We start from the raw sequence: 56,862 nt of genomic DNA, 5'->3' as shown, positions 1-56,862 counted from the left end.
GATGGAGGCCGACCCCGACATTCTGTCGGCCCTGGCCACCGGCAAGGTGATGCCGCTGGGCAGTGCCGAATTGGGGGCCTGGATGGTCGCCAATGCCCTGCCCGACACCGAGGGACTGCCCAAACAGGCACATCAAAAGCTGGCCGAGTTCCTTGGTGCTCAGGCCAGCGCCTATTACCGGACCCTGCAAACCGCCGACTATCTGCGGTTGGTCAAACAAGCCGTTGGAGATCTGTTCCCCGACGTCTCCAAACGCCGCGACAAACGCGCGCTGTATGACATGGTCAGCCCCGGTGCAGCCTACTTCATTCGCGACAAGGTGCTGTCCGACCCCGCCTTGATCGGCCAACGAATCACCATTCAGGTCCCCATGTCCGACGACATGGACCAGTTCGAGAAAGGCGTCATTTCCGCCGAGATCCCGGAATCGGATCGCCGGGTCAAGGACAACCAGATCGCCTGGTATGAACGCCTGAAGAAGCGCAACATGATCGAGACGACCTTCAATAGCATCCTGTTCACCGCAGGGGATTCCCGGGAACCCGAGTTGGCAGGTATTTGGGGGGCCGCCGTGGGGTCGTTCTTCACCCTGTCGATCACCTTGCTGCTGTCCTTCCCCATTGGGGTGGCGGCGGCGGTCTATCTGGAAGAATTTGCGCCGGTCAACAAGTTTACCGACCTGATCGAGGTCAACATCAACAATCTGGCTGCCGTGCCCTCCATCGTCTTCGGGCTGTTGGGTCTGGCCGTCTTTCTCAATGTGTTCGGGTTGCCCCGCTCGGCCCCGCTGGTCGGCGGTCTGGTGCTGACCCTGATGACCCTGCCAACCATCATCATCGCCTCGCGGGCCGCCTTGAAATCGGTGCCGCCCTCCATCCGCGAAGCGGCGCTCGGCGTTGGGGCCTCCAAGATGCAATCCATCTTCCACCATGTGCTGCCCCTGGCCATGCCCGGGATGCTGACCGGCACCATTATCGGCATGGCCCAGGCACTGGGCGAAACAGCGCCGCTGCTGATGATCGGCATGGTCGCCTTCATCGTCGACATTCCGGCCTCCCCGTTCGACTCGGCGACTGTTCTGCCGGTTCAGATCTATCTTTGGGCCGATAGCCCGGAACGGGCTTTCGTGGAACGCACTTCAGCCGCCATCATGGTGCTGTTGGCATTCCTTATTTTCATGAACGCCGCAGCGGTTCTGCTGCGTAAAAAGTTCGAACGTCGCTGGTAGGAGCAGATCCGTGAGCAACGAACAATTGACGACCCCCAGCAAGACCCTGGGCACACCGTTTCTGAGCGAAGGCACGCCCAAGGTGGCGGCGCGCAACGTCAATGTCTATTACGGCGAAAAGCACGCCATCCGGGATGTCAGCATGGACATTGCCGAGAAGCAGGTGACGGCCTTTATCGGACCCTCCGGGTGCGGCAAGTCGACCTTCCTGCGCACCCTCAACCGGATGAACGACACCATCGACATCTGTCGGGTGACCGGGGATATCCGCATCGACGACTCCGACATCTATGACAAGAAAATGGATGTGGTGCAGCTTCGGGCGCGGGTCGGCATGGTGTTCCAGAAACCGAACCCCTTCCCCAAGTCGATCTATGAAAACGTCGCCTACGGACCGCGCATTCATGGCTTGATTGATCACAAGGACGAAATGGACGCCCTGGTCCAGTTCAGCCTTGAAAAAGCGGGCCTGTGGAACGAGGTCAAGGATCGCCTGGATCAGCCGGGCACCGGCCTGTCGGGCGGCCAGCAACAGCGTCTGTGCATTGCCCGCGCCATAGCCGTGCAGCCGGAAATCATCCTTATGGACGAGCCCTGCTCGGCGCTCGATCCGATCGCCACGACGAAAATCGAGAACCTCATCGACGAACTGCGCGAGAGTTTCACCATCGTCATCGTCACCCATTCCATGTCCCAGGCGGCGCGCGTTTCGCAAAAGACCGCGTTCTTCCATCTCGGCGATTTGGTGGAGTTGGACGGCACCGAGACCATCTTCACCAATCCGCAGGAGCAACGCACTCAGGATTACGTCACTGGCCGCTTCGGCTGAAGACGACGAGGCAACAAGGATCAGACCCATGTCGCAAACGACCAACCACGAACATACCATGCGCACTTTCGATCAGGAGCTCAAGGCCCTGGAGAACACCCTGGCCAAGATGGGCGGTCTGGTGGAAGCCCAGCTTTCCGATGCCATTCTCGCCCTGGTCCGCGGCGATACCGAATTGTCCATGGAAGTCATCGCCCATGACAAACGTATCGACGAGTTGGAATCCGATATCGACCACAAAACCCTGCGCATACTGGCCCTGCGCCAGCCCCAGGCCATCGACCTGCGGGGCGTGGTCAGCGCCCTGAAGGTGGCTAGCACCCTGGAGCGCATGGGCGATTACGCCAAGAACATGGCCAAGCGCAATCTGGCTCTGGCCAAGGCCCCGAATTTCAACGGTGCCGTGGCCACCATCTCGCGCATGGGCAGTCTGGTCCAGGAAATGGTCAAGAACGTGCTCGATGCCTACCTCAGTCGGGATGTCGCCATGGCGACCGATGTGTGGAACCGGGACGAGGAAGTCGACCATCTGCACACCAGCTTGTTCCGCGAACTGCTGACCTATATGATGGAAGACCATCGCAACATCACCGCCTGCACGCACCTGTTGTTCATTGCCAAGAACATGGAACGTGTCGGTGACCATGCGACCTTCATCGCCGAACAGGTGCATTTCCTGGTCGAAGGCAGTGTCCCCGATGAGGAGCGCCCGAAAGAGGACGAGTCCAGCACCATTGTCGTGACACCGTAAGCCGCAGCGGAACCCCGGAGTTCGAAACTGATGAAGCCGTTGATTCTTATTGTTGAAGACGAGGCACCGCAAGCCGAAGTGTTGCGCTACAATCTGGAAAAAGCCGACTTTCGCACCAGCATCGCCGGCAGTGGCGAGATCGCCCTGGCCAAGGTGGGGGAGGAGCCGCCGGATCTGGTCATTCTCGACTGGATGCTGCCCGAATTGTCCGGGCTTGAGGTCTGCCGCCGTTTGCGCGCCAACAAGGAAACCCGCGCCCTGCCGGTGATTATGCTCACCGCCCGCGGCGAAGAGGGCGACCGCATTCGTGGCCTCGACAATGGGGCCGACGACTACGTGGTCAAGCCCTACCTGCCCAGCGAGATGGTGGCCCGGGTGCGCGCCGTACTGCGCCGTTCCCGCCCCTCGCTCGGCGAAGACAAGCTCGATTACGGCGATATCTCCATTGATCTGCTGGAACACAAGGTCACCCGCAACGGCAAGCTGGTGCATCTGGGGCCGACCGAATTCCGCCTGCTCACCACCCTGATCGAGCGGCCGGGGCGGGTCTATTCCCGCGAACAGTTACTGGACATGGTCTGGGGCCGCAATATCCACGTGGAAGAACGCACCGTCGATGTGCATATCCGGCGTCTGCGCAAGGCATTGAACGATGACGATCAGCCCGATCTGATCCGTACCGTGCGCGGGGCCGGTTATTCCATGGACGAGGAAAAGACCTGACTCGGCTTGCGGTCGGGGGTAGGCTCTCCCATCTTATTTGAGTACCCCCCCTCGTGAGGAGAAGTTGTATGAAGCGTTCACGTCACGTCGCCCTGGTCATGATGGGGGCCAGTGTTCTGGCGCTCACCGCCTGTAGTGAGAGCGAAGTGGATGTGGGCGTCTTCGACAGCGTCGACCAATGCATGATCACCCCGGGCATGACCCAGGAACTCTGCACCGACGCCCTGGCCCAGTCTAAAGCCGAGCATGTGAAAGTGGCCCCCAAGTACACCGCCCAGGCCGACTGCGAAGCCGATTTCGGTGCCGGTCAGTGCGAGACGGCGCCCTATCAGACTCAATCCGGCGGTTCGGTTTTCATGCCCATGATGATGGGTTTCATGATGGGGCAGATGTTGGGCGGCAGGAGCCAGCCGCTGTATCGTTCCTCCGATGACGCCAAATCCTACCGCACCGCCGACAATAAGCCGGTAGCCACCAAAACAGGACTGACCAAGGTGCCGCAATCCCTGACCCAGTCCCCCAGCGTCAAGACCTCGACCATAAGCCGGGGCGGCTTCGGCAGTCGCGCCACCGGTCTTACGCAGACCGCGCGGATGCCTACCGGAAGTCGCAGCTTCGGCGGTTTCGGCGGCTGATGCAACGCCTCCCCCTGACCGAACGGGAAGACTGGAGAGCCACCGCCGCCGAGCACGGCTTCGATTTCCACACCTTCGACGGCGATCCCTATTGGGACGAGAGTGCCTGTTATCGTTTTTCCCTCGCCCAGATCGAAGACCATCTGGAAAACCCGGCGACGGAATTGGAGCAGCTTTGCTTCGAGGTGGTGGAACGGGCCATTGCCGATGATGAGGTGCTCCTGAAACGTAATTGCTCACCCCCTTGGGTGATGTCCGTCACGTTGCCACCGGCAGGGCGGTACCGTCAAGGGTGAGTCTGATGGCGGGGAGGATTCCGATTCCTCGTCGTCGGGCGGTTTCGAGGACGGATCTGACGTTGGCGTAGAGGGTGGCGCCCCACTCGGATCGGAAGCAATTGGTGACCTTGCGGAAGATGACGCATGGCCGGAGCGCCTGTTCGGAGCCGTTGTTGGTGGCCGGGATGGCGCGGTTGGTGACGAAGACGAAGAGGTTCTGGCGGAAGCGCTTGATGGAACGGAGCAGCTTCTCTCCGGCCGTGGTGGCGGGGACGATCTTCAGCAATTCGTCGAGCCGGGACTGGAGGCGGGAGTGATAGGCCGCCAGGGTCGCATCGGCCAAATCCGGTCGGCGCCGGCCGATGCGGGTGGCCCGCTTCAGCAGGGCCCCGAGGCCGGGAGCCAGGGCATCGTCGCCCGCGTCGATGGCATATTGGATGTCGCGCAGCAGGTGGGCGAGGCAGGCCTGATGGTCCTTGGCGGCCCACCCCATCTGCGCCGCCAGCCGGTCGGATACCCAGAAATCGGGGCGAACCTCGCCGAGGAATTCCTCGACCACCGCCTTGCCGCGCGAGGGTCGGATGACGAAGCAGGCGCTGTCGCCGTGGTGGAAGACCCAGTTCCAGAAGGTCCGCTTGCCGACGCGGACGGATGTCTCGTCGGATTCGATCGCGGTGCCGGACAGCAGCCGCTCCTTGATACGGCTGGTCTGGGCCGCGAAGGCGGGCGCGCTGTCCTGGAGCATGTTGGCCAGCGCCCCTTCGCTGATCTCCAGGCCGAACAGGTCGCGCAGCAGGCGCTCCAGCCGTTCGAACGGAATCGCCTGACCGAAGCGCAGATAGAGGACGAAGGCCCGCAGGTTGGGGCCGAACGGCGAGCCCGGTTCCAGCCCGGCGGGCGCGGGCGCCTTGAACCGCTTGGCGCAACAGGGGCAGGTGCCACCGAACAGCGTCACCCGTGTCACGTCGGGCGCGATCTCGGGGATTTCGATGCGGTCGTAAGCCTGGACCTCGGCCTGTGTGACGCCCGTCACGTCCGCTCGGCAGTGCGGGCAGTGGTCGGCCAGCACGTCGCGCCGTCGTGTCGGGTTGGGGTGCAGCGGCCGATGTGCTCCCGCATGGGCCTTGCCCTTCGGCTTCGCCTTGCCCTCGCCATTCGGCTTGTGCCCTTGCGACGGCGGCTTGCTCGAATTGTCCGGCGTCTTCGGCGGCAGGTTCAGTTTCTCCCGCAGATCCGCGTTCTCGGCCTTCAGCGTGGCATTCTCGGCCTCCAAAGCCGAGACCCGCGATTCCAGCGCGTCCAATCGCGCCATCAGCGAACCGATCAGCGTGTCCTTCTCGGACGGGGAAAGCGTGGTGATGTCGGGCAGCGGAGTCATGGAAAGGTTGACTCATATTCGCCCATCCAGCGCAACAGAAATCTGCATTTCGGAGCCGGATATCGTCACGCCGCCCCAGCGCTCCCCCGGTCAAGCCGTCGGGGTCGGTGAGCAATTACCCTGAAACTGGCCATCCCGGAGTTGTTCTGGCAACCCATCGCCGAGAGTTGGCGCACCCAACAGCGCAATCTTTATGGCCGCATGGATTTCGTCTATGACGGCACCGGGCCTGCCAAACTCCTGGAATATAATGCCGACACCCCGACCGCACTGTATGAAAGCGCGGTCTTTCAATGGGTGTGGCTGGAACAGGCCCTGGAACGCGGGATCATCCCGCCCGGCTGCGACCAGTTCAATTCCCTGCACGAACGGCTCGTCGAGGCGCTGGCCCTCATGGGCATTGCCGGGCCGTTGCACCTGACCTGCGCCCGCGACAGCATCGAGGACCGCTCCACCGTATCCTATTTGGAAGATTGCGCCGCCCAGGCCGGATTGGAAAACCGCTTCTTGTTCATCGACGAAATCGGCCTTTCCCCCGACGGGCGGTTCACCGATTCCGAGGACACGGCCATCTCTACCTTGTTCAAGCTCTACCCCTGGGAATGGCTACTGCGGGAGGACTTCGGCCCGCACATTCCGGGCAGTGGCTGCACCTTCATCGAACCCCTGTGGAAGGCCCTGCTGTCCAACAAGGGTCTGATGCCGCTGTTGTGGGAGATGTTCGAGGGACATCCCAATTTGCTGCCGTCCTACTTCGAGGGCGACCCCCGGGCTGCTGCGCTGGGCCAGACCTACATCCGCAAACCCCTATTGTCCCGCGAAGGCTGGGATATCTCGTTGATCGAGAACGGTGCCCCACCCCAAACGCCGAAGATCGGTCCCTACGGCGACGAGGGCTTCATCCTGCAAGCCTACCAACCGTTACCCGACTTCGACGGCCACCGCCCGGTCTGCGGCGTCTGGCTGATCGCCTCACAGGCCGCCGGATTGGGTCTCCGCGAAGACCGAAGCTGGATTACCGGTAACGATGCCCGCTTTGTGCCCCATGTGATTGCCTAGCTGGCTGCGGCGGGGACAGGGACGCCCCATTCGGACGCTTCCCGCAAACGCAGCCCGGCTCCAGACATAGACGCGCCCGCGCCGAAGGGTTAATCTGGCGGGCCTCGTCGTCTCCACCCAAGGAACCCCTGCCCATGCGCGCCGACCTCGTCCAGAAGTATGATCTTCGCGTCCCCCGCTACACCAGCTATCCCACCGCGCCGCATTTTTCCGACGCCGTGACGCCGGACATGTATGCGGGCTGGCTGAAGGACCTGGACCCGGCGGTGCCGCTGTCGCTGTATCACCATATTCCGTTCTGCGATGAGATGTGCTGGTTCTGCGGTTGCTATACCAAGATCGTCAAACGCTATGAGCCGGTGGCCGATTATCTGGACACCCTGCTGGCGGAAATTGATCTGGTGGCCGACACCCTGCCCGGTCGTTTCCAGGCCCGTCACATGCACTGGGGCGGCGGCAGTCCGACCATGCTGCAAGGCCCCGACTGGCGGCGCATCATCGAAAAACTGCGCCAGCGGTTCGATGTGGCCGAGGATGCCGAAATTGCCGTGGAACTGGACCCGCGCACCGCCACCGAAGACTATGTGCGCCAGATGGCCGAGGCCGGGGTCAACCGGACCAGCATCGGGGTGCAAGATTTTGATCCGCAGGTCCAAGAAGCCATTCACCGCATCCAGCCCTACGAGATGACCAAACAGGTTGTGGAATGGATGGCCAAATACGGCATCACGTCGTTCAACATGGACCTTATGTACGGCCTGCCCTATCAGACCACGGCCAAGGTTCTGGACATGGTGGACAAAGGCGCGGCCATGGCCCCGCGGCGCATCGCCCTGTTCGGCTATGCCCATGTGCCATGGATGAAAAGCCACCAGAAGATGATCCCCGAGGAGATCCTGCCCGGAACCGAGGAACGCTGGGAGCAATTCACCCGCGCCACCGAACGGCTGGTCGAACTGGGCTACGTCAAGGTCGGGCTGGATCATTTCGCCCATCCCGACGATTCCATGGCCGGAGCCCTGGACGACGGCACCCTGCAACGCAATTTCCAGGGCTATACCACCGACAAGGCCCCGGCGATGATCGGTTTGGGGGCCTCGGCCATCGGCCAGTTGCCACAAGGCTATGTACAAAACCTGTTGCCCTTGAAGGATTATGCCAGCGCCATCGCCGCCGGGCGCTTCGCCACCGGCAAGGGCCTCGCCCTCTCCGCCGAGGACAATCTGCGGGCCGATTTAATCGAACGCATCATGTGCGACCTGCGCGTCGACCTTGACGGCGTCTGTGCCCGCCATGGCGTTGCGACCGATCATTTTAAAACGGAGCTGGACAAACTCGACCCGCTGATCGTCGATGGCATCTGCACCGTCAAGGGTCACAAGATCATTGTCACCGAGGACGGTCGCCCGTTCGTCCGCCTCATCGCCGCCGCTTTCGACCAGTATCTGGACATGGGCCAGAAACGCCATTCCAAGGCGGTGTGACGGGACGTCCCTGCTTGGCCCGGTTTTTGCTCGCCTTCCCACCATCTGTGACAGAGTGTGGGAGAGTGGGAGATGGACTTATCATTGGTCAGCGGTCCGAGGTATACCGATCCGGAAACCGAACGCCAGCGCCATGGCGGCATTTCCTCCGAGGATGTGTCGGCCATTACTGAGCGGGGATTCCAAGGCTATGTGGAAGACCTCGAAGCCAAAAAGCGCGAGGAGCTTCGGGCCAAAATCCTTGAGGCCATGGGGCTTACAGAGGAATCCCTCAACAAGATGCCCGCCGCCCAACGGGCCGATCTGGAAAAGCAAATCGCCCAGGAAATTCAGCGGCGGATGCAGGGCGGATCGGTGATGAACGACACCGACAAAAGCCCCGTTTCGATTCAGAATCAGGCCGTTTCCACCACGACCGGGTTGAAACCCACGGCCAGCTTGATTCTCGACCCGACTTTGTTCAGTGGGCAAAATCTGCCGGGCCACCGGGAGGAAGAGACCTGACGGAGGGAGCCTGACCTCCCTAAGCCTCCGTCTCGATCAGCGACGCGCCGCCGCGCTCGACCAGCGACACCGACTTGATGGCCGCATAAATCGGGTCGCCCAGTCGCAGGTCGAGGGTGCGAAGGGAGCGGCGGGTGATCTGGCTTTGCAAACGCGCCCCTTCGCCGCTCAGGCCGAGCCGCAGATGCACCAGTACCCGTGCCGCGTCGAGGGTGTCGATGGACTGAATGCGGCAGGGCAGCACGTTCAGCACCGAGGTTTCCAAAGGCTGGGTCTTGGCCAGGGTGACGCCGATGGCCGGAATGCGCAGGCGGCAATGGTCGCCGCCCGTCTGACCGTCGGCCACCGCCCACAAATGACCACCGCGCACGGCAATGCGGATCAGCCCGTCGGAATCCGGCGCGCCCTGGATCTGGCCGTTGAGAATCGCCCCCGACTGCCCGCCGCGCACCACCGGAGCCTCCGGCTGGGCCAGGAAGTCCGACAGCTCTCCGACAAAGGCCACTCGTCCATCGTTCATCCAGACCATATGGTCGGCCAGACGACTGACCTCGTCGAAATCGTGGCTGACATAGACCACCGGAATGGACAGGGCATCGTGCAGCGCTTCCAGATAGGGCAGGATATCGCGCTTGGACAGGGCATCCAGTGCCGCCAGCGGTTCATCCATCAGCAGCAGTTGCGGATCGGTGAGCAAGGCCCGTCCGATGCCGACCCGCTGGCGCTCGCCGCCCGATAAATGGACCACTTCCCGGCCCAACAAATCGCCGAGCCCAAGTAGATCCACCGTATCCTCGAACGACACCCGATAGCTGTCGGTCTTCAAGCGTTTACGGCCATACAGCAGATTGTCGCGCACCGACAAATGGGCAAACAGGGCGGCGTCCTGAAACACATAGCCCAGCGGACGGCGGTGCGGCGGCAAAAAAATATTGTCGTCCTGCCAGATCGCGCCGTTGACGGTCAAGCGCCCGGAGGCGGCCCGGTGCAGACCGGCGAGACAGCGCAACACCGTTGTCTTGCCACAGCCCGATGGCCCGAACAGCGTGGTCACGCCGCGTCCCGGGGCGCTGAAGGCAGCATCCAGGTCGAAGCCGCCGAGGCTTCCCCTGAAGTGGGCGGACAGGCCGCTCATCGCCCCCGCCTCCGGGTCCGGCTGTCGAGCCGCATCATCAGCAGCACCACCACGAAGGCGAAGGCCAACATGCCGCCGGACAGGATATGCGCCTTGCCCCATTCCAGGGTCTCGACGAAATCGTAAATGGCAATGGACAGCACCTTGGTCTCGCCGGGGATACTGCCGCCGATCATCAGCACCACGCCGAACTCCCCCACCGTATGGGCGAAGCCGAGCACCGCGCCGGTCAACAGGCCGGGCCGGGCCAGCGGCAGGGCGACGCTCAGAAAGGCATCCAGCGGCGAGGCGCGCAGGGTGGCGGCGGCTTCCATCGGGCGCGGCCCCATGGCCTCGAAAGCATTGCGCACCGGCTGCACGACGAACGGCAGCGAATAGATCACCGAACCGACGACCAGCCCCGGAAAGGTGAACACCAGAGACCCCAGTCCCAATGCCGCCACGGCCTGCCCCAACGGTCCGTGTGGTCCCATGAACAGCAGCAGATAGAACCCGAGCACCGTCGGCGGCAGCACCAGCGGCAGCGCCACCACTGCCGCCACCGCGTCGCGCCACAGGCTGGGGCGACCGCGGGCCAGCCACCAGGCGAGCGGCGTCCCGACCATGAGCAACAGGACGGTGGCCGTCGTCGCCAGCTTGAGGGTCAGCCAGATCGGGCCGAGCAGGGTCGGGTCCATGGGCGCGTCAGGCCTCCCCGGTGACGAAGATTTCCTGTCCAGTGATATGGCCGGGCGCTTCTTTCGGCACGCAGAACAGGTTTTTCGATACGATGTTGGTAAACGGGTTGTCGGGATTGCCGTCAAAATTGTCTGGATTGAACAGCGGCGGATTATGCCAGAACAGGCGGTAGCCCATGCCGTGGATCAGCCGGATCAGCGCGTCGGATTTTTCCTTGCGGTCGTTTTCCACATAGAGGATCGGGCGCAGGCGGGCGATGGTCTGCCGGGCCCCTTCCAACACTTCGGCTTCCATGCCCTCCACGTCGATCTTGATCAGCTTGCATTTGGGCAGGTTGAGATTATCGAGCACCAGCACGTCCACCGGCTCGCCCTGCCAGTCGCGGCGCAGATCGAGGCCGCCGAAGTTGGCTTCCTGGCGCGGATCGAGCACCGGCACGGTGATCTTGCCGACCTCCCGCCCCACCGCGTTCTGGCGGCAGACCACGTTGATCAGGCCGTTCAGCGCCACGTTGGCGCAGAGCAGTTGATGGATCAACCGTTGCGGCTCGAAGGCGATGACGAAGCCCTGCTGGCCCACCGCCTGGGCCATGACCACCGTATGGCAGCCGATATTGGCCCCGATATCCAAGGCCACATCGCCCGGCTTGAGAATCTCGGCGAACAGGTCGGCCTCGCCCTGGGAAAACTCGCCGAACAGTTCCAGCGAGCGCCCGATGTATTTGTCCAACGGATTGTACAAGAACCGACCATGACGGCAGGTCTTGAGACGGTACAAGCTGTCCTCGGACTGCATGGCGTTACCTCAACCCCATGCGGACCAACAGTTCCTCGGCGATGACGTCGGCGGTATTGAGCACCGGGTGAGTCCAATCCAGGCTCAACGCCCCCTCCAGGGGTCGCGCATAACCTTTCGCGAAGAGTTCCTGATGCAGCATCGCATGTTTGCGCACGGTGACTTTCTTCGGGGCATAGATATAGGTCGGCTTGGGCAGGGCGCAGGCCTCCGAACACATGGAGACTGAATCGCCGGTGACGATGACCGCATCGGCCACCGCCATATAGCCCAGATAGGGATTGTCCCCCTTGTCGCCCCAGCGGAAGGTGAAGGCCGGGCAGTCAATGGCATCGAGCAGCGGGCCGGTCGCCTCGCCGGTGCGCCGCGAGGTGGTGACCAGCAGCGACCCGTTCTTGCTCTGGGCCAGCCCGGAGGCCAGCCGCCCCAATTCGGCCCCCATCTCCGGGGTGAAGTCGCGGCGCTTGGTGGAGCCGCCGACGATCAGGGCGATTCGCGGGGATGGCAGATGGTCGAACTTGCCTTCCCAAGCCTTGGCAGCAGCGGCCAGATTGCCGGCATTGAGCCGATGGGGTGCCCCCAGGATCTCAAAGAAATTGTCCCGATGGGGCATTTTGTCGTGATGGGGCACCGCCACCATGTCGAATTCGTCGATGCCCGCGTCACCCGGATACATGATTTGCAGCAAAAAGCACTTGCCCTTGGCCTTTTCCTTGATGGCGCGGGCCACCGGGGCGGTGCGCCGTCCGGCGGCGATGACCACTTCCGGCCAGGGTGGCGCCAGGTTGATCCGCGCATCGCGGGTCAGGCCGCCGAAGGTCGCGCCGACCATGTAATTGGGCAGGGCGGCGGCGGCGGTATAGGTCAGATCCTGGATCATGAACGGCAGCCCCAAGGCTTCGGCGACGCCGCGTACCTGATTGACGTTGCCGGCCCGGTCGTCGCACAAGGCCCAGATGGTCGGGATTCGGGACATGAAGAGCCTTCCTGTTGTCGCAATGCCTTTGGTGTACCCGTTACGGGGTGCGTGGCGCAAGCGTCGCCGCTCCCTTATACTCCGCCCATGAAAGACTCCGCAGGCCAGGACCAGGAATTCGATTGGCCGGAGGTGCCGAGGTTCATGTCGGCCCCCCGGGGTTCGGTGCGCGCCAAGGCCACCTTTATCGCCGTGACCTTGCTGTTTGCCCTCATGATCCTGGGGTTGGTCGCCGTATGGTTCCGCGCCGCCGCCCTGGAGGATCTGGAAACCACCGGCCAGGAACGGTTGACCATCTTTGTCGACAACCTGCGCAACGAATTGGACAAATACGCCTACCTGCCGCTCGTCCTGTCGCGCAACACGGATCTCACCGACCTGCTGTTGGCCCCACAGGATCCGCAGGGTGTGGATCAGGTGAACCGGGCCTTGGAAAGCATCAACAGCATTGCCGGGACCTCGGCGGTCTATTTGATGAATCGCCAGGGACTCACCCTCGCCGCCAGCAACTGGAACAGCGACGCCCCTTTTGTCGGCAAGAATTTCAACTTCCGTCCCTATTTCCAGGATGCCTTGAAGGGTGACACCGGACGCTATTTCGCCCTCGGCACCACCTCCAACGAGCCCGGGTATTATCTGTCCTATCCGGTTCGGGATCGGAGCGAAATTCTTGGCGTGATCGTGGTCAAGATCGGACTGCACCGGCTGGAACTGGCCTGGGCGGCTTCGGAGAGTCAGGTTCTGGTCACCGACCGCCATGGCATCGCCTTCATTTCCAGTCACGCCCAATGGCGCTTCAAAAGTCTGTTCCCGCTCGATGCGAGCGTGGCGAAGGCCATCCGCGAGAGCCGACAGTACGGGGACAGTGATCTGTCCCCCCTGCCCATCGTGCAGCGGGTCCCCGCCGGGCACCACGGCGAGATCCTCACCTTGAGCGACACCTTGAACAAGACGCTGCGGTTTTTCGTACAGTCCGTGGCCTTTCCGGAAACCGGCTGGCGCATACACCTGCTCTCCGATATTCGGGCCATCGACCGGATCGTCTATGGGGCGCTGGTCGCCGCCGCCTTCAGCCTGATGGTCTTCATCTTTTTTGCCTACACCCTGTTTCAGCGCCGACTGCGCCTGTGGGAGCGGGTACATTATCAGCGCAAGGCCCGCACCGCCCTGCAAATGGCCTATGACCAGTTGGAGAAACGCATCGAGGCCCGCACCGCCGACCTCAGGGTCAGCAACCAGGCCCTGCATCGGGAAATCGAGGAGCGCCGCAAGACCGAATCCACCCTGCGCAGCACCCAGGCGGAAGTGCTGCACGCCAGCCGTCTGGCCGCCCTCGGGCAGATGTCCGCCGGGATCACCCATGAACTCAACCAGCCGCTGACCGCCATCCGCACCTATGCCGACAATGCGCAGGTGCTGCTGACCCGGGAGCGCCATGACGACGTGAGCGAAAACCTCCGGCAAATCAGTGACCTGACCGCCCGCATGGCGGCCATCACCGCCGACCTGAAGACCTTTGCCCGCAAGCCGCCGGACGAAATCAGCGCCGTCGATCTGCGGCCGCCGCTGCGCGGGGCCCTGTCCCTGTTGACCAAGGTCAGTCCGACCGGGGCCCTGGACCTGATGGATCGGGTGCCGGAGGATCTGCCCAAGGTCATCGGCGAGGAGCTGCGCCTGGAACAGGTGTTCCTCAATCTGTTCCGCAATGCCCTGGATGCCTTGGAAACCCTGCCCGAAGGCGCGCCCCGACGGTTGGAGGTCTATCCGGAAATTACCGATGACCAGGTGATGATCCATGTCCGCGATAGCGGTCCCGGGTTGTCCGAAGAGGACCTTGAACGAGTCTTCGATCCCTTTTACACCACCAAGGCGGCCGGCAAGGGACTCGGCTTGGGGCTTTCCATTTCCGACCGGATCATCAATGATTTCGGGGGCAGTCTGCGGGCCGCCAATCATCCCGCAGGCGGAGCCCTGTTCACCGTCGCCCTGCAACGGGCCCCTTCGGAACCGAGCCGATGAACGATACACAAACCAAGGGTCAGGTCTTTTTCATCGACGACGAGGAGCATATCCGCATTTCCGGTCGCCAGACGCTTGATCTGGCCGGATACCAGGTCGAATGTTTCGCCTCGCCCGCCAAGGCCCTGGCTCAAATCACCTCTGATTGGCCGGGGATCGTGGTCAGTGACATCAAGATGCCCGAGATGGACGGCCTCAGTTTCATGAAGAAGGCCCAGGAGATCGCGCCCAACCTGCCGGTGGTGCTGATCACCGGCCATGGGGATATCGCCACGGCGGTGCAGGCCATCCGCGACGGGGCCTATGATTTCATCGAGAAGCCGTTTCCCGCCGACCTGCTGATCGACGCCGTCAACCGGGCCATGGAGAAACGCCATCTGGTGCTGGAGGTGGAGACCCTGCGCCGGGAACTGGCGGCCAAGAACAGCGGTACTTTTTTGATCGGCAAGTCCCCCGCCCTGTGCCGTATTCGCGACATGATCGCCAATGTGGCCGATACCGGGGCGGACGTGCTGATCTATGGCGAGACCGGCACCGGCAAGGAACTGGTTGCCCGCTGCCTGCATGAACAAAGCGCCCGCCGCGCCGGGCATTTCGTTGCCGTCAATTGCGGGGCGATGCCCGAAACCATTTTCGAAAGCGAGCTGTTCGGCCATGAGCAGGGGGCCTTCACCGGGGCCCAGGGCCTGCGCATCGGCAAGATCGAACATGCCACCGGGGGCACCTTGTTCCTCGACGAGATCGAGACCATGCCGTTGGCCTTGCAGGTCAAGCTGCTGCGGGTGCTTCAGGAACGGTCGGTCGAGCGCCTGGGCTCCAACAAGCTGATTCCGGTGGACTTGCGGGTTGTTGCGGCAACCAAAACCGACCTGCGCCGGGCCAGCGAGGAGCACAGCTTCCGCGAAGACCTCTATTACCGGCTCAATGTGGTGGTGATCCCCTTGCCGACGCTGCGTGAACGGCGCGAGGACATCCCCTTGCTGTTCCATCATTTCGTCGAACGGGCCGCCACGCGCTATGGACGCGAGGCCCCCACCCCCTCGGCCAGTGCCCTGGGCACCCTGATGGCCCATCCCTGGCCTGGCAATGTCCGCGAATTGAAGAATACCGCCGAACGGTTCGTTCTGGGTTATGACATCAACTTTGATGACAGCAGCATGAGCCCATCGCCCACCGCCGACCTGCCCCTACCGCAACAAGTGGAAAACTTTGAACGCAGCGTCATCACCCAGGAACTGGAACGCCAGAAGGGCAACATCAAGGAGACCCTGGAACGCCTCGGACTGCCCCGCAAAACGCTCTACGACAAGATGCGCAAATACGGTCTCGATCGGCAGGATTACAGGTAAAAAGAAACGGCGGCCCCGGGGACCGCCGCTTTACGCACAGAAAAGAATTTCTCAGGCTGCGTTCTTGCGCCGCCGCACCCAGCCCAGAGCGACCAGACCACCACCGAACAGGGCCAGCGAGGCCGGTTCAGGAACGGCATTCAATTCCAGGGTGAAGGTTTCCATGGCCCCCACATTCAGACCATAGCTGGTGTTATAGGACAGTTGATTGTAGCCACCTGTGCCATAGGACCAGATATAGCTGTAGGCAGTGTCCAGGTCCGAGGTCACATAAAGGTCATGCCCACCGCCGAAAGTCGGGCCGTAGTAGGGGCTGTTATAGGTCTGATACTGGCCTTCGTTGTAGTAGGAACCATACCCATAACCGCAGGAACTGTCGTAAATCAGACATTGGCTGAAAAGCGCCCCGGTGGTCAGGTTGAACAGGAACGCCGTCCGCTCACTGTCCGCAGAGGTATAGTGGTAATTGCTGCTCTGGTCCCAGCTTTGTGGATTGTACCCACCCACCAGATCGGTCTGCGCCTGCCCCTGGGCATCAAGGTAGTTCCATTCCATGACCGTGAAGGTCGCCCCCTGCCCGTCCACAGCGGCATGCCATGTATACGAGGTATCGTTGGCCGTCTTGGTGAAAATGTTGGTCAGGCTCAGATCGCCTTGGCCCAGCCAGCTTTCCAGTTGAGAGAGCGAACCGGCATTCAGCATTGAGCTTCCGCCGGAAATCACCCCGGCCTGCGCTGTTCCGCCACCCAGGGCCCCTGCGACCAGTGCCGCGCTGAGAAGGGTTTTCATCTTATTCATTTGATTTCTCCGACATTATTGAATTGCCCGTTTCAACTTACTGAGCAAAACCTATGCCAAAGAATAAGCCCCCTGCATGGGCAATGGGTTAGATAATTTTGAAAAAACTGTCAGGTTATTTTTGTAAAGAAAGATGACAGTTTTCGGTCATCGAGACCGTGATTTATGACACCGAAATCAAAATGAGGGCGCGCCCGATCACAGCGCGCCCTTGAGCATCTCCAGGGCCTCGGCCAGTTTGGCGCGGGCGGCCCGGGCTTCCTCGCGGCGCTCCTGTTCGGTCTCCACCACTTCCGGCGGGGCCTTGGCCAGGAATCCCTGATTGCTCAGTTTCTTGTCGGCCTTGAGAATATCGCCGTCGAGCTTGGCCATTTCCTTTTCCAGGCGCGCCTTTTCCTGCGCCACGTCGATGACATTGGCCAGCGGCAGCACGATGGTGGACTCGTCAAGCACAGCCTGCACCGAACCGGTCGGCACGTCGCCCTCCAGAAGCTGGATTTTCTCCAACCGCGCCAGACGCTCCACCAGATCCCGGTGAGTCTCCAGGCGGGCCTGGGAGCGGGCGTCGGCATTGCGCAGCAGGGCGTCGATCTTGGCCCCGGCGGGCACATTCATTTCCGAGCGCACGGCCCGGATGGTGGTCACCAGACGCACCACCCAATCCATTTCCGCCGCCACATCCGCGTCACTGAGGGACGCGGGCAAGGCGGGCCAGACCCCGGCAATCAGCGCATAAGGCCGGTCGTCTGCCAGTTGTCGCCACAACTCTTCGGTCACGAAGGGCATGATCGGATGCAACAGATGCAACAGACGATCCAGCACCCAGGCGGTGGTGGCGCGGGTTTCCGCCTGCGCCTGCGCATCGTCGCCTTGCAGCACCGGCTTGGCGAATTCCAGATGCCAATCGCAGAAGGTCCCCCAGGTGAACTGATAAAGCGACCCGGCCACCTCGTTGAAACGGTACCCGGCCAGCGCCGCTTCAACGTCACGGGCGCAATCGGCCAGCTTGCCGATGATCCATTTGTTGAGCGTCATGGTGCAGGACGCGGGATCGAAATCGGCCACCGGCTTGCACTCATTCATCTCGCAGAAGCGGGCCGCGTTCCACAGCTTGGTGACGAAGTTCCGATAGCCCTCGACCCGGCTTTCCGACAGCTTGACGTCGCGACCCTGGGCGGCAAAAGCGGTCAGGGTGAAGCGCATGGCATCGGCGCCGTATTTCTCCACCAGCACCAACGGATCAATGACATTGCCCTTGGACTTGGACATTTTCTGGCCCTTCTCGTCGCGGACCAAGGCATGGATATAGACCGTGTGGAATGGCACATCCTTCATGAAGTGCAGGCCCATCATCATCATCCGGGCGACCCAGAAAAAGATGATGTCAAAACCGGTAATCAGCACGTCGGTGGGATAGTATTTAGCCAATTCCGGCGTCTCGTCCGGCCAGCCTAAAGTCGAAAACGGCCACAGGGCGGAGCTGAACCAGGTGTCGAGCACATCGGTTTCCCGTTTCAGTTCAACGGGGTGGCCGTAATGCTTCTCGGCGGCGGCATGGGCCTCCTCCTCGGTCAGTTCGACGAAAATGGTCTCGTCGGGACCGAACCAGGCCGGAATCTGGTGTCCCCACCAGATTTGCCGCGAGATGCACCAGGGCTGGATGTTGCGCATCCATTCGAAATAGGTCTTCTCCCAGTTCTTGGGGACGAATTGGGTTTTGCCCTGCTCCACCGCCTCGATGGCCGGTTGCGCCAACACTTCGGCACGGACGAACCACTGGTCGGTCAGAAACGGCTCGATGACCACCCCGGAGCGGTCGCCATAGGGCACGGTCATGGGATTTTCGTCGATCTTGTCGAGCAACCCCAGGCGTTCCATGTCCTTCAGCACCACGTCACGGGCCTCGAAACGGTCGAGGCCGCGCAGATGCACCGGCAACAGTTCGGACAATTGCGCGCCGTCCGGCCCTTTTTCCGCGAGCACGGTCATGGCCCCGGTTTCGGTTTCAGCCCAGCGCCAGATCTCCAAGGCGTCCGATCGAATCCGCGCCTCCCGGTCCAACACGTTGATGACCTGCAAGCGGCCCCGCTTGCCGACCTCGAAGTCGTTGAAATCATGGGCCGGGGTGATCTTCACCGCGCCGGAACCCTTTTCCGGGTCGGCATAGTCGTCGGCGATGATCGGGATGCGCCGGTTAACGATCGGCAGCATCACGTCTTTGCCAATGAGATCAGTGTAGCGTTCGTCGTCCGGATGCACGGCCACCGCCGTATCACCAAGCATGGTCTCCGGGCGGGTGGTGCCAACAATGATATGGCGGCTTGGATCGTCGGCCAGCGGGTACTTGAAATACCACATCTTGCCCTCGACCTCGCGCTGTTCCACTTCCAGGTCGGAAATCGCCGTATGCAGCAAGGGGTCCCAGTTGACCAGCCGCTTGTCGCGATAGATCAGGTCTTCCTTGTGGAGTTGCACGAACACCTTGCGCACAGCACGGGACAGCCCCTCATCCATGGTGAAACGTTCGCGGTCCCAGTCGCAGGAAGCGCCAAGGCTGCGCAACTGGCCGGTGATGGTGCCGCCGGATTCGGCCTTCCATTTCCAGATTCGTTCGATGAATTTCTCGCGCCCCAGGTCGTGACGGGTCAGCTTTTCCTTTTCCATCTGCCGCTCGACCACCATCTGGGTGGCTATGCCCGCATGGTCGGTGCCCGGTTGCCACAGCACGTCGCCGCCGGTCATGCGCTTGTAGCGAATCAGAATGTCTTGCAGCGTGTTGTTGAGGGCGTGCCCCATATGCAGGCTGCCGGTCACGTTGGGCGGCGGAATGACGATGGCATAGGGATCGCCCGCCGCGCCTTCCACCCCATGCACATGATTGCAGCGGAAGGCGCCGCCGGACTCCCACTCCTCATAGAGTCGCTTTTCAACATCGTCCGGACGGTAATTTTTTTCCAACATGGCCTGCTATCCCAAAAAACCAAACAGCGCCTCCGGCATCACCGGAGACGCTGTCTGAAATACCTTGTTCCGACTTAGCGGTCCAGACGTTCGGCGCGATTGATCATATGATCAATCTCTTTCTTGACCAGTCGCTCAATCAGATAGGGCAGATTTTCATCCAGCCATTCCTTGAGCAACGGGCGCAGAATCTCACGCACCAGACCCTCCAGGGTCAGATCCCCTCTCCCGACAGCCACATCGCGCTTACTGAGCAGTTCGCGGGCTAGATCGGCCAGGGCGTCGGTGGAGCGATGGGCCGCCTGACTGGAGACGATGCCGGGGGCCGCCGCGACCATGGCCGGGGTCAGTTCCAGCACATCCGACTGGGGGGCCGCCGGTCGGGGAGCCCGGGGCGGTGGTGGTGGCGGTGGTGCCACCGGCTCCGGTTCGTATTCGGGTTCCGGTTCGTATTCGGGCTCCGGTTCGTATTCGGGCTCCGGTTCCGGTTCCGGTTCGTAGTCCGTCTCGTCCTCGAAATCGATTTCCGCGTCATCGCCAGACGAATCGAACAGGGCATCCAGGTCATCCTGAGACAACGAGGCTTCCTCTTCCTCCGGCTCGGGTTCCGGCTCCATTTCGGGCTCGGGCTCGGGCTCGGGTTCGGGCTCGGGTTCGGGCTCCGGTTCGGGCTCGGGCTCGGGCTCCGGTTCCGCTTGCGCAACCTCCGCCGCAGGGGCGTCGTCGTCCTCGCCGTCTTCAGAGAGGATGCGCCGGATGGAAGAGAGAATATCCTCCATCGACGGTTCTTGTTGGGCGGTGTCCTCTTCGCTCATCAGATTCTCGCATTCCCTGTTCGGACGGACCCGCACACTCGGAGGTTACTCTCCGGCGACAGTTCCCATCCCTTCGCCATCACCAGTGCTTGTCCCGCCGAACCACTTATCCCGCACTTCTTCGTAGTGCTGTTTCGGGTCGTACGGTGCCACCGGCAGCCCAAGTCCCACAGCCGTCATCTGACCGACGGCCGCCTTCAAATTGTATACTGCCACCATTTCATTGCGCTGCGCACGCACCAAGGAGACCTTGGCGTTGAGCAGTTCCTGCTCGGCATCCAAAACATCCAGAACGGTCCGCGAGCCGACGGTCGCTTCCCGCTGCACCCCATCCAGGGCCACTTCGGCGGCCTTGATCTGGGCCTCGATGGACTTGATGCGAGCCCGACCGGAACTGAGTTCCTCCCAGGCCCGGGAAGCACTCTCGATGGCATCCCGGCGCGCCTGCTCCAGGGTCATCCGTTGCTGGCTCGCTTCCTGACGCGCCGCCCGCAGCCGGGAATAGACTGAACCGGACTGATACAGCGGCACCGAGAGGGATACCTTGGCTTCGAGATTGTTGTTGGACGAGGTTTCAGAGACCGAGTCCAGGGATCGGCTGGCGGTGCCCGACAGGGTGACCGTCGGCAGCAACTCGCCCTTGATCAGGTCGATATTGTGCATTGCCGCCAATTCGTCCTCGGATGAGGATTGCACCGAGGGATTGGCGTCCAATGCCAGAGCCAGCGCCGCTTCCAGCGATTCCGGAAGGCCGTCCACTACCGGCGGCTTCTCCAAACCTTCGGGCATCTGGCCGATGATATTGGCGAAATTGGCCCGCGAGACTTCCAGGTCCCCTTCCGCCTGAATGCGATCCGCCACCGCGCCGGCCAGCCGGGCTTCCGCTTGCGACACATCGGTCCGGGTGATTTCACCGACCCGGAAGCGGTCCTGGGTTGCTTCCAACTGACGCTGCAAGACGCTTTCGTTGCTGATGTTCAGATCGACCACGGCCCGGTCGCGCAACACATTGAGGTACGCGGTGGCCGCATCGAGCAACACATTTTGTTCCTGCACCAACAGATCAGCCCGCTGTCCGCGCACTTGGGCCTCGGCCTTATCGGTCTGGGCCAGGGTCCGGCCGCCCCGATAGAGAGGCTGCGAAACGGTGGCGCTCATGCTCATGGGTGAACGATATTGATCGCGCTGGGTCCCCGCGCGGGAATTGAGGGTATCCCTTTCCTTGGCCACGTCGGCGCTGACCGAGACAGTCGGCCGCCAGTTGGAAATCGCCTGGGACACCAATTCATCGGAGGCCCGCAGGCTGGCCTGCTGGGATTTGAGGGTAGGATTGTTGCCGTAGGCGGTAATCAACGCCTCTTCCAGAGTCATACCGGATGCCGCGCCCCCCTGGGCCGCAAAGCCCAGCGCAACCGCCAACACCACAGGAAACCGTTTCATTGCATCAACTCCCACAGGCACCGTTCGCAGGCGCGACTCCGGCGCATTCTCGACCCATGTCCCGACCTCAGCTTTGGGCAGGGTCGGACTCCTCACAGGAGATTAGCCGCACCAACAACGGATTACAATAGAACCAAGTACTTGATGAGTGGTTAAGATATGGTATAGGGCGAATCAGTATGTGGCGCAGGAAATGTCCACCTGGCGCGCCCAGGCATCAATGCCCCCTTGCAGGTTGATCGCATTGTCCACCCCCGAATGGCGCAGCCATTGGGTGGCATGCAGGCTGCGTACCCCATGATGGCACATCACCACCAAAGGCTTGTCCCGGGGCAGTTCCTGAAGCCGTTCGGGCAAATTGCGCATGGCGATCTTTAGACTGTCATCGAAGCCACAGATGGCGACCTCCCAGGGTTCCCGGATATCGAGAACGTACAGGTCCTCGCCCTGATCGAGCAATTGCTTCAGTTGATGAACATCAATATTGAACGGAACCGACTGGTCCAAGGCACGTCTTCCTTATCACTTACGCGACCGCAATCAACGGGAATCCCATCCCGGGAAGCGGCCGACGGCAGGGTGAGTCTATACTACAGGGAGAATGTGGGGGCTTTACCGAACTCCGGCAAGGGGGGAATGCCGATATCGAACAATTCCCGTCGGGAATTCAATCCCTGGTTCCGAGTCACCAGCACCGCCCGCCCCAAACCGGCGGCAGTTTCGACCACCGCCACCAGCCGACCGCCTTCGGCCAACTGGGCGATCAGCGCCGCAGGGATTTCTCCCACCATGCCCTCGACCAGGATGACGTCATAGGGTGCCTGACGGGCCGCAGCCTCGATCAACGGACCTTCGACCACGGCCACCGTGTCGCCGCCTTTCTCGGCCAGGATCTTGGAGGCCTGGGCCGCCAGATCCGGGTCGCTTTCCACCGCCACCACCGTGTTGGCCAGACGCGCCAGCACCGCCGCCCCATAACCCAGACCACAGGCCAGATCCAGAACCACGTCGGTGGATTGAACCGCCGCCGCCTGAAGCATCCGCGCCAGCGCCATGGGCTCCATGAGCCCCCGATCTCGGCCCAGGGAAATGCTGTCATCCATGTAGGCGACGCCGCGCGCCCGTTCGGGCACGAAATCCTCGCGCGGCACCTGGGCCATGGCCTCCAGGACCAAGGGGTCGGTGACCCGGTTAACCCGAACCTGGTTCTCCACCATATTGTGGCGCGCGACCGCGAAATCCATCTCAGACCCCCTCGTCCTCATGCATTGGATCAGGGCTTTATAATCTCCATGGGCAACGATGACAACGCCTGTCGCCGTCCAGCATCCGAACCGGGACCTGAAGGGCTGCCCGAAGAGGTCATTTTTTGCGCATCGGGCGCTTGACCATCCCGAACACAGCCTCTATGTTCCGTTCCCTATCGCTTCGCGGACCAAGCAGTTTGTTCGAATTCGCGGGCCGATGGGCCAGGATATTCCGGTGTAGCTCAACGGTAGAGCATGCGGCTGTTAACCGCAGGGCTGTAGGTTCGAATCCTACCGCCGGAGCCAATCCTTCCCGGCGCGGTGGCGGAGTGGCTACGCAGCGGCCTGCAAAGCCGTGTACACCAGTTCGAATCTGGTCCGCGCCTCCAAATCCCCCCCCCTTTTCCCAGTCCTTCGTATTTGGCCTCCGCGCAGGGGATTGCGAATTATTTCGCATATGCACACATACTTTATATTTATGTTACAACAAACAGGCTTACATCACAAAGATATCATATTGCATCGCACAATATATACGCCTAAACTTGTGGCAGATCCTTCCTCATTTGATACGGATGGCAAAAGCCATGACCACGAGAAATTTCGAGAAACTTTTCATACCCACCTCGGTCGCCGTCATTGGGGCCTCCAATCGCGAGGGTTCGGTCGGAGCGCGGGTCATGACCAACCTGTTGCAGGGCGGGTTCAAGGGCCCGATCATGCCGGTCAATCCGAAACATACCTCGGTGGCCGGGGTCCTGGCCTATCCGGACATCAAGAGTTTGCCGCTGGTTCCGGATCTGGGCATTGTGCTGACCCAGGCGGAGACCGTGCCGACGATCATCGATAAATTAGGGCAGTTGGGCACCCGGGCCGCCGTGGTGGTGGCGGCGGGCATGTCTGCTGCCTCGAACGAACCGAACCGCACGTTACAGCAGGAAATGTTGGAAAAAGCACAGCGTTACGGCATGCGCCTGCTCGGCCCCAATTGCATCGGCGTGCTGGTTCCCGGCATCGGCCTGAACGCCAGCTTCGCCCATTTGCCCGCCCTGCCGGGCCGAATCGCCTTCGTCTCGCAGTCCGGGGCACTCTGCACCGCCGTTCTGGACTGGGCACAGGCCCATGGCATCGGCTTCTCGCACTTCATTTCCCTCGGCGACTGTGCCGATGTGGATTTCGGGGACGTGATCGACTACCTGGGCAGCGATCCGAAGACCCATGCCATTTTGCTCTATATCGAATCAATCCACAAACGGCGCAATTTCATGTCCGCCGGTCGGGCTGCCGCCCGCAACAAGCCGATCATCGTGATCAAATCGGGCCGGGTGGCCGAGGGGGCCCGCGCCGCTGCTTCCCATACCGGGGCCCTGGCCGGAGCTGACGACGTTTACGATGCCGCCTTCCGCCGCGCCGGCATGCTGCGGGTTGATGATATCGGCGAGATTTTCGCCGCCGTGGAAACCCTGGCCCGGGCGCGCAAGCTCAAGGGTGATCGTCTGGCCGTGATGACCAATGGCGGAGGCATCGGCGTCATGGCGGTGGACGATTTGATTAGGGCCGGTGGTCGCCTGGCCCACCTGGGAGAAGAAACGATCTCTCAATTGAACGCCGTTTTGCCCTCCAACTGGTCCCATGACAATCCGGTGGATATCATCGGCGACGCCCCGGGCGCGCGCTATTCCAATGCCGCCCAAATCCTTCTCAATTCAAAAGAAGTGGACGCCCTGCTGGTCATGCATGCGCCGACCGCCACGGCGGACAGCGTGGAAGCGGCCCGGGCGGTCGTCGATGTCGCCCGGGGGACCAAGGCCAACATCCTGACCAACTGGGTCGGTGAAATGGCCGTGGCACCGGCCCGCAAGGTCTTTTCCGAGGCGGGCATTCCCACCTACGCCACCCCGAGACGGGCCATCGAGGCTTTCATGCATATGGTCAACTACCGGCGCAACCAGGAACTGCTGATGGAAATGCCGCCCTCGGCGCATTCCGAGTTCACGCCCGCCGCCGCTGCCGCCCGATTGGTGGTGGAAAATGTGCTGGCCAATGGTCATGACATCATGAGCGAGCCGGAAGCCAAGGCGGTGCTCGCCGCCTATGGCGTTCCCACCGTGGAAACCCATATCGCCACCAATGTCGACGGCGCGGTCGCCCTGGCCCGGCAGATGGGGTTCCCCGTCGCCTTGAAAATCCTGTCACCGGACATCAGTCACAAGTCGGATGTGGGCGGCGTGGATCTGCATCTGGATTCGGCGGAAGTGGTGCGTGCGGCGGCCGAATCCATGCTCAGTCGAATCTCCGAACGCATGCCGGAGGCCCAAATCCATGGCTTCAGCGTGCAGAAAATGGCCATCCGCCCCGGTGCGCACGAGTTGATCATCGGTGTCAGCACCGATCCCATCTTCGGTCCGGTCCTGTTGTTCGGCCAGGGCGGAACAGCGGTGGAGGTCATTGGCGACCGCTCCATCGCCCTGCCGCCGCTGAACATGAATCTGGCCCGCGACATGATTTCCCGCACCCGTATTTCGAAATTGCTCAAAGGCTATCGGGATCGTCCGGAAGTGGACATGAATGCCTTGTGCCTGACCCTGATGCAGATTTCGCAAATCGTCGTCGATATTCCGGAAATCGTCGAACTGGATATCAATCCGCTGCTGGCCGACGAAAACGGCGTGCTGGCCCTCGACGCACGAATCCGCTGTGCCGCCGCCACCGGCGACACCATCCAGCGGTTGGCCATCCGCCCCTATCCGAAAGAACTGGAAGAAAATTTCACCATGCGTTCGGGCGGCAAGGTCAGATTGCGCCCCATCCGCCCCGAAGACGAGCCGGAGCATCACGAGTTCATCTCCAAGCTCTCTCCCGAGGACATCCGTTTCCGCTTCTTCGGGCAAGTGGACAGCCTGCCCCATTCTCAGATGGCCCGGCTGACCCAGATTGATTACGACCGGGAAATGGCGTTCATCGCCACCACCGAACGGACCAACGGCGATGATCCGGAAACCCTCGGCGTGGTGCGCACGGTGACCGATCCCAACAACGAACGGGCGGAATTCGCCATTGTGGTGCGCTCTGATCTGAAGGGACAGAAGCTCGGCTGGAAGCTCCTCGACAAGATGATCGCCTATTGTCGGGCCAGGGGCACCCGCGAAATGGTCGGCCAGGTCATGCTGGAAAACCGCCGCATGTTGTCGTTGACCGAACGCATGGGATTCAAGCGGCGCAACATTCAAGACGAGGGCGTGGCCGAGCTCACTCTGACATTATAAGCGCATATCCGAAAGCTGTTGCCATTCCGCAACACTTACGGCGCCAAATCCAGAGCCCCGATTATCAAACTAACACATTGTAAATAAATAAAATAACAAGAACACCCCAGACCTGATCCCGGTCTGGGGTGTTTGTGCGTGTTGTTTTGCATGCCACAATTGCTTTTGACCTGATCCCGGCCTTTGATTAGATTATAAATTCGCTAGAGAAGATCGAGGGGACTCCGTTGAAACAGATTCGTCGCACTATGGTCGGCATGTCCGTCCTTACCTGCCTGATGGCGACGTCTTCGGTGGTTGCCGCCCCGTTGAACGAGGAACTCAAGGATCTGGTGGCCAACCACCCGAGGGTGCTCAGTTCCCAGAAGACCATCACGTCCTCGGATGAGGCGGTCAACGCGGCCCTGGGCGGCTATTATCCCACGATCGCCCTTTCGGGAACCTACGGCTTCGAGCACATCAACAACCCGACCCGGCGCAGCACCAACCAGGACCCCTGGGATCTGCCGCGCCAGGAATTCGGCGTGACCCTCACCCAGAAGCTCTATGACAGCGCGCTGCCGGCCTCCGTGCGTTCGGCCCGTTTCAGCAAGCTCGCCTCCGAAGTGGATTCGGAAAAAACCACCCAGGAGACCATGCTCGAAGGCATCAAGGCCTATGTGGATGTCCTGAAGCTCAGCCAGTTGGCCGCCATCGCCCAATCCAATGTGGCCACCATCCAGGAACAGGCCGATCTGGAAGACGAACGGGTGCAGCGCGGCTCCGGGATTTCCCTTGATGTTTTGCGCGCCAAATCGCACCTCAAGGACGCGCACCGCCGGTTGGTGGAATTCCAGCGCCTGCAAGAAGAGGCCATTGCCAAGTTCTACCAGACCTTCGACAAGGCCCCCGAAATCGCCGACATGATCGAACCGGAGCCGCCGCTGGACCTATTGCCGCCAACGGTTGAGGAATCCATCGAGGCGGCGCGGGTCGAAAATCCGTCGATACTGTCCGGCGACGCGCTGATCGAAGTCGCCGCCGAGAACAAGCAGGCCCAATCCGCAGGCTATCTGCCCACGGTCAATCTGGTCGGAGCCGCCAACTACGAAAAAGACAACAACGTGGTCCTCGGCATCCGTCGCGATGCCTCGGTAATGGTGGAAGCCAGTTGGGAAATCTTCAACGGTTTTGCCACCCGCGCCCGCGTCGCCCAGGCTGCCGCCGACTACGGCGCCGCCAAGGACAACAAGGATTACGTCCTGCGCAAGGTCGAAGAGCAGGTCAAGATCGCGTGGCACGAACTGCAAACCTCCCGCGAGCGTCTGGAAATTCTCGAAAACGCGGTGGTCATCGCCCAGGAAGTGTTCGATTCGACCCAGCAGCTGCGTGAAGAGGGCAAGGAAACCGTCCTCAACGTGCTGGATGCCGAACGGGATGTCTATCTGGCGCAGTTGGAACGGATCATCGCCAAGTACGACACCAAGATGGCGGTTTATAACCTGTTGTACGGCATCGGCCGTCTGACCCTGCAAAACCTGGACAACTAGGCGCTCAAAGTCGCCCCGTCTTCGAACTCAGGCCCCCTCCAGAACGCGGGCCATCAGGGTTTTGTCCACATTGCCGCCGGTCAGAATCAGCCCCACCTTGCGGCCTTGCATCCGGTCCTTTTCCTTGAGCAGCGCGGCCAGGGATGCGGCCCCCGCCCCCTCGGCCAGATTATGGGTATCGGTGAACATGTGCCCCATGGCGGCCAGAATCTCCGCTTCTGAAACGCGGACGATCCGCGCCACCCCATCCAGGATGCTTTCCAATGCCGCCGGGTCCGGTATGCGGCAGGCCACGCCGTCGGCCAGCGTATCCGCCGACTCGGTGCTGATAGCCTGTCCGGCCTCGAAGGATTGGGCATAACAGTCGGCCTGCTCGGCCACCACGCCGACAATCCGCGTGGACAGACCCAAGGCCCGCCGCGCCGACATCAGCCCGCAGATTCCCGACCCCTGGCCGATGGCCACATAGACCGTGTCCAGATCCGGCACGGCCTGAAACAGCTCCATGCCATAGGTGCCCACCCCGGCGACCAGATCCGCATGGATGGCGCGCACCGGATGCAGTCCCTCGGTGATAGCCAGATTCATCGCCTGATCATAGGCGGCCTGAAAATCGTCCCCATGCTCAATCAGATGCGCCCCAAAGGCCCGCATGGCGGCGTTCTTTTCCGGGTTGTTGCCGCGCGGCACCACGATCACCGCCCGCAGCCCGAGCCGGGCGGCGGCCAGGGCCAGACTCTGACCGTGATTGCCCCGAGTGGCAGAGATCACGCCGCCGATGCAAGGCTGGGTCTGCCGCAGCCTGGTCAGATAATTGAGCCCGCCGCGGACCTTGAACGCCCCGATGGGGGTATGGTTTTCATGCTTCACCCAGACCTCGCAGCCGCTGCGTTGGGACAGCAAGGGCCAGGAAATCTGCGTCGTCGGACTCATGTGCTGATAGACCACCCGGGCGGCGGCAGACAGATCTTCTTCGGAAACCAAGGTCATGACGGCCATCCATTGGGGGGGAAAAGAAGGTCGCAGTATCGGCAACCCGAGGCAGGCGATCAAGCCCCGCGGCGCAAAATCGAGTCCTTTGGTGTCGGGTGCCGCAAGCGGTTTTCGGGAAACAGCAAAATGATCCGCGTTCCCTGGTTCACCGCGCTTTCCAATGTCAGGCTCCCTCCGTGCATTTCCACCAGTCGTTTGGTCAGGGGCAATCCCAGGCCGACCCCGTGGTGACGCCGCGAAAGAGGCCCTTCCACTTGCACGAAAGGCTCCAGAATACGCTGCTGATCCTGGCGGCTGATCCCCACGCCGGTATCGGAAACTACCAATCTGAGATCCCCTGTGCCAGTCCACTCGGCGGCGAACGTGACCTGTCCGCCGGGCGGCGTGAATTTGATCGCGTTGTTGAGCAGGTTGACCAGAATTTGCTTCAAGCGCCGCTCATCGGCCAGTATTTCGGGCAGTGGGTCATCCAAACGCCTGTCCAACTGAAGTTGCGCCTTGGCCGCCGGACCTTCCATCATGCGCAGCGCCGTCCGTGCCACATCCTCGAAGGACAGCCATTCCTCATAGAGGCTCAACTTACCCACCTCGATCCGGGAGATGTCCAGGATATCGTCAATCAGAGTCAGCAAATGGGTTCCCGACTTCTGAATGTCTCCGGCATAGTCCCGGTAGCGATCGGACAACGGCCCAAATATGCCCATGGTCATGGCTTCCGAAAAGCCGATGATCGAGTTCAACGGCGTGCGCAGCTCATGACTCATCAGCGCCAGGAACTGACTCTTGGCCTGATTGGCCTGTTTGGATTCCTCCATGGAGAGCTGCAATTCGTGCGTCCGCTCCTCGACTCGCTGACGCAAATTCCATTCGTTGGATTCCAGCCGATGGGCCTGTCGCGCTATCACCCAGGCCGACAGGCCAATGGCCAGGGTCAGGGCCAGCCCAACCAGCAGCCGGATCAAGGTTTCCTTTCGCCAGGGTGCCAGGACAAGGTCCTTGCGTTTGGAAAAAAGCACCACGATGGGAACGTTCGGCAATGACTGAAAAGCCAACAGACGTTCGAAACCGTCGATCAACGCCACGGCCTCGAAGTAGCCCCGGGATGAATGGGGCAAATGTTGTTGAAACAATGGCCCGTGCTTGAAGGATTTGCCAATCAATTGCCGGGAAGCGGGCACATGCCCGAGCAAAATGCCATCGGTGCGGGCCATGGCAATCGCCTCCCCCTCGCTGAGATCGAAAGAGCGCGAAAAACCCAGGATATCGGTCAGGTCCAGGGTAGCCAGAACGACTCCGGAAAAGGTGCCGTCATGGTCCTTGCGGGCGCGCGACAAGGGCACGAACCAGCGCTGATCCAGACGCCCCTGCAAGGGTTCGCCGACGAACAGCGGTGCCCCCTCCGTCTCCCTTTCAGACTGCTGCAGGAAATGACGAAAATAGGTCCGGTCCGAAACATCGACAGGTTTTTTCGGCAATACCACATTGCCATCGCGGCCGACGAAGGCCGACTGGAAGAGCAGGCCCGTCTGGTCCACCACATCAAAGGAGGTCACCCCGGGAGACTGCCGCACCATGTCGGCCAACATATCAACTACCGTCGGATCAAATGGCGTCAATTCCGGAGTCGCATGAAAATACTCCGCCAAATGTTTGAGGTTGCCGTCAACATTGGCAAAAACCATTTGCGCATAGGCCCCGATTACATCGACAAAATTTTCTGTGCTGGCCCGGGCGCGATTCAAGACTTCCTGGCGGGACTGCAAGATTTGATATCCGAGGGCGATCCATAGCACCAGAATCACCAGCACGAAGACCCCCATGGTCCGGGACTTGAGGGTCGTGCCCCAGGAGGTTACCGGTGGGTTGCCGCGCATGATGCCCTAAAAGCCCTCGCTCATCGTGCCGTGAAGATCAACGTCTAAGGGGCAGAGACCGTATGTCCGTGATTCAGCGGCCCCTGTCCCTGCCCGAGACCAGGGGCGGTTTCAATGGCCAACTGCACATAGCGCCGCGCGCGGGTCACCGCATCGACCACCGAAAGCCCCTGCGCCAATCCCGTGGCGATGGCCGAGGCCAGGGTGCAGCCGGTCCCATGGGTGTGGCGCGTCTCGATGCGCGGGCTGCTGAAGGTGCGACTCACCTTTCCCCCTTCCATCAGACGATCAATCACCGTGTCGCCAACCAAATGACCACCCTTCATGAGCACGGCCTTGGCCCCCATGGCACTGAGCAACCTGCCCGCATGTTCGACGCTTTGCGCGTCGGTGACGGAAATTTCGGTCAGCACTTCGGCTTCCGGCACATTGGGCGTCAGCAGGCTGGCCCGCGAGAGCAACAGCGACTTGAGCGCCGAGACCGCCGACTCTTCAAGCAGCGTGGCCCCGCCCTTGGCCACCATCACCGGATCGACCACCAGCGGCACATCCGGCGCATGGCTGTCGAGAACCTCGACCACGGCCTCAATGACCTCGGGCCGATGCAGCATGCCGAGCTTGATGCAGTCGGCCCCGATATCCTCCAGAACGGCAATCATCTGGCGGGCGATAAAGTCCGGGGGAACGTCAAGAATTCCGCTGACCCCCATGGTATTCTGGGCCGTCAGGGCGGTGATGGCGGTGGCGGCATAGCCGCCGAGACAGGTCACCGTTTTCAGGTCGGCCTGAATGCCGGCCCCGCCGCCGGAGTCCGACCCGGCAACGATCAGCACCCGACCCTTCATGGAGCGCTGCCTTCAATGGCCGTGCAGATATCAGTGACCACGGAGGTGATCAGGGAATGGTCCTCGCCTTCCGCCATCACCCGGATCAGCGGCTCAGTGCCCGACTTGCGAATCAGCAGGCGCCCGGTCCCATTGAGTTTCGACTCGCCCTCAGCAATGGCCTCCTTGACCGTCTTTTCATCCAGCGGCTGACCGCCGGAGAAGCGCACGTTGCGCAGCAACTGGGGCAACGGATCAAACAGACGACAGGCCGAGCTGGCCGGGTCGCCGCGCTGCTTGAGCACCGCCAGCACCTGCAATGCCGCCAACAGGCCATCGCCGGTGGTGGCATGGTCGCCCAGCACGATATGCCCGGACTGCTCGCCGCCGACGTTGAAATCGTGCTCGCGCATGTATTCGACCACATAGCGGTCGCCAACCTGGGTACGGTGCAAATTCAGCCCCCGACTCTTCAAGAAGCGCTCCAGGCCCAGATTGGACATCACCGTCGCCACCAACCCGTCGCCATGCAGCAGACCGTCCTCGGCCCACTGGGAAGCGATCAGGCCCATGATCTGGTCGCCGTCCACCAGGGTGCCCTTTTCATCGGCGATCAGCACCCGGTCAGCGTCGCCATCAAGGGCGATGCCCACATCGGCCTTGTGGGTGATGACCTGGACGCGCATGGCCTCGGTGGCCGTGGAGCCGCAACCATCGTTGATGTTGGTGCCGTTTGGCGAGACGCCCAGCGGAATCACCTCGGCCCCCAGTTCCCAAAGCACTTCCGGGGCCACCTTGTAGGCCGCCCCGTTGGCGCAATCTATGACCACCTTCAGACCATCCAGACTCAAACCGCGCGGAAAAGTCCGCTTCACGTATTCCGTATAGCGCCCGAGCACATCCTCCAGCCGTCGCGCCCGGCCCAGCCGTTCCGCCGGGGCCATGCCTTCGCTGGGATCGGAATTGATGCGGGCCTCAATGGCCGCCTCGTCTTCGTCGGAAAGCTTGTAGCCATCGGGACCGAACAGCTTGATGCCATTATCCTGAAAAGCATTGTGGGAGGCCGAGATCATCACCCCCAGATCGGCCCGCATGCTGCGGGTCAGCATGGCGATGGCCGGAGTCGGCATCGGACCGACCAGTACCGCATCCATGCCCATGGCCACGAACCCGGCGGTCAGCGCCGGTTCGATCATGTAGCCGGACAACCGGGTATCCTTGCCGATCACCACCCTGTGGCGATGGTTGCCGCGCCGGAAATAGGCCCCGGCGGCCATCCCCACCTTGAGCGCCACCTCGGCAGTCATGGGAAACGTATTGGCCGTCCCGCGAATGCCATCGGTGCCGAAAAGCTTGCGTGTCATGTGATCATCCCTCGATTTCAGGGCCAAGAAATAGCAAACTAGCACAACTCGGACAATCTCTCATCCTTCCAATGCCTGCCACACCGTCATCGCCTGACGGGTCGCCGCCACGTCGTGCACTCGAAAGATTTCCGCCCCCCGCCCGAGCGCGAACAGCGCTCCGGCAACCGACCCGGGCAGGCGATCCTTGGGTTGCGCATTGCCGCTCAACTGACCGATCAGGCTCTTGCGGGACAACCCCAGCATCAAGGCGCAATCGTCCACCCGCAGGTTCTCCAGATGGCGGATCAGTTGGAGATTATGTTCGACCGTCTTGCCGAAGCCAATGCCCGGATCAACGCAGATATTGGCGCTGATCATACCCGCCGCCCGACAGGCCGCCACCCGTTCGGCCAGGAAGGCCCGCATCTCGCCCACCACATTGTCGTAATGGGGGTTCTTCTGCATGGTCTGCGGCTCGCCCTGCATATGCATCAGCACCACCGGCACCTCCAGCCGCGCCGCCGTGGCCAGGGAGTCCGGGTCGCCGGTCAGGGCCGTGACATCGTTGATGATTTCCGCCCCGGCCCGAATCGCCGCCTCCATCACCCGGGCATGTCGGGTGTCGACGGAAATCACCGCCCCGTCATTGGCCAGCGCCCGGATCACCGGCAGAATACGCGCCAGTTCTTCTTCCTCCGACACCGGGGCCGCGCCGGGACGGGTGGACTCGCCGCCGATATCCAGAATATGCGCCCCCTCCTCGCGCAGCCGTCGCCCATGGGCAATGGCGGTCTCCGCCGTCGGATGGTCGCCGCCGTCAGAGAAGCTGTCCGGGGTCACATTGACGATGCCCATGATGACAGGCTTGTCGAGCAGAAAACCGGCGAATTCGCGAGTCATGGATATGCCTATTCCTCTGTATTTCCTCGAAAGCGCGGCTGAGACAAATCAAACTATTTTCTAAAATCTGATCTCGGCATCCTGCAACAGACTATACATTATACGCCACTGTCATGGCCGTGCTTGACACGGCCATCCAAGTCTCATTTTCGAATACCTTAATTTCGGCATAGGATTTCAACATGCCTGGAGCTTGGGTCTACATTATGACGAATAGACCGTACGGCACTCTGTATGTGGGTGTGACCAGCAACCTTCCACGACGTGTTTGGGAACACCGGGAAAGTGCGGCAGACGGATTTACCAAACGCTACGGCTTGAAGCGACTCGTCTATGCCGAACCTCATGAGGAAATCCGAAGCGCGATTCAGCGTGAAAAGAACATAAAGCACTGGCCCCGAGCTTGGAAGGTTCAATTAATTCTCGGCGCAAATCCAGAATGGAATGACCTTTACGACCAGCTGGGCTGATAGACTGGATGGCCGTGTCAAGCACGGCCATGACGCGCCTGTATCTGTACATGGCCTCCCTCCATAGAACGAAACCCCGCCGGAGCAGGGTTTCGCAGTTCAAGCATCGGGACCGACTCAGGTTTCCGTGGCCGGTTTGCCGCTCCAGGGGGTCGAGCCGCCCTTCTTGGTGGCTCCGGCGTCGGTGGTCGGCACCGAGGTCCGGCGACCGCCCGTAGACTTGGGATCGTCCTCGTCCGGTCGATGGATGCCCTCGCCGGCCAACAAACCACGCACATCCTCGCCCGACAGGGTTTCATATTCCAACAAAGCCTGGGCGATGCTTTCCAGGTCGTCCATATGCTCGCTCAGAATGCGCCGGGCATTGGCCTCCGCATCCTCGATAAAGCGGCGGATTTCGGCATCAATGATCTGCGCCGTGGAGTCGGAGACGTTCTTGTGCTGGGTCACCGAATGGCCCAGGAACACTTCTTCTTGATTATCGCTGTAACGCAGTGGCCCCAGCTTGTCGGAGAAACCGAACTCGGTGACCATCTTGCGCGCCAGATCGGTGGCCCGCATGATGTCGCTGCCCGCCCCGGTGGTCACGTTTTCCGGGCCGAACACCAGATCCTCGGCGATGCGGCCGCCATAGAGAATGGCCAACAGGGATTCCAACTCCAGTTTCGACTGACTGAGCTTGTCGCGTTCCGGCAGTTGCATGGTCAGGCCCAGCGCCCGCCCGCGCGGGATAATCGTCACCTTGTGCAGCGGATCGGTCTTCGGCATGTGAATACCGACCAGGGCGTGCCCCGCTTCGTGATAGGCGGTCAGTTTCTTCTCGTCTTCGGACATCACCATGGAGCGCCGCTCGGCTCCCATCATCACTTTGTCCTTGGCCGCCTCGAAGTCGGTCATGGTGACCATGCGCTTGCCGGCCCGGGCGGCCAGCAGCGCCGCCTCGTTGACCAGATTAGCCAGATCGGCACCCGAGAACCCGGGGGTGCCGCGGGCAATGACGCGGGGCTCCACATCGGGACCCAGGGTCACCTTGCGCATATGCACCTTGAGAATCTTTTCGCGACCGATAATGTCCGGGTTGGGCACCACTACCTGACGGTCGAAGCGACCGGGACGCAGCAACGCCGGGTCCAGCACGTCGGGCCGGTTGGTGGCGGCGATGAGAATGACACCCTCGTTGGACTCGAAACCGTCCATCTCGACCAGCAACTGATTGAGGGTCTGTTCCCGCTCGTCGTTGCCGCCGCCGAGACCGGCCCCACGATGGCGACCGACGGCGTCGATTTCGTCGATGAAGATCAGGCAAGGCGCATTCTTTTTGCCCTGTTCGAACATGTCGCGCACCCGCGAGGCCCCGACACCGACGAACATTTCCACGAAATCGGAACCGGAGATGGTGAAAAACGGCACATTGGCTTCACCGGCGATGGCCCGGGCCAGCAGGGTCTTGCCGGTGCCCGGAGGTCCGACCAGCAGCACACCCTTGGGGATTTGTCCGCCCAAACGCTGGAAGCGGTGCGGATCGCGCAGAAACTCGACGATTTCCTCAAGTTCCTGCTTGGCTTCGTCGATGCCCGCCACCTCTTCGAAGGTCACGCGACCGGACTTCTCGGTCAGCAGCTTGGCTTTCGATTTGCCGAAGCCCATGGCCTTGCCGCCGCCCGACTGCATCTGCCGCATGAGGAAAATCCACACGCCGATCAGCAACAGGAAGGGGAACCAGCTGACCAGGATATTGACCAGGATGCTGCCTTCTTCCATCGGTTTGGCGGTGACCGTCACCCCCTTGTCGTTCAACCGGTCGATCAGCTTCGGATCGTCGGGCGCATAGGTGGTGAAAGGACGTCCGTCCCGATAATTGCCATAAATGTTACGCCCCTGGATGGTGACGTTGGTCACCTCGCCGGTCTCCACCGCCGTCAGAAACTCGGTGTAGGATTGACTGCTCCGGGCCGGCTGTTGGGAGGCGCTTTGAAAAATCTGGAACAGGGCAAACAACAACACCCCGATGATGATCCAGAGGGCCAGGTTGCGGCTGAAATTCACATCCGTATCCTTTGTGTCGCTATCGTCCGCAGGATCGCCGCCAAGTTGCGGCCCCGCAGGATAGATTTGTCATGGATAAGAAATAGTACGAAACGCCCCCGAAGCAAGGAAAAATCCGCCTGGAGAAAGTGCCGATCGCGGGGCGAAGACACAGGAGGCGACCCGCAACCCGTTCCCCGGCCCTGCGAAATCACCGAAACCCAGGCTCGGCACCGCGCTCAGATCGTCTCCCCGCCACAAGGCAGGCAGCGACAAGGCCGCCGCCTGAAGTCCCATCCGGCGGTGCCCATCCGGTCGTTCGGCCCGCAGACGATTCCACCCGGACTGTCCGAGCGGCGCGACCCGCCAGGGATCCGGGGTCGCCTCCGGCCCCTCCAGATGCAGCCGGAATCGGCCATCCCAAAACAGCGGCCCCGGTCCGACGCTTACCGTTTCCGGGCGTCCCCGCCCGACCTCGCGGAACGCCCAAAACCCGGCCTGCCCCTTATGCTGAATGCGGCAGCCGCCGAGCGTCCCGCCTTGTTTCAGGAGTCGTTCCAGGCCCTGGGACGCGGGCGGGTAGGCGCGCCCCCCGACGGTCATCAGTAGGCGCGACAGAGCCTGTCGCCGTACGGCCAAAGGGGCCGCGTTCCAGGGTCCGGCGGAGACCCAGGCCTGGCCCGTGGGAAACAGCCGACAGGCCGCAGCCAGCAGACGGGCGCAGTCGGTCTCCCCCTGCCGACGTTGCCGCGCGCTGGCTCGACAGGCATGCAACAGGTCCTGCTTTTCCCCATTCGAAAGATCCTGTCGCAGCCGCACCCGGGTAAAGCTGCGGTCCCGGTTGGACGGATCACTGATCCACGGCTGATCCAGGGTCCGCAGGGTGGCCCGCAACCGTGTCGCCGGGACCTCCAGCAGCGGGCGCAGCAGCCGCCCCCAGTCGGTTTCGCGCAGGGCCGCCATGCCGGCCAGCCCCTCCGGCCCGCTGCCCGCCTCCCGGCGCAGGGCCAGGGTTTCCGCCTGGTCGTCTTGGTGGTGGCCGAGCAGCAAATGTAAAACACCCGCCGTCCGGCAGGCCTCGCCGAGCAACCGGTAGCGGGCCTCGCGGGCCGCCGCCTGCACACCGTGGCGTGGTTTTTCCGTCCGCCAGGGAAGGATGGCGTGGGCAATGGAACGGGTCGCCAGAATCTGTCCGACCCGCTCCGCCTCGGCTGTGGAGTCCAGACGCAGCCGGTGATCGACGGTCAGGGCCAAGACGGAACCGCCCCGTTGCCGTGCCCAGCCCTCGGCCAGCAGCGCCAGGGCCAGACTGTCCGCGCCGCCGGAGACGGCGACCGCCAGACGGGGACGCGGCTCGAACGGCGCGAAGGCGGCCATGGCGCGGGCGAATTCTTCCGCCCCCAGGGGGTCGTCCGGGGTCACGGACAGCCGGTGCGCCGTTGCTCGCTTTCGGCCCGACCGCGCAGGCTGGCCGACGCCTTGGTCTGTTCTTCGAGCAGCTTGCCAAAGGTGGCGCAGGCCTCCTTCGGTTTTCCCAGGTTGGCCAAAGCCATGCCCAGCTTGAGCAGGGTATCGGGCGCTTTGCTCCCCAGCGGATGCTTCTGATAGCCTTCCAGGAAGGTGCGGGCGGCGGACACGAAGTCGCTGCGCACGTAGTAGGTCTCGCCAAGCCAATAATAGGCGTTGCCAAGCAGTGGCTCCTTGGTCGTGCCGTATTTGTCGATGAAGGCCGTCAGCGCCTGTTCCGCCTGCGCGTATTCGGTTTTGCGCAACAGATCGAAGGCATAGCTGTATTGATCCTGCGGCGACCCCTGGGGCAGGCTGGCAGCGGCGGATTGCGGGGCTGTCGCGGCCGCCTGCTCTGTCGATTGCGGCATGGTCTGGGTTACTTTTTTCAGGGCGTCCAGATCGCTCTGGTTGATGGTCCCCAAAACGCCCGGCTGTGCCGCAGGCGCGCTCGGAGCGGGGGTCAGGGCCGACGACGGCACCAGATCGGCGGCGGTCAAGGTCCCGGAACGCGCCGGGGTCATCGCGCCGGTCTGGGGCGCTCTCGGCGAGACTCCCGACCTCCGCTGCTCCAGGGTGGAAAGACGGTATTCCATGTCGGTGGTCAGTTTTTCCAGGCGCTTGTCCAACTGATCCAGACGGAAGGTGAATTCCTCCACCCGCCCGGTCAGGGTCTGCATGTCCCGTTCCACCGACTGCACATGCACCGACAACCGGGCCGCCGCCGGACCGGTTTCGAGGATCGGCGCACTCTCTTGAGTCCCGGAGACGGTCGCGGGAAGGGACCCCGTGCCACCACGGGCCACCATGCGGGTCACCGCCTGGATGTCCCGTTCCAGGCGATCCAGACGGTCCGCCAGCGCCTGTCCGTCCTGAGCCCGGGCCGGGCCGACCCACAGTGCTGTCATACAAAGGACCACCACGGCCAGCCCTGTTACGCCCTGCCTGCCACCGATCATGCGTCGCCTCCCGCCCTATACGTCACGTGCATCTGCTGTAGAATCCAATTGGGGCCATCTCAAGGCATCCCCAAAGCAAAGCGCCCGTCCTCCGGGGATGGAAGACGGGCGTTGCATCAGTCGATGGATCGAAGGCCGATCAGGAGTTGGCACCGCCGGTGATCACGGTCACGCCGCGCCGGTTCTGCGACCAAGCCTGCTCGTTATGACCCAGGGCCACCGGACGTTCCTTGCCGAAGGAGATTGTCTTGACCCGATTGCCATTGACACCCAGGGCCACCAGATAGTCCTTGACCGCATTGGCGCGACGGTCGCCCAGGGCGATGTTGTACTCGCGGGTGCCGCGCTCGTCGCAATGACCTTCGACGGAAACGGTGACGCTGGGATAAAGCTTCAGCCAGGCGGCCTGAGCCTCCAGCTTCGCCTGCACCATGGGCGACAGGGCGTAGCTGTCGAAATCGAAGTTCACGGTATCACCGACGGTGACCACGAACTCGTCGCTGCTGCCCGCCTTCGGCCCCATTTTTTCCATCGGTGCGGAAGAGACCATGGAGCCGTTGCCTGTCTTTCCGCCGGTGCCCGCGGCATCGCCGGTTTCTTCCGGGGTGGAGGAGCACGCGGCAACCAACATCAGAGCCGCAACAGCACTCAGAACCTTGAAACGCATAACTAGATCTCCCAAGCGGGGTATGAGTTACTTCAACAAACGACCCCCAGCGGGACTGTGATCGCCCTGTTGGATCGATTTGAACCATGCCTCGTCTGCCGGGGCGACTCGCCCTCACGGCACGTTAAACGATTACGAAGTCGGGCGCACTATACCACGACCGCCTAAGGAATCAAGGGCGACCAAGCCGGATCGGAGCCCCCTGCGGGGGTGATGATCTGGCGCTCATTATGACCGGTCAAATCAATGGTGAAGATTTTCGAGACCGTGGCCCCGTCGTTGGTTGGGTTCTCGCGGAAGAACATCAAAACGCGCCCGTTGGGGGCCCAGGTCGGGGATTCCACCAGATAGCCGTCGGCCAGCAAACGCTCGCCGCTGCCGTCCGGTCGCATGACGCCGATATAGAAGCGCCCCTTGAGAATCTTGGTGAAAGCGATCAGGTCGCCGCGCGGTGACCAGACCGGGGTGGCGTACCGTCCCTCGCCAAAACTGATGCGGCGCACATTGGCTCCATTGGAATCCATGACATAGATCTGCTGGGTGCCGCCGCGATCCGATTCGAAGGTGATGGCCTTGGCGTCGGGGGAAAAGGAGGGGGCCGTGTCAATGGCCGAATGGTTGGTCAGACGGCGCACCGCACGGGTGCTCAGGTCCATCACATAAACTTCAGAATTGCCGTTTTCGGACATGCTCATGATGACCCGCTTGCCATCCGGCGAGAAGCGCGGCGCAAAGGTCATGTTGGGGAAATCGCCCAGCACTTCATGGCGACCGGTTTCCAGGTTGAAGATGTAAACCCGCGGGGTATTGTTGTAGTAGGCGAGATAAGAGATTTCCTGCTGGTCCGGCGAAAAGCGCGGGGTCAGCACCAGGGTCGTGCCATCGGTCAGGAAGCTGTGATTGGCCCCGTCCTGATCCATCACCGCCAGCCGTTTGATCAGCTTCTTCGGCGAGCCGCTCTGCGAGATATAGACAATCCGGGTATCGAAATAGCCATCCTCGCCGGTCAGGCGCTTGTAGATGGAATCCGAGATGATATGGGCGATGCGCCGCCACTCCCCGGGGTTGGCCACATAGGCCAGCCCGGTCATCTGTTGCTGGGCGAAGACATCCCAGAGCCGGAATTCCACCCGCAATTGCCGCTCGTCGATCAAAAAGGTGCGGCCCTGGACCAGCGCCTGGGCATTGAGCACCCGCCAATTGGCAAAGGTGGGCAAGGTCTCCATGGACGGCGTGGGGTCGATGAAGGCCTTGTTGTCAATGGGCGCGAACAGTCCCGAACGCTCCAGATCGGCCGCCACCACAGCGGCAATTTGCTGCCCGTAGGACGTGCCATCCCCGGCCGAACCGACGAAATCGGTCACGGCGATGGGCAGGGGTTCCACCTTGCCCCGAGTGATGTCGATGCGCAGTTCCGCTCGCGCCAGCGAAGGCTGAAGAAGGACCACCGCCAATAAGACAAACAAAAACAGAGAACGCACGCGCATGAAATTCCTCCGGTGAATCAAAGCATATCCTTCGGATTGAAGCTTAGAAGCATGTCCTTCCAATGACCATACTTCTCGGGCGGCAGTTTGAACGGCTGACAGCGCGGATTCAAGGTCGCCCGCAAAGCGCTTTCCGCCGCCGCGCGATAGAAGTTGTCGCTGAACATCCGAGAACGATCCACGATTTCAGCCACCCGGACCGTTCCGTCGGGATTCATTTTGACTTCGATTTCGATCACCAGATTCTGGGCATCCTTGGCACCCGCCGGGACATTCCAGCATTGGGCGATCTGGCTACGCACGATATCAATTTCACTGATGGAGATCTTATCCGCCCCATCGAAACGGCTCGGCTGCGAGGTCTTGATGTTCAAGGCCTCGGAAATCTGTTTCTGGAAGTCACCCTTGTCATCCTTCGGTGTATCGGCTTTGGGTTGCGGCTTGGGAGCCTGCTTCTCCAGATCCTTGAGCACCGAGCCCAGGGAGGCGAACAGATCCGGGGCCTTGGGCTTCTTGCGCGGCTTGTCGTTCAGCAAGGCCTTGGGCGGCAGCGGTTTCGGTTCCGGCTTGGGCTCCGGTTTGGGCTCCGGTTTGGGTTCGGGTTCCGGGACAGGCTCGGGTTCCGCCGCCGGCACCGGCTCGGGGGTGGGTTCCGGCTCGGGAACGGGCTCGGCGACTGGTTCGGGAGCCGGGGCTGGCTCGGGCTCGGGCTCGGGCTTGGGTTCCGGTTTCGGCTCGGGCTTCGGCTCAGGTTTCGGTTCGGGCTTCGGCTCGGGCTTTGGTGCGGGCGCCGGAATATTGGTCACTTCCGAGACCTCGAAATCCTTCAATGACATGATATCGACCAGGAGTCCTTCATCCACCTCCGGCGGTTCCCGGCGCAGCGAAGGCAGACCGAACCAGGCCACGGCGATCACCAGGGCATGGAGAAAAAAGGAGGCGACGAATCCGACGCGCATGGGATCAGCCCGCTCCCCCCGCTTGCTTCGCGGTGGTTGACTTGGCCTTTTTCGGACGCGGCAGGTCGGTGACCAGGGCGGCGCGGCGGTATCCGGCCTGATTGAGCGCTCCCATGACTTCCATCACCCGGCCATAGGCGATGGTCTTGTCGCCGCGCACGAAGATGCGGGCATCCGGGTTGGCCCCGGTGATGGCGATCAGGCGCGGCCCCAGGCTTTCCAGGTCCACCGGTGCCTCTTGCAGATAAACCGATCCGTCGGCCTTGACGGTCAGGGTCAGGGGCTCGTCGTCGCCCTCGATGACCTTGGCCTGTGCCTCCGGCAGATCGACCTTGACGCCAAGGGTCAACAACGGCGCGGTGACCATGAACACCACCAGCAGCACCAGCATCACATCGACCATCGGGGTGACGTTGATGTCGCTGACCATGCGATGACGGGACGTGCGACCCAGGCGGCGGGTGCGATCGCTCAGACGGACGGCCATGGCCCTACTCCCGCTCTTCCATCTGGCGCGACAGGATGGCCGAGAACTCCCCGGCAAAGGTATCCAGCCGTCCGGTATAGCGATCCAATTCGCGCGACAGCTTATTATAGGCGACCACCGCCGGAATGGCGGCCACCAGCCCCAGGGCGGTGGCGAACAGCGCCTCGGCGATACCCGGCGCGACCACGGCGAGGCTTGTATTGCGGGTCATGGCGATGGCCTGAAAACTGTTCATGATGCCCCAGACGGTCCCGAACAGGCCGATGAACGGGGCGGTGGACCCGGTGGAGGCCAGGAAGGTCATGTATTTCTCGGTGCGGTCGGTTTCCCGCGAGACGGTGACCTGCATCACCCGGTCGATGCGGTCCTGGAGGGTTTCGCGACTGCTGCCGCTGCGCGTCACGCCCTTGGCCGAGGCCCGTCGCCATTCGCGCATGGCGGCGGCGAACACGGCGGTCATCGGGTCGCGCGGCTGGCCACCGACCCGGTCGTAGAGTTCATCCAGCGAGCCGCCGGACCAGAACTTGTCCTCGAACTGGCTGGCCATCTTGTTGAGACGGCGCAGGCGCAGGGATTTCTCGAAAATGATCGCCCAGCACCAGACCGAGGCCAGAACCAGGAGAATCATCACGCCCTTGACGATCAGGTCGGCCTTGATGAACAACCCCCACATGGAGAAATCGTATCCGGCGGCCACCCCCATCGTGGCCATGTCCATGGCATTGCCTTCCATCATCGGTTCCTATTCGTTGTCCAGGTATTGATCGAATGCCGTCCGCACATCCGTCGGGACCCGAGTCGCGCGTCCCGTGGCCAGAGTGATGCAGACCAATGTGACTTTCAGATGGCAGATATCAACGCCATCGCGCATGATGGTTTGATCCAGTTTCAGGGAGGCCCCGCCGACCCCGGTGACCCGGGTCACCACCCGCAGGGAATCGTCCAGTTTCGCCGCCTGCCGAAAATCCACCTCCAGGTGCCGCACCGCCAAGGCCAGCCCCCGCTGGCCCATCAACTGCTGGTGATCGAAGCCGCTGAGGCGCAGCATTTCAGTGCGCGCCCGCTCGGCAAAACGCAGATAACTGGCGTTGTAGACGATGCCCCCGGCGTCGGTGTCCTCGAAATAGACGCGCAGCGGAAAAGTATGCTCCTGCCCGTGCAGGCGACCGCTGGTCGGATGCTCAGACATCCTCATCCTCCACTTCCATCAGCAGTTCCATCTGGGTCAGACCGGTCGGCACCGACAATCCCAAATGACGATAGGCCGCCTCGGACAGCGCCCGACCGCGCGGCGTGCGCATCAACAGCCCCTGCTGGATCAGATAGGGTTCGATGACCTCTTCCAGGGTGTCCCGTTGCTCCGACAACGCGGCGGCCAGGGTCTCCACGCCCACCGGCCCGCCGCCGTAATGATCGGTGATGCAGCGCAGATAGCGCCGGTCCATGGCGTCCAGGCCCTGCTCGTCCACCTCCAGACGGCGCAAGGCGGCATCGGCGGCCAGCGCATCCACCGGCGAACGCCCGGCGACGGTGGCGAAATCGCGCACCCGACGCAGCAAGCGTCCGGCAATGCGCGGCGTGCCCCGGGAACGGCGGGCGATTTCGTCGGCTCCGTCGTCGGTCAATTCCAAATGCAGCACCCCGGCGGCCCGGCGCACGATGCCCTGCAATTCCTCCGGCGTATAGAATTGCAGCCGCAGCGGAATGCCGAAGCGGTCGCGCAGCGGATTGGTGATGAGACCGGAACGGGTTGTTGCACCAACCAGGGTGAAAGGCTGCAAATCAATGCGGATGGAGCGCGCCGCCGGGCCTTCGCCGATGATCAGATCGAGTTGAAAATCCTCCATGGCCGGATAGAGAATCTCCTCGACCACCGCCGAGAGTCGATGGATTTCATCAATGAACAAGACATCGTTGGGTTCCAGATTGGTCAGGATCGCCGCCAGATCCCCCGGCTTGGCAATCACCGGCCCGGAGGTGGCGCGAAAGCCGACCCCCATCTCGCGGGCGACAATCTGCGCCAGGGTGGTCTTGCCCAACCCCGGCGGTCCATAGAGCAGCACATGGTCCAACGGCTCGCCGCGCGAGCGGGCCGCCTCGACAAACACCCGCAAGTTCTCGCAGGCCTGTTTCTGGCCGGTGAAGTCGTCCAGGGTCTGCGGTCGCAGGTGGGCTTCCGCATGATCTTCCGAGGCCGGATGCGGCGAGATGAAGCGATCGTCGCTCATCGTCCCCCCCCCTCCTTGGACAGGGCCGAAAGACCGCCCTTAATCAACGCCGCCACATCAGCCCCGTCGCCCAGATCCCGCGCCGCCCGGGCCACCGCGCCGAGCGCCTCGGTCCGTCCATAGCCCAGATTGACCAATGCCGACGCCGCCTCATGGGTGGCCGACAGGCGCTCCGCTGGCATCGACGCCGGGCTCGCCTTAACGCCCTTTTGGGTCGCCGCCGGGCCGAGCGCCAAGGCCCCCGCCTTGTCCTTCAACTCCGACAAAATGCGCGCCGCGACCTTCGGTCCGACGCCCGAGGCCCGGGTCAGCGCCGCCTTGTCCTGGGCCGCGATGACCTGCGGCAACTGGTCGGCATCGAGAATGCCCAGGATCGACAGCGCCACCTTGGTCCCGACCCCCTGCACGGTGAGCAACAGGCGGAACCACTCGCGCTCGCCCCTATCGCCAAAGCCGTAGAGGTGGATGTGGTCCTCGCGCACATGGGTCTCGACCATCACACTGGCCGCGCCCCCCGCATCGGGTAGTCGGGCCAAGGTACGGGCGGAACAGAACAACAGATAGCCCACGCCATTGACATCGAGAATGACCCAATCCTCGCCCATGGAATCGACGATCCCCTTGAGTTTGGCGATCATCGCCCGCCTCCCGCCGCCAATACTGCGGCCACCGGTCGCTGGTGGGCATGGCAAATGGCAACAGCCAGGGCGTCGGCGGCATCGGCCCCGGAGATCGGTGCCCCGGGCAACAGGGTCCGCACCATCATCTGGATTTGTTCCTTGGCCGCATGACCGCTGCCGACGACGGTCTTCTTGACCTGGTTCGGGGTGTACTCGGCGACCGGCAGTCCGGCCCGCGCCGGGACCATCAAGGAAATTCCACGAGCCTGCCCCAGTTTCAATGTGGAGGTGGGATTGCGATTGACGAAGGTTTCCTCCACCGCCGCCTCGTCCGGGCCGAACGCGGCAATCACCCGCTCCAACCCCTCGACCAACTGCACCAAACGCTCGGCCAGGGACCGGGTCGCGTCAGTGTCGATGCTCCCGGCGGCGATGAAGGTCAGGTGATTCCCCGTCTTGTCGATGAGGCCCCAGCCCGTATGCCGAAGTCCCGGGTCCAGGCCCAGTATCCGCATGTTCTCCGCCCTTCCGGCGCACCTATTCGGCGCTCAGTTTCTCCATGATGTCATCGGGCACGTCCATGTTGGTGAACACGTCCTGCACATCATCGTGATCTTCCAGAGTATCCACCAGCTTGAGCAGGGTGCGCGCCTTTTCCTCGTCCAATTCGGTGGTGTTCAGCGGTTTCCAGTCGAGGCCGGAGTCGGTGGGGTCGCCGAATTTCGCCACCAGGGCATCAAGCACCACATGCAGTTCGTCGGGCTCGCAGGAAATTTCGTGCTGCTCGTCTGTGCTTTCCACGTCGGTGGCCCCCGCCTCCAGCGCCACTTCGAAGATCGTCTCAGCATCGGCGCTGTCGAGGGCATAGGTGATCAACCCGCGGCGCTCGAAATTGAACGACACGCTGCCGGTCTCGCCCATCGCCCCGCCCAGCTTGTTGAACGTGGCCCGCACGTCGGAAGCGGTGCGATTCTTGTTGTCGGTCAGGGTTTCGACAATGACCGCCACGCCGCCGGGGCCATAGCCCTCGTAGCGCATTTCCACGTAATCGGCTCCGTCCAGATCGCCGGAGCCCTTTTTGATGGCGCGCTCGATGTTGTCCTTGGGCATGGACTGGGCGCGCGCCGCCGCAATGGCGGAGCGCAACCGGGGATTCATGCCCGGATCGGGGGTGCCCAGCTTGGCCGCGACCATGATTTCGCGGGAAAGTTTGGCGAACTCGCGGGCCCGCTTTTTATCCTGCGCGCCTTTGCGATACATGATGTTCTTGAATTTGGAATGGCCGGCCATAGGTCGGAAGGTCCTCTTGTTCGGTGCGGGGCGATCTTTCGCGACGCAGGGTTAGCGCCGTTCGGCTCACAACGCAATATGGCAAGAAAACAGCGTCAGGCAAAGCGGGACAGTGTCCCGGCCTTGAAACCCTGCGCGTGTCGATGGACACAGGGTTGGTTTTTGTCCATTATTCCCCATGATAAGTCTCTGATTCCACGAAACGACCGGCACGGCACATGTTCAAAATAAACTCTCTGACCACCAAGATCACCGGTGCCGTCGTCGGGCTGGTGGTGATCATTGCCGTCGTCAATGTGGGTTTGGTTTATTATTTCTCCGCCAACGTGCGGCAGGAAACCACGGATTTGGCATCCGAAGTCAAGCGCATCCTGGCCCAAAAAGACCAAGCCATCGAAACCCTGGTGAAAAGCAATATCAAGACCCAAAAGGATCGTCTGAAAGCCACGCACGCCGCCACGACCGCCGCCGTGCAACTCGAAACCTACGGCGAACAGCACTTTATCGCCGGCAAGCACAGCGGAATCGCCGCCTCCGCCTCGACCATGATCCGCGCCGCCATGATGAGCGGCGAGGCCTCCACCGCCGAGGCGATCATGGAGACGCTGCTCGAAAACCCGGAAATTCTGGAGATCGCCCTGTGGCGTCCCGATGGGTCCCAGGCCTTCACCGACAACCACACCATCGACGCCGTCAATCGTTATACAGGCTCGGACGGTTTCGATCGACGAACCCCCAAACAGAAAGCGATGCTCGAAGGGCAACGCAAGTCTTCCATGCTCACGGCTCTCAGATCCGGCAGCAACGACGTGACAACCGAGGGACAAATTCTGGATACCGAGGGCAAACCTCGAGAGGTTTTGTTCTCCTATCACGTCCTGCACAACGATGCGGCCTGTCACGCCTGCCATGGCAAGGATTCCGCCCCGCGTGGCGTGCTGGAGGTCGCCATCTCCCGCGAGGCGCTGATCCGCCTGTTCGCCGAAAGCAAGAGTTTTGTCGACAGTTTGCGGGAAGAGCAGGAACGTGAAGACGCCAAGCTGACCACTGAAACCCGTATCCAGCAAGCCCAGGCGCTCGAAGCCTCGGTGCTCTATACCAAGGACGTTGCCGCCAATCTGGCGCGCGTGGACGAAACCCAGGCCCATTCCACCACCGCCCAGTTCGTGGTCAATCTGGTCGCCACTTTCGTGGTCCTGTCCCTCATCGTGCTGATGCTGCGCCGGGAGCTCACCATTCCCTTGCGCGGCATGACGGCGGCCATGGGCAGGCTGGCCGAGGGGAATTTAAAGGTCCCCGTTCCCGGCATCGGTCGGCGCGATGAAATCGGTGCCATCGCCGACGCCGTCCAGGTTTTCAAGGACAATGCCCTTCGCGTCCGCCAGATGGAAATCGAGCAGGCCACTCTCCGGGCCACAGCCGAGGCCAACCAGCGCAAGATGATGAATGCCCTGGCGACCGAGTTCGAAGCCAGCATTGGCGGCGTGGTCGAGGTCTTCGCGGGGGCCTCCGAGGAGATGCTGGAGTCCGCCACCTCCATGCGTCAGGCCACCGATAGCGCCTTGCAACAGGCCAAGCAGGCGAGCACCGCCGCCGAGGACGCCGACACCAACGTGGAGACGGTTTCCGCCGCCGCCGACCAGTTGACCGGGGCGATCAACGAGATTTCCGCCCAGGTGGCTCATTCCGCCGCCTTTGCCAACGAGGCGGTGAGCGAGGCTCGGCGCACCACCGATATGATCCACGGACTGGCCCAGGCCGCTCAGAGCATTGGGGAAGTGGTGGGGCTGATCACCGATATCGCGGAACAGACCAATCTGCTGGCGCTCAACGCCACCATTGAGGCGGCCCGGGCCGGCGAGGCCGGCAAGGGGTTTGCCGTGGTTGCCTCGGAAGTGAAAAATCTGGCCAACCAGACCGGTCGGGCCACCGAGGAAATCGCCCAGCAGATCAGCGGCATTCAGGGGGCGACGCGCGACTCCGTGGAGGCCATCGAATCCATCGGCCGGGTGATCGGCCAGATCGCTGAAATTTCGGCCAACATCGCCGCCGCCGTCGAGGAACAGGGCATGGCAACCCAGGAAATCGCCCGCAACGTGGACGAAGCCTCCGACCGCACCACAGAAGTCTCGACCAGTATCAACGAAGTACGGCATATTGTCGAAGATACGGGACGCGCCTCGGTCAGCGTGGCGGAAGGAGCGGCCCAACTGTCGCAGCAGGCGGACAAGCTGCGGCTCGAAGTATCCAACTTCCTGGCCCAGGTCCGGTCAGGCTGAACGCGCGATAAGGGAGACTGAATTCCGTGGTACTCGGTCGCAAGAAATACACCTACGTGGTCTATACCAATAATGAGGGGCGATGGACGGCCACCAACGTCCACTCGACGGAAACCCGCGCCCTGAAAGAGGCCGAGGAGCTTCTGGGGTCGCGCAACTACGATGCCGTCAAGGTCGTCTCCGAAAGCGGCCAGGGCTTCGAGAAGATCATCTACGAAGAGAAGTGCGCCGGACGCAACGAGAAACCGATCACCGTATCGGCCATCGAATCGGCCCCCATGTGCAAGACTCTGGAAGATTTCTACCGCTTCCCGGCCCGCCGAACCATGGGCCAGTTGCTGCGCCGCTACCTGGACCGCGAAGTCCTGACCATGCTCGAAGTGCTGCATATCGAGCGCCATGCCAAGACCCTGATCCGCATGAACGACACCCTGGTCAATCAGGCTCTGTCGCGGGTCTCGACCCTGCATGCCACGACCAGCGAGAAGCCGCAGCGGGAATGTTATGATTTCCTCGACCGCATGCTCAAACAGATGCGCGAGCGCCTGCTCAAGCCCACCGAAGTGGAAAAGCTCGGCGCCATGTTGGCCGACAAGGGTTTCGCCGCCGTCGCCGCCAAGGGGGGCACCGAACCCGGAGAACGGGACTTCGTCATCCGCACGGCGTTGGCCCACGCGCTTGGACAAGCCGCCGGTTGGGGCGGCAAGCTGGAAGTGGCGCTGGATTTCCTCGGCCCCAACGCCGAAAAAGCGGCGGTGCCCTATGTGGATGAAATCATCGCCGAAGTGCTCGATGGCGCGGAAGCGACCAAGGAGATTCTCGGCCATCAGGAGGATCTCGCCTCGGCGTTGCGAACCCTCAGCGACCTGTCGCGGGGCAAATACGAGGTTTCGAAGATCTCCCCCGAATATGTCGGTCGGCTCAACGAGGCGATGGGCAAATATCGGCTGACCTCCAGCCGCCAGGTGCTGCTGGAACGGATGCGCCGCGAGTTGGGCGGCATCAAGCGCCTGACCCGCGACGAGGGCAAACAGGACGACGCCTTCGTCGGCCTGTTGCGCGGTCTCATCGTGCCGCTGGGCTTGCGCGGCGGATCGGGCATGGCCGAGGCGGTGGTTCAGCGGGGACGGCTGGTGTTCCAGGCCCAAGGCCAAGGCACGCCTGGAGCGGCAACCCAGCGCATCTGCGACACCATTCCCATCCCCCTATCGAAAGTGGGCTTTCTGCTCGCCATCGCCACCACCGACCTGCGGGAAAAAGCCCAACCGGTCATCGAGCAGTGTCTGGCCAAGACCCTCAAGGGCATGGGCAGCATCGCCACCGCCCTGCCCGGGGCCAAACTGAATCCCCCGCTCAAATCGGCCATCGAGGAAATGGCCGACCGCGCGGCCCGCCTGGATCTGGACGAGGACCTCTGTCAGTTGGCGGCCAATACCCTGCGCAATCTGGTGGTCGAAAAAAACGACCCCAAGGACCCCGAACAGGTTTTGGCCGAAGCCACCGGGAAATCGGAGGTAGCCGAGATCCCGCCGCCGGATGAAGCCGAAGTCCTGCCGCCGGTGCTGTGCAATCACGGCCTCGAATTCATCACCTTCGTGCAGGGCGAAACCATTTTCGACGAGGGTTCCAACGGCGACGTCGCCTATTACATCACCAACGGCCTGGTGGTCCGGGTGCATGGCAAGGACCCCAAGGACCGCTATGTGGAAACGGTCAATCCGGAAACCCTGGTCGGGGCGGAAATCCTCACCGGACGGCGGTCCTATCGGGATACGGCGCAGGCCCTGACCGACGTGGAAGCCTTCATCGTGCCGCGCAAACTGCTGGATCAGCGGGTCGCCAATCTGGCCAACACCGACCCCCTGACCCATTTCGTTCTGGAAGCATTGGGCAAGGCCTAGGATCGCCAATCCAAAGATGAACGATAAAAAAACGCCCCCTGTCGGTTCAACAACATATGCCTTTAACCCATATGTGGGCGGATTGAATCTCGCCGCCCCACCAACCGCCCCCCTCGACCCCGAAGTTGCTTTTCGCCAGGCCCAAGAGCTGTTGGCGCAGGGAAATCTGTCAGAGGCCGAGACCCTATGCCGAAAGATTCTCGCGGTCGCGCCTGGACACGCACGTTCCTGGCATGTACTGGGGTTTGTTGCGGTCTCCAAGGGAGACCCGCACCGTGGCCTTGAGCATCTGAACAAGAGCCGCGACCTGGGCAGCGACAATCCCCTGCTGCTCATGCATCTGGGGATCGCCCGCGCCACCACCGGCGATCTGGATGGGGCGGTGAGCGCGCTGCGGGACTGTGTAGCAGCGGAACCCCGGTTGGGTCTGGCCCAATATAATCTCGGTCTCTCGTTAAACCGTATGGGACAGCACGCCGAGGCGGAAAACGCCCTGCGGACGGCAACGAAACTCGACCCGAACCAAGCCGACGCCTGGATCGAACTGGCCACCGCACGAATGGCCCAGACCGCGCCGACCGAACAGGTTTTGGAACTTCTTGAAAAAGCTCTGGCTCTTGACGCAAACCATGTGGCGGCGCTGAATTTAAAAGCCACATTGCTTGGAGCGACCGGTCAGGACGATGCCGCTCTGGAACTGATGGAGCAGGCCCTGTCCAAAGCCCCGGAGCGTCCGGAATTGCTGGTCAATTATGGGGGAATGCTGCTTGATCGCGACGCGCCGGGTGCGGTCGAGGCCTTTCGCAAGGCCCTCACCCTTGCCCCGGACTTTCCCGGTGCCGGGGCCCAATTAGCCGCCGCTCTCGAGCGACTCAATCGGGTGCCGGAGGCTCGGGCCCAGGCAGAAGCCGTTCTGCAACGTCAGCCCCAATCGTTTCTGGCCCGACTGACCCTGGCCCGCTGCGACCTGCGTTACAACGCCCTCGACTCGGCCCAGACCCGCCTGGAAGCATTGCGGAGCGACACCCTGAATGATGCGGATTTCGTCAACGCCAGCAAAACCCTGGCCACGGTACTTGAGCGACAGGGGGACTATGCCGCCGCCTTTGCTTCCGCCGCTGCGGCCAATGCCCGCCTGCGGACATCGAAGATTGCGGCGGAAGGCCCAACGGTTTTCGAGCGTATCCAGTGGCGCAAAGACGAACTCGCCACCCTCGGGATTTCCGAATGGTCCCGAGAGGGGGACAACGAGGCTCCGATTTTCCTCATTGGCTTCCCCCGTTCCGGCACTACCTTGATGGAACAGATTCTCAGATCACACCCCCGGTTCATTTCCGAGGGCGAAAACGAATGGCTGCAAGCACTTCAATCGTCTCTCGGGGATACGTCCCTTGATGCCTTGAGCGCGGCGCAGATGGCCGATCTACGGGCGACCTATTGGGGGCTGGCCCGCAAACGACACGGGAGCGCCCTCGACGGGCACCGTCTGATTGACAAAATGCCCCTGAACATCCTCCATCTGTCCCTGGTTCGACGGATTTTTCCGGGCGCCAAGATTCTGGTTGCCCTGCGTGACCCGCGCGATTGCCTGATCAGCGGCTTTATGCAGAATTTCCGCCGCTCCCAATCCATGGACCAATTCCTCAGCCTGGAGACGGCCGCCCGGCTCTATGACGCGGTAATGGACCTGTGGCTCTGTGCCAGGGATAGGCTTGGGCTGGATTGGCACGAATACCGCTATGAGGATCTGGTCGATCACCCCCGGGAGATCCTCGGAAAGATTCTGCAATTCCTCGGTGAGCCCTGGGATGATTCGGTCTTGAACCATCATCGACTCATCGGCACATCGACGACCGTTGCCACCCCCAGCCTGCGCGATGTTTCGGAGCAAATCTACAGCCGTGCCCGCAGCCGTTGGCCCAACTATGCCCAACACCTAGACCCGGCGCTGCCCCTCCTGGAGCCCTACATCAAATGCTTTGGGTATGACTGAGATCCGGCTGCGTCGCCTTTAAGCGACCGCCCAGGCGCACCGGTTCAACGCGGACCGCGAGACCGCTTCGGTCATCGGTCTCGACGAATACGCCGCACAGGGTTGCCTCGCCGCCTGCCGGTTGCAGGCGACCGGACGGCGTATGTTTCAGAAAGCGGGCAATGGCCCCTTCCTTGACCATGCCAATCACTGAATCATAATCGCCGCACATACCGGCATCGGTCTGATAGGCGGTGCCGCCGGGCAGGATCTGTGCATCGGCAGAAGGGATATGGGTATGGCTGCCGACCACCAGCGAGACCTGACCGTCCAGATACTGCCCCATGCCCATTTTCTCGCTGGTCGCTTCGGCATGCACATCCACAAGGATCGCATCCACCGAGTTCCCGAGGCGGTATTTGGTCAGTTCACGGCGGATGGCGGCAAACGGATCATCGACCATACCCATGAACAGCCGCCCCATGACCTCGACCACCAGCACCTTGCGCCCGTTGCCCAGGGTCACCTGGGTTGCGCCCAGGCCGGGGGTGCCCTCCTGAACATTCAACGGCCGGATTAGGCGCGGTTCGGAGCCGATATAGGCGATCACCTCGCGCTGGTCCCACACATGGTTGCCGGTGGTGATGACATCGACCCCGAGCTTGAAAAAACTCTCGCAAATGTCCTGGGTGATGCCGAAGCCGTGGGCGGCATTCTCGCCATTGACGACCACGCAATCCAGCTTCAAATGGTCACGCAACCCGGGCAGATGGGTCTCAATGGCCCGCCGCCCGGCCTTGCCAACCACATCGCCGCAATACAGAATTCTCATGGGGTCCCCCGTTTCGCAGCGCCTTCGATAACCCCCTGCTCGGTCAAAATCCAGTCCAAAGGCTGATCATGCGGCCCTCTGGGAACCCTGGCCACCTGCTGCCCCGCATAGGCGACACCAATGGTCAGCACCCCGCCACCGGCCTGCAACGCCGCGATGGTGCGATCATAATAGCCACCGCCCCAGCCCAGACGATAACCCTGCCCATCGAAAGCCAACAGCGGCACCAGCAACACATCGGGCCGCACCTCCTCGGCCTCCGGCAGGGGCTCGCGGGTGCCGAAGGGGCCTTGTTGCAGCGGCTGATTAGGACTCCAGGCGCGAAACATCAGCGGTTTATCTGCTCCCTGGATCACCGGCAGGGCGGTGCGATGTTGTTCGGCAACAAGCTGATCCATCGCCCCTCTGGGGTCCATTTCATCGCCGATCGGCCAATAGCCCGCGACGATCCGCCGGGGTTCAAGATCCAGCAAAATGCGCGACAATTTTTTCCAGGCTTTGGGGTGGGCGTTGGCCAAGTTCCGGCGCAAGAGCTTGGCCTTGGCGCGCAAGCGATCCTTGGAGTCTCTCAAATGCTGTTCGTCCGGGGAGAGATCACGCGCCATGAAATCTTGGCTTATTTGGCTGCGGAAAGAAGGTGGACGGGACCACTTCGACCGTTGGTTTGAAGTCCTCTGTGACCTGCTGGTGCAGGTGGGCGCCATATACCGGACCCAAGAGTCCGACAGGGACAGCTCCCTAGAAGATATTTACGGCCCCAGGGAAGTGCTACCTGACGCATCGTGCAGTGCCCGTCCTAACAAGCAGTCTAGGCTTCCTCGAGCCTTTGAGCAACTGTTTCCACTTGATGGGCCAGGACCTCGAGTCGTTCGGCCAAATTATCATCAGCCTGCCGACGCACCGCCGAGCCGCCATCGCCGCCGCGCAGCACTTCCAATTCCGAATAGGCCTCCGAAAGCTCGTCGGCGATCATCAGGCTGGCCATGACCAGCAGGCGGGCATCACCGATTTGCCCCACCGAGGTGACCAGCTTGCCCAGTTGCTTGTCGATATAGGCAGCAAGCCGCGTCAGATGCGCTTCCTGCCCGTCATCACAGGCAATCTGGTATTTGCGGCCGTTGATTTCCACGGTCACCTGGGCCAACGAAAACTCCTTCCTAACCTTCGAGGACCGCCTTCAGGCGGCTGATCGTCGAATCCAAGCGCCGCGACACCGCATGGGTGGTCTCGCGCAGCCGGTTATTTTCCTCATTGAGCCGGTCCACTTCCTCGGCCGTCGCATCGTCGGCCAGCGAGACTGCCACGGTGCCCCCCTGTTGCAGGGCCGCGTCCAGGCGCGCCAAGGCCTTGTCCAGACGCTCCTGCGCCCGATCCAGGCGGGTCAAGGTCTCCATGTTTCCAACAGTCACCGGATCGGCTCCTCGCAATACGCCGCGCCGGAACCCGGCTCGAACGATGTTGGCAGCAACATTAGGGCGACCCCGCGGTCGACGTCAACCGGACCCGTGCACCGCAAAACAAAAGAATGCACCGGGAATCAGGTTGACCCGGCGCACGGTTCGAGCGATTGTACGGCGCGAGGGGAGTGCTATATCGTATAATCGGCTGGAGCGGCCACCCTCACGGGTAGGGGGCGGTTCTCCCGAACGGGTGTTCAGGGGGACCATGTCCGTGTGTATGTTCCTGTTCAAATCGTGTTCCAGTTCACGTTGAACAAAAAACCTAGCGGTACGGAGGAAAGTAATGGCAATTCGCATTGGTATTAATGGTTTCGGGCGCATCGGGCGCATGGTGTTCCGCGCCGTGGCCAAGGACTTCAGCGACATTGAAGTTGTCGCGATCAACGATCTCTTGGATGCCGAGTATCTGGCCTACATGCTGAAGTATGATTCGGTGCACGGGCGTTTCGCCGGCGACGTTTCGGTTAGCGGCAACAATCTGGTGGTGAACGGCAAGACCATCCGCCTGACCGCCGAGCGCGACCCCGCCAACCTCAAGTGGGATGAGGTCAACGCCGACATCGTGGTCGAATGCACGGGCTTCTTCCTGACCGAGGAAAGCTGTCAGAAGCACATCGACGCCGGTGCCAAGAAGGTGGTGCAAAGCGCCCCCTCCAAGGACAAGACCCCGATGTTCGTCTATGGCGTCAATCACGAGACCTACGCCGGTCAGGCGATTGTCTCCGCCGCCTCCTGCACCACCAACTGCCTGGCCCCGGTGGCCAAGGTGCTGCATGACAATTGGGGCCTGAAGCGCGGTCTGATGACCACCGTTCATGCCGCCACCGCCACCCAGAAGACCGTTGACGGCCCGTCCATGAAGGATTGGCGCGGTGGTCGTGGCATCCTGGAGAACATCATTCCGTCCTCCACCGGCGCCGCCAAGGCCGTCGGCGTGGTGCTGCCCGAGTTGAACGGCAAGCTGACCGGCATGGCCTTCCGCGTCCCGACCTCCGACGTTTCGGTGGTTGACCTGACCGTCGAGTTGGACAAGAGCGCGTCCTATGACGACATCTGCAAGGCCATGAAGGCGGCTTCCGAAGGCCCCATGAAGGGCACCTTGGCCTACACCGACGAGAAGGTGGTCTCCACCGACTTCCGCGGCTACACCGCGTCGTCGATCTTCGACGCCGAGGCCGGCATCGCCCTCGACGGCACCTTCGTCAAGGTCGTGTCCTGGTACGACAACGAGTATGGCTACACCTGCAACATGCTGCGCTTCGTGCAGCACGTCGCGGCCAACTAAGCCCACACGTTCGTCACAAAAAATCGGGCGGGTCCTAAGGGGCCCGCCCTTTTTTTGGGGCCTATATACTTAACTAGCCTTGGATGAGATGGCGCTCATGAGCGCCATCTGTGTTATTCTATGATTTTATTCATTTCATCGAACAGATACGGAGCAATTGATACACTGCGCTGCTTCCTTGCCGAATTCTTAAAGTGGTCTATATCGGCGCACATTTCCATCAAACCTTGAACGCGGCCAATCTGGTGAATGAGCATGTTGCGCCCCTCTTCATTTAGCCACTGGTGGAAGCGAGCGCGGCGCTTCCCTTCATCGGTGATATTAAGCTTGTCTAGCTCTTGCTTAACGTAACCATTTTCAATGGGATCGTAGACATACTTATTGATGAATCGGCCATAGTATTGGGGCCGCTTCCCGTGGCTCGTGTCGTTGCCGTAAAGGCGGTCAAGTTCGGCAAAGAATGCGTCTGGGAACGTTTTGAGCCACTTTTGCAAGCCTTGAGCGATGTATTTCGAAAGCAGAAGGCGTAGTGCATCATGTGATCTGTCGTGTTGATAACCTGTTGCCTCGTCTACAAGTGCAATAATCCCGACCTTGGCGAAAGCCTCCATCAGAATTTCT

At 61.9% G+C, this 56,862-nt stretch carries 52 protein-coding genes, 2 tRNA genes and 1 other RNA gene (2 of these 55 only partly in view); 20 read left to right on the top strand and 35 right to left on the bottom strand.

Features of this window, described 5'->3' with window-relative positions; all coding sequences use genetic code 11:
* The 6 genes from pstA to ACYQ1P_RS10390 all read left to right on the top strand — a co-directional run.
* A protein-coding gene (gene pstA, locus ACYQ1P_RS10415; protein WP_460020292.1) for a phosphate ABC transporter permease PstA crosses the window boundary here: on the top strand, positions 1–1,228 show its 3' portion. 338 nt of this gene lie to the left of the window's left edge; the window shows 1,228 of its 1,566 coding nt (coding positions 339–1,566); the start codon falls outside the window, past its left edge; it ends in the stop codon at positions 1,226–1,228.
* Between the two features lie 46 nt (positions 1,229–1,274).
* On the top strand, positions 1,275–2,057 hold the full coding sequence (pstB, locus tag ACYQ1P_RS10410) for a phosphate ABC transporter ATP-binding protein PstB (protein ID WP_460021636.1): 783 nt from the start codon (positions 1,275–1,277) through the stop codon (positions 2,055–2,057).
* A gap of 28 nt (positions 2,058–2,085) precedes the next feature.
* On the top strand, positions 2,086–2,808 hold the full coding sequence (phoU, locus tag ACYQ1P_RS10405; protein ID WP_460020291.1) for a phosphate signaling complex protein PhoU: 723 nt from the start codon (positions 2,086–2,088) through the stop codon (positions 2,806–2,808).
* Positions 2,809–2,838: 30 nt separating this feature from the next.
* Positions 2,839–3,531 (top strand): phosphate regulon transcriptional regulator PhoB, encoded by a 693-nt coding sequence (gene phoB / locus ACYQ1P_RS10400; protein WP_460020290.1) that lies wholly within the window; start codon positions 2,839–2,841, stop codon positions 3,529–3,531.
* A 68-nt stretch (positions 3,532–3,599) separates the two neighbouring features.
* Positions 3,600–4,166, top strand: coding sequence for a DUF1190 domain-containing protein (locus ACYQ1P_RS10395; RefSeq protein WP_460020289.1), 567 nt, complete (start codon positions 3,600–3,602; stop codon positions 4,164–4,166).
* A complete protein-coding gene (locus ACYQ1P_RS10390) occupies positions 4,166–4,462 on the top strand; it encodes a glutathionylspermidine synthase family protein (protein ID WP_460020288.1) in 297 nt (98 codons plus the stop codon). Before ACYQ1P_RS10395 ends, ACYQ1P_RS10390 begins: the two co-directional genes overlap by 1 nt.
* Here the strand turns inward: ACYQ1P_RS10390 and tnpC are convergent.
* The gene (gene tnpC / locus ACYQ1P_RS10385; RefSeq protein ID WP_460019016.1) at positions 4,425–5,756 is read right to left on the bottom strand and encodes an IS66 family transposase; all 1,332 of its coding nucleotides are present in this window, start codon (positions 5,754–5,756) and stop codon (positions 4,425–4,427) included. The genes ACYQ1P_RS10390 and tnpC overlap by 38 nt on opposite strands.
* Positions 5,757–5,936: 180 nt before the next feature.
* On the opposite strand from tnpC, the gene ACYQ1P_RS10380 reads away from it, so the two are divergent.
* The 3 genes from ACYQ1P_RS10380 (at position 5,937) to ACYQ1P_RS10370 (ending at position 8,869) form a co-directional block, all read left to right on the top strand.
* Positions 5,937–6,881, top strand: coding sequence for a glutathionylspermidine synthase family protein (locus ACYQ1P_RS10380; protein ID WP_460021635.1), 945 nt, complete (start codon positions 5,937–5,939; stop codon positions 6,879–6,881).
* Between the two features lie 134 nt (positions 6,882–7,015).
* Positions 7,016–8,365 (top strand): oxygen-independent coproporphyrinogen III oxidase, encoded by a 1,350-nt coding sequence (gene hemN, locus ACYQ1P_RS10375; protein WP_460020287.1) that lies wholly within the window; start codon positions 7,016–7,018, stop codon positions 8,363–8,365.
* A gap of 72 nt (positions 8,366–8,437) precedes the next feature.
* Entirely contained in the window at positions 8,438–8,869 is a 432-nt protein-coding gene (locus ACYQ1P_RS10370; protein WP_460020286.1) for a hypothetical protein, read from the top strand.
* A gap of 19 nt (positions 8,870–8,888) precedes the next feature.
* Here the strand turns inward: ACYQ1P_RS10370 and modC are convergent, their stop codons facing one another.
* The 4 genes from modC to ACYQ1P_RS10350 are packed head-to-tail and all read right to left on the bottom strand — an operon-like array spanning position 8,889 to position 12,453.
* On the bottom strand, positions 8,889–10,004 hold the full coding sequence (gene modC / locus ACYQ1P_RS10365) for a molybdenum ABC transporter ATP-binding protein (protein WP_460020285.1): 1,116 nt from the start codon (positions 10,002–10,004) through the stop codon (positions 8,889–8,891).
* Complete coding sequence (gene modB, locus ACYQ1P_RS10360) at positions 10,001–10,681, bottom strand: molybdate ABC transporter permease subunit (RefSeq protein WP_460020284.1); 681 nt, start codon at positions 10,679–10,681, stop codon at positions 10,001–10,003. Before modB ends, modC begins: the two co-directional genes overlap by 4 nt.
* 7 nt (positions 10,682–10,688) lie before the next feature.
* Complete coding sequence (locus tag ACYQ1P_RS10355; protein WP_460020283.1) at positions 10,689–11,477, bottom strand: FkbM family methyltransferase; 789 nt, start codon at positions 11,475–11,477, stop codon at positions 10,689–10,691.
* A gap of 4 nt (positions 11,478–11,481) precedes the next feature.
* Positions 11,482–12,453 carry a mitochondrial fission ELM1 family protein gene (locus tag ACYQ1P_RS10350; RefSeq protein ID WP_460020282.1) on the bottom strand — a complete coding sequence of 324 codons (972 nt, stop codon included), beginning with the start codon at positions 12,451–12,453 and terminating at the stop codon, positions 11,482–11,484.
* Positions 12,454–12,597: 144 nt separating this feature from the next.
* On the opposite strand from ACYQ1P_RS10350, the gene ACYQ1P_RS10345 reads away from it, so the two are divergent.
* Entirely contained in the window at positions 12,598–14,472 is a 1,875-nt protein-coding gene (locus tag ACYQ1P_RS10345; RefSeq protein ID WP_460020281.1) for a sensor histidine kinase, read from the top strand.
* Complete coding sequence (locus ACYQ1P_RS10340; RefSeq protein WP_460020280.1) at positions 14,469–15,821, top strand: sigma-54-dependent transcriptional regulator; 1,353 nt, start codon at positions 14,469–14,471, stop codon at positions 15,819–15,821. The genes ACYQ1P_RS10345 and ACYQ1P_RS10340 overlap by 4 nt, the downstream gene beginning before the upstream one ends.
* 51 nt (positions 15,822–15,872) lie before the next feature.
* Here ACYQ1P_RS10340 and ACYQ1P_RS10335 read toward each other — a convergent pair whose 3' ends face one another.
* The 6 genes from ACYQ1P_RS10335 to ACYQ1P_RS10310 all read right to left on the bottom strand — a co-directional run bounded on the left by ACYQ1P_RS10335 (position 15,873) and on the right by ACYQ1P_RS10310 (position 23,079).
* On the bottom strand, positions 15,873–16,619 hold the full coding sequence (locus ACYQ1P_RS10335; protein WP_460020279.1) for a PEP_CTERM-anchored TLD domain-containing protein: 747 nt from the start codon (positions 16,617–16,619) through the stop codon (positions 15,873–15,875).
* A gap of 198 nt (positions 16,620–16,817) precedes the next feature.
* The gene (locus ACYQ1P_RS10330) at positions 16,818–19,580 is read right to left on the bottom strand and encodes a valine--tRNA ligase (protein WP_460020278.1); all 2,763 of its coding nucleotides are present in this window, start codon (positions 19,578–19,580) and stop codon (positions 16,818–16,820) included.
* Between the two features lie 74 nt (positions 19,581–19,654).
* On the bottom strand, positions 19,655–20,395 hold the full coding sequence (locus tag ACYQ1P_RS10325; protein WP_460020277.1) for a DUF2497 domain-containing protein: 741 nt from the start codon (positions 20,393–20,395) through the stop codon (positions 19,655–19,657).
* A 45-nt stretch (positions 20,396–20,440) separates the two neighbouring features.
* Positions 20,441–21,835: a TolC family outer membrane protein gene (locus ACYQ1P_RS10320; protein ID WP_460020276.1), complete on the bottom strand. Its 1,395-nt coding sequence runs from the start codon at positions 21,833–21,835 to the stop codon at positions 20,441–20,443.
* A gap of 174 nt (positions 21,836–22,009) precedes the next feature.
* Positions 22,010–22,342, bottom strand: a complete 333-nt coding sequence (locus ACYQ1P_RS10315) for a rhodanese-like domain-containing protein (RefSeq protein ID WP_460020275.1) — start codon at positions 22,340–22,342, stop codon at positions 22,010–22,012.
* A gap of 83 nt (positions 22,343–22,425) precedes the next feature.
* On the bottom strand, positions 22,426–23,079 hold the full coding sequence (locus ACYQ1P_RS10310; protein ID WP_460020274.1) for a protein-L-isoaspartate O-methyltransferase family protein: 654 nt from the start codon (positions 23,077–23,079) through the stop codon (positions 22,426–22,428).
* Positions 23,080–23,313: 234 nt separating this feature from the next.
* On the opposite strand from ACYQ1P_RS10310, the gene ACYQ1P_RS10305 reads away from it, so the two are divergent.
* The 4 genes from ACYQ1P_RS10305 (at position 23,314) to ACYQ1P_RS10290 (ending at position 27,877) form a co-directional block, all read left to right on the top strand.
* A tRNA-Asn gene (locus ACYQ1P_RS10305) sits at positions 23,314–23,388 on the top strand.
* Between the two features lie 9 nt (positions 23,389–23,397).
* Positions 23,398–23,471: transfer RNA gene (locus ACYQ1P_RS10300), tRNA-Cys, on the top strand.
* A gap of 198 nt (positions 23,472–23,669) precedes the next feature.
* Positions 23,670–26,348 carry a bifunctional acetate--CoA ligase family protein/GNAT family N-acetyltransferase gene (locus ACYQ1P_RS10295; protein WP_460020273.1) on the top strand — a complete coding sequence of 893 codons (2,679 nt, stop codon included), beginning with the start codon at positions 23,670–23,672 and terminating at the stop codon, positions 26,346–26,348.
* A gap of 227 nt (positions 26,349–26,575) precedes the next feature.
* On the top strand, positions 26,576–27,877 hold the full coding sequence (locus ACYQ1P_RS10290; protein WP_460020272.1) for a TolC family outer membrane protein: 1,302 nt from the start codon (positions 26,576–26,578) through the stop codon (positions 27,875–27,877).
* Between the two features lie 27 nt (positions 27,878–27,904).
* On the opposite strand, the gene ACYQ1P_RS10285 is transcribed toward ACYQ1P_RS10290, so the two are convergent.
* From ACYQ1P_RS10285 to folP, 5 genes are read right to left on the bottom strand one after another with little or no spacing between them, the layout of a single operon-like run.
* Positions 27,905–28,867, bottom strand: coding sequence for a threonine dehydratase (locus tag ACYQ1P_RS10285; protein WP_460020271.1), 963 nt, complete (start codon positions 28,865–28,867; stop codon positions 27,905–27,907).
* A gap of 59 nt (positions 28,868–28,926) precedes the next feature.
* A complete protein-coding gene (locus ACYQ1P_RS10280) occupies positions 28,927–30,744 on the bottom strand; it encodes a sensor histidine kinase (RefSeq protein WP_460020270.1) in 1,818 nt (605 codons plus the stop codon).
* A gap of 44 nt (positions 30,745–30,788) precedes the next feature.
* Positions 30,789–31,589, bottom strand: coding sequence for a bifunctional hydroxymethylpyrimidine kinase/phosphomethylpyrimidine kinase (gene thiD / locus ACYQ1P_RS10275; protein ID WP_460020269.1), 801 nt, complete (start codon positions 31,587–31,589; stop codon positions 30,789–30,791).
* Positions 31,586–32,932, bottom strand: a complete 1,347-nt coding sequence (gene glmM, locus ACYQ1P_RS10270; protein WP_460020268.1) for a phosphoglucosamine mutase — start codon at positions 32,930–32,932, stop codon at positions 31,586–31,588. The genes thiD and glmM overlap by 4 nt, the downstream gene beginning before the upstream one ends.
* A 60-nt stretch (positions 32,933–32,992) precedes the next feature.
* Positions 32,993–33,814, bottom strand: coding sequence for a dihydropteroate synthase (folP, locus tag ACYQ1P_RS10265; protein WP_460020267.1), 822 nt, complete (start codon positions 33,812–33,814; stop codon positions 32,993–32,995).
* 182 nt (positions 33,815–33,996) lie between these two features.
* Between folP and ACYQ1P_RS10260 the strand changes: the two genes are divergently transcribed.
* A complete protein-coding gene (locus ACYQ1P_RS10260) occupies positions 33,997–34,284 on the top strand; it encodes a GIY-YIG nuclease family protein (protein ID WP_460020266.1) in 288 nt (95 codons plus the stop codon).
* Positions 34,285–34,401: 117 nt separating this feature from the next.
* Here the strand turns inward: ACYQ1P_RS10260 and ftsH are convergent, their stop codons facing one another.
* From ftsH to ACYQ1P_RS10195, 13 genes are all read right to left on the bottom strand, one after another.
* Positions 34,402–36,330 carry an ATP-dependent zinc metalloprotease FtsH gene (gene ftsH / locus ACYQ1P_RS10255; protein ID WP_460020265.1) on the bottom strand — a complete coding sequence of 643 codons (1,929 nt, stop codon included), beginning with the start codon at positions 36,328–36,330 and terminating at the stop codon, positions 34,402–34,404.
* A 69-nt stretch (positions 36,331–36,399) separates the two neighbouring features.
* Entirely contained in the window at positions 36,400–37,731 is a 1,332-nt protein-coding gene (gene tilS / locus ACYQ1P_RS10250; protein ID WP_460020264.1) for a tRNA lysidine(34) synthetase TilS, read from the bottom strand.
* Positions 37,728–38,774: a tol-pal system protein YbgF gene (ybgF, locus tag ACYQ1P_RS10245; protein WP_460020263.1), complete on the bottom strand. Its 1,047-nt coding sequence runs from the start codon at positions 38,772–38,774 to the stop codon at positions 37,728–37,730. The genes tilS and ybgF overlap by 4 nt, the downstream gene beginning before the upstream one ends.
* Before the next feature lie 139 nt (positions 38,775–38,913).
* Entirely contained in the window at positions 38,914–39,441 is a 528-nt protein-coding gene (gene pal / locus ACYQ1P_RS10240) for a peptidoglycan-associated lipoprotein Pal (RefSeq protein WP_460020262.1), read from the bottom strand.
* Between the two features lie 164 nt (positions 39,442–39,605).
* The gene (gene tolB / locus ACYQ1P_RS10235) at positions 39,606–40,928 is read right to left on the bottom strand and encodes a Tol-Pal system beta propeller repeat protein TolB (RefSeq protein ID WP_460020261.1); all 1,323 of its coding nucleotides are present in this window, start codon (positions 40,926–40,928) and stop codon (positions 39,606–39,608) included.
* 17 nt (positions 40,929–40,945) lie between these two features.
* Positions 40,946–41,887 (bottom strand): energy transducer TonB, encoded by a 942-nt coding sequence (locus tag ACYQ1P_RS10230; RefSeq protein WP_460020260.1) that lies wholly within the window; start codon positions 41,885–41,887, stop codon positions 40,946–40,948.
* 4 nt (positions 41,888–41,891) lie between these two features.
* The gene (locus tag ACYQ1P_RS10225; protein WP_460020259.1) at positions 41,892–42,374 is read right to left on the bottom strand and encodes a biopolymer transporter ExbD; all 483 of its coding nucleotides are present in this window, start codon (positions 42,372–42,374) and stop codon (positions 41,892–41,894) included.
* 4 nt (positions 42,375–42,378) lie between these two features.
* Positions 42,379–43,107 carry a protein TolQ gene (tolQ, locus tag ACYQ1P_RS10220; protein WP_460021634.1) on the bottom strand — a complete coding sequence of 243 codons (729 nt, stop codon included), beginning with the start codon at positions 43,105–43,107 and terminating at the stop codon, positions 42,379–42,381.
* A gap of 9 nt (positions 43,108–43,116) precedes the next feature.
* On the bottom strand, positions 43,117–43,563 hold the full coding sequence (ybgC, locus tag ACYQ1P_RS10215; protein WP_460020258.1) for a tol-pal system-associated acyl-CoA thioesterase: 447 nt from the start codon (positions 43,561–43,563) through the stop codon (positions 43,117–43,119).
* On the bottom strand, positions 43,556–44,602 hold the full coding sequence (ruvB, locus tag ACYQ1P_RS10210; RefSeq protein WP_460020257.1) for a Holliday junction branch migration DNA helicase RuvB: 1,047 nt from the start codon (positions 44,600–44,602) through the stop codon (positions 43,556–43,558). The genes ybgC and ruvB overlap by 8 nt, the downstream gene beginning before the upstream one ends.
* Complete coding sequence (gene ruvA / locus ACYQ1P_RS10205; protein ID WP_460020256.1) at positions 44,599–45,240, bottom strand: Holliday junction branch migration protein RuvA; 642 nt, start codon at positions 45,238–45,240, stop codon at positions 44,599–44,601. Before ruvA ends, ruvB begins: the two co-directional genes overlap by 4 nt.
* Positions 45,237–45,737, bottom strand: coding sequence for a crossover junction endodeoxyribonuclease RuvC (gene ruvC, locus ACYQ1P_RS10200; protein WP_460020255.1), 501 nt, complete (start codon positions 45,735–45,737; stop codon positions 45,237–45,239). Before ruvC ends, ruvA begins: the two co-directional genes overlap by 4 nt.
* Positions 45,738–45,759: 22 nt before the next feature.
* Complete coding sequence (locus tag ACYQ1P_RS10195) at positions 45,760–46,512, bottom strand: YebC/PmpR family DNA-binding transcriptional regulator (RefSeq protein ID WP_460020254.1); 753 nt, start codon at positions 46,510–46,512, stop codon at positions 45,760–45,762.
* Positions 46,513–46,730: 218 nt separating this feature from the next.
* Between ACYQ1P_RS10195 and ACYQ1P_RS10190 the strand changes: the two genes are divergently transcribed.
* The 3 genes from ACYQ1P_RS10190 to ACYQ1P_RS10180 all read left to right on the top strand — a co-directional run bounded on the left by ACYQ1P_RS10190 (position 46,731) and on the right by ACYQ1P_RS10180 (position 52,685).
* Positions 46,731–48,791, top strand: coding sequence for a methyl-accepting chemotaxis protein (locus ACYQ1P_RS10190; RefSeq protein ID WP_460020253.1), 2,061 nt, complete (start codon positions 46,731–46,733; stop codon positions 48,789–48,791).
* A gap of 26 nt (positions 48,792–48,817) precedes the next feature.
* On the top strand, positions 48,818–50,692 hold the full coding sequence (locus ACYQ1P_RS10185; protein WP_460020252.1) for a cyclic nucleotide-binding domain-containing protein: 1,875 nt from the start codon (positions 48,818–48,820) through the stop codon (positions 50,690–50,692).
* Positions 50,693–50,843: 151 nt separating this feature from the next.
* On the top strand, positions 50,844–52,685 hold the full coding sequence (locus ACYQ1P_RS10180; protein ID WP_460020251.1) for a tetratricopeptide repeat-containing sulfotransferase family protein: 1,842 nt from the start codon (positions 50,844–50,846) through the stop codon (positions 52,683–52,685).
* Here ACYQ1P_RS10180 and ACYQ1P_RS10175 read toward each other — a convergent pair.
* From ACYQ1P_RS10175 to ACYQ1P_RS10155, 5 genes are all read right to left on the bottom strand, one after another.
* Complete coding sequence (locus tag ACYQ1P_RS10175; RefSeq protein WP_460020250.1) at positions 52,663–53,496, bottom strand: TIGR00282 family metallophosphoesterase; 834 nt, start codon at positions 53,494–53,496, stop codon at positions 52,663–52,665. The genes ACYQ1P_RS10180 and ACYQ1P_RS10175 overlap by 23 nt on opposite strands.
* The gene (locus ACYQ1P_RS10170) at positions 53,493–54,101 is read right to left on the bottom strand and encodes a 5-formyltetrahydrofolate cyclo-ligase (RefSeq protein WP_460020249.1); all 609 of its coding nucleotides are present in this window, start codon (positions 54,099–54,101) and stop codon (positions 53,493–53,495) included. The genes ACYQ1P_RS10175 and ACYQ1P_RS10170 overlap by 4 nt, the downstream gene beginning before the upstream one ends.
* A gap of 35 nt (positions 54,102–54,136) precedes the next feature.
* Positions 54,137–54,290, bottom strand: a non-coding RNA gene (gene ssrS, locus ACYQ1P_RS10165) — 6S RNA.
* Positions 54,291–54,304: 14 nt separating this feature from the next.
* Entirely contained in the window at positions 54,305–54,631 is a 327-nt protein-coding gene (locus tag ACYQ1P_RS10160; RefSeq protein ID WP_460021633.1) for a cell division protein ZapA, read from the bottom strand.
* A gap of 22 nt (positions 54,632–54,653) precedes the next feature.
* Positions 54,654–54,905, bottom strand: a complete 252-nt coding sequence (locus ACYQ1P_RS10155) for a hypothetical protein (protein ID WP_460020248.1) — start codon at positions 54,903–54,905, stop codon at positions 54,654–54,656.
* 334 nt (positions 54,906–55,239) lie between these two features.
* On the opposite strand from ACYQ1P_RS10155, the gene gap reads away from it, so the two are divergent.
* Entirely contained in the window at positions 55,240–56,241 is a 1,002-nt protein-coding gene (gene gap / locus ACYQ1P_RS10150; protein WP_460020247.1) for a type I glyceraldehyde-3-phosphate dehydrogenase, read from the top strand.
* A 113-nt stretch (positions 56,242–56,354) separates the two neighbouring features.
* Here gap and ACYQ1P_RS10145 read toward each other — a convergent pair whose 3' ends face one another.
* On the bottom strand, positions 56,355–56,862 hold the 3' portion of the coding sequence (locus ACYQ1P_RS10145) for a P63C domain-containing protein (protein ID WP_460020246.1). 482 nt of this gene lie beyond the right edge of the window; only the last 508 of its 990 coding nucleotides appear in the window; its start codon lies off the right edge, out of view; it ends in the stop codon at positions 56,355–56,357.

It is taken from the genome of Magnetospira thiophila, from assembly GCF_054657015.1.
This window is presented reverse-complemented; position numbering and strand designations above follow the sequence as displayed.

What these genes read in the sequence shown, in the direction of transcription:
- phoU (WP_460020291.1), top strand. Translation starts at nt 2,086, where the DNA reads ATGTCGCAAACGACCAACCACGAACATACCATGCGCACTTTCGATCAG.
- phoB (WP_460020290.1), top strand. Translation starts at nt 2,839, where the DNA reads ATGAAGCCGTTGATTCTTATTGTTGAAGACGAGGCACCGCAAGCCGAA.
- ACYQ1P_RS10395 (WP_460020289.1), top strand. Translation starts at nt 3,600, where the DNA reads ATGAAGCGTTCACGTCACGTCGCCCTGGTCATGATGGGGGCCAGTGTT.
- ACYQ1P_RS10390 (WP_460020288.1), top strand. Translation starts at nt 4,166, where the DNA reads ATGCAACGCCTCCCCCTGACCGAACGGGAAGACTGGAGAGCCACCGCC.
- tnpC (WP_460019016.1), bottom strand. Translation starts at nt 5,756, where the DNA reads ATGGCGCGATTGGACGCGCTGGAATCGCGGGTCTCGGCTTTGGAGGCC.
- hemN (WP_460020287.1), top strand. Translation starts at nt 7,016, where the DNA reads ATGCGCGCCGACCTCGTCCAGAAGTATGATCTTCGCGTCCCCCGCTAC.
- ACYQ1P_RS10370 (WP_460020286.1), top strand. Translation starts at nt 8,438, where the DNA reads ATGGACTTATCATTGGTCAGCGGTCCGAGGTATACCGATCCGGAAACC.
- modC (WP_460020285.1), bottom strand. Translation starts at nt 10,004, where the DNA reads ATGAGCGGCCTGTCCGCCCACTTCAGGGGAAGCCTCGGCGGCTTCGAC.
- modB (WP_460020284.1), bottom strand. Translation starts at nt 10,681, where the DNA reads ATGGACCCGACCCTGCTCGGCCCGATCTGGCTGACCCTCAAGCTGGCG.
- ACYQ1P_RS10355 (WP_460020283.1), bottom strand. Translation starts at nt 11,477, where the DNA reads ATGCAGTCCGAGGACAGCTTGTACCGTCTCAAGACCTGCCGTCATGGT.
- ACYQ1P_RS10350 (WP_460020282.1), bottom strand. Translation starts at nt 12,453, where the DNA reads ATGTCCCGAATCCCGACCATCTGGGCCTTGTGCGACGACCGGGCCGGC.
- ACYQ1P_RS10345 (WP_460020281.1), top strand. Translation starts at nt 12,598, where the DNA reads ATGTCGGCCCCCCGGGGTTCGGTGCGCGCCAAGGCCACCTTTATCGCC.
- ACYQ1P_RS10340 (WP_460020280.1), top strand. Translation starts at nt 14,469, where the DNA reads ATGAACGATACACAAACCAAGGGTCAGGTCTTTTTCATCGACGACGAG.
- ACYQ1P_RS10335 (WP_460020279.1), bottom strand. Translation starts at nt 16,619, where the DNA reads ATGAATAAGATGAAAACCCTTCTCAGCGCGGCACTGGTCGCAGGGGCC.
- ACYQ1P_RS10330 (WP_460020278.1), bottom strand. Translation starts at nt 19,580, where the DNA reads ATGTTGGAAAAAAATTACCGTCCGGACGATGTTGAAAAGCGACTCTAT.
- ACYQ1P_RS10325 (WP_460020277.1), bottom strand. Translation starts at nt 20,395, where the DNA reads ATGAGCGAAGAGGACACCGCCCAACAAGAACCGTCGATGGAGGATATT.
- ACYQ1P_RS10320 (WP_460020276.1), bottom strand. Translation starts at nt 21,835, where the DNA reads ATGAAACGGTTTCCTGTGGTGTTGGCGGTTGCGCTGGGCTTTGCGGCC.
- ACYQ1P_RS10310 (WP_460020274.1), bottom strand. Translation starts at nt 23,079, where the DNA reads ATGGATTTCGCGGTCGCGCGCCACAATATGGTGGAGAACCAGGTTCGG.
- ACYQ1P_RS10295 (WP_460020273.1), top strand. Translation starts at nt 23,670, where the DNA reads ATGACCACGAGAAATTTCGAGAAACTTTTCATACCCACCTCGGTCGCC.
- ACYQ1P_RS10285 (WP_460020271.1), bottom strand. Translation starts at nt 28,867, where the DNA reads ATGACCTTGGTTTCCGAAGAAGATCTGTCTGCCGCCGCCCGGGTGGTC.
- ACYQ1P_RS10280 (WP_460020270.1), bottom strand. Translation starts at nt 30,744, where the DNA reads ATGCGCGGCAACCCACCGGTAACCTCCTGGGGCACGACCCTCAAGTCC.
- thiD (WP_460020269.1), bottom strand. Translation starts at nt 31,589, where the DNA reads ATGAAGGGTCGGGTGCTGATCGTTGCCGGGTCGGACTCCGGCGGCGGG.
- glmM (WP_460020268.1), bottom strand. Translation starts at nt 32,932, where the DNA reads ATGACACGCAAGCTTTTCGGCACCGATGGCATTCGCGGGACGGCCAAT.
- folP (WP_460020267.1), bottom strand. Translation starts at nt 33,814, where the DNA reads ATGACTCGCGAATTCGCCGGTTTTCTGCTCGACAAGCCTGTCATCATG.
- ACYQ1P_RS10260 (WP_460020266.1), top strand. Translation starts at nt 33,997, where the DNA reads ATGCCTGGAGCTTGGGTCTACATTATGACGAATAGACCGTACGGCACT.
- ybgF (WP_460020263.1), bottom strand. Translation starts at nt 38,774, where the DNA reads ATGATCGGTGGCAGGCAGGGCGTAACAGGGCTGGCCGTGGTGGTCCTT.
- pal (WP_460020262.1), bottom strand. Translation starts at nt 39,441, where the DNA reads ATGCGTTTCAAGGTTCTGAGTGCTGTTGCGGCTCTGATGTTGGTTGCC.
- tolB (WP_460020261.1), bottom strand. Translation starts at nt 40,928, where the DNA reads ATGCGCGTGCGTTCTCTGTTTTTGTTTGTCTTATTGGCGGTGGTCCTT.
- ACYQ1P_RS10230 (WP_460020260.1), bottom strand. Translation starts at nt 41,887, where the DNA reads ATGCGCGTCGGATTCGTCGCCTCCTTTTTTCTCCATGCCCTGGTGATC.
- ACYQ1P_RS10225 (WP_460020259.1), bottom strand. Translation starts at nt 42,374, where the DNA reads ATGGCCGTCCGTCTGAGCGATCGCACCCGCCGCCTGGGTCGCACGTCC.
- tolQ (WP_460021634.1), bottom strand. Translation starts at nt 43,107, where the DNA reads ATGGAAGGCAATGCCATGGACATGGCCACGATGGGGGTGGCCGCCGGA.
- ybgC (WP_460020258.1), bottom strand. Translation starts at nt 43,563, where the DNA reads ATGTCTGAGCATCCGACCAGCGGTCGCCTGCACGGGCAGGAGCATACT.
- ruvB (WP_460020257.1), bottom strand. Translation starts at nt 44,602, where the DNA reads ATGAGCGACGATCGCTTCATCTCGCCGCATCCGGCCTCGGAAGATCAT.
- ruvA (WP_460020256.1), bottom strand. Translation starts at nt 45,240, where the DNA reads ATGATCGCCAAACTCAAGGGGATCGTCGATTCCATGGGCGAGGATTGG.
- ruvC (WP_460020255.1), bottom strand. Translation starts at nt 45,737, where the DNA reads ATGCGGATACTGGGCCTGGACCCGGGACTTCGGCATACGGGCTGGGGC.
- ACYQ1P_RS10195 (WP_460020254.1), bottom strand. Translation starts at nt 46,512, where the DNA reads ATGGCCGGCCATTCCAAATTCAAGAACATCATGTATCGCAAAGGCGCG.
- ACYQ1P_RS10190 (WP_460020253.1), top strand. Translation starts at nt 46,731, where the DNA reads ATGTTCAAAATAAACTCTCTGACCACCAAGATCACCGGTGCCGTCGTC.
- ACYQ1P_RS10175 (WP_460020250.1), bottom strand. Translation starts at nt 53,496, where the DNA reads ATGAGAATTCTGTATTGCGGCGATGTGGTTGGCAAGGCCGGGCGGCGG.
- ACYQ1P_RS10170 (WP_460020249.1), bottom strand. Translation starts at nt 54,101, where the DNA reads ATGGCGCGTGATCTCTCCCCGGACGAACAGCATTTGAGAGACTCCAAG.
- gap (WP_460020247.1), top strand. Translation starts at nt 55,240, where the DNA reads ATGGCAATTCGCATTGGTATTAATGGTTTCGGGCGCATCGGGCGCATG.